45 protein-coding genes are annotated in these 53146 nt (G+C 72.1%); 30 read left to right on the top strand and 15 right to left on the bottom strand.

What is annotated here, in order from left to right; translation table 11 throughout:
* The coding region (locus EU555_RS31475) for a PAS domain-containing protein (RefSeq protein WP_245524588.1) at positions 1-833 on the bottom strand (833 nt) is incomplete at its 3' end.
* Between the two features lie 274 nt (positions 834-1107).
* Here EU555_RS31475 and EU555_RS31480 point away from each other — a divergent pair.
* Entirely contained in the window at positions 1108-1698 is a 591-nt protein-coding gene (locus EU555_RS31480) for a hypothetical protein (RefSeq protein ID WP_135419283.1), read from the top strand.
* Positions 1699-1749: 51 nt separating this feature from the next.
* Here the strand turns inward: EU555_RS31480 and EU555_RS31485 are convergent, their stop codons facing one another.
* The 3 genes from EU555_RS31485 to EU555_RS31495 form a co-directional block, all read right to left on the bottom strand.
* Positions 1750-3360 (bottom strand): efflux transporter outer membrane subunit, encoded by a 1611-nt coding sequence (locus EU555_RS31485; RefSeq protein ID WP_135419284.1) that lies wholly within the window; start codon positions 3358-3360, stop codon positions 1750-1752.
* Between the two features lie 53 nt (positions 3361-3413).
* Positions 3414-6548: an efflux RND transporter permease subunit gene (locus EU555_RS31490; protein ID WP_135419285.1), complete on the bottom strand. Its 3135-nt coding sequence runs from the start codon at positions 6546-6548 to the stop codon at positions 3414-3416.
* 70 nt (positions 6549-6618) lie between these two features.
* Positions 6619-7917 carry an efflux RND transporter periplasmic adaptor subunit gene (locus EU555_RS31495; protein ID WP_135419286.1) on the bottom strand — a complete coding sequence of 433 codons (1299 nt, stop codon included), beginning with the start codon at positions 7915-7917 and terminating at the stop codon, positions 6619-6621.
* A gap of 541 nt (positions 7918-8458) precedes the next feature.
* Here EU555_RS31495 and EU555_RS31500 point away from each other — a divergent pair.
* From EU555_RS31500 to EU555_RS31565, 14 genes are all read left to right on the top strand, one after another.
* The gene (locus tag EU555_RS31500) at positions 8459-9076 is read left to right on the top strand and encodes a ParB-like protein (RefSeq protein ID WP_135419287.1); all 618 of its coding nucleotides are present in this window, start codon (positions 8459-8461) and stop codon (positions 9074-9076) included.
* Positions 9077-9424: 348 nt separating this feature from the next.
* On the top strand, positions 9425-9667 hold the full coding sequence (locus EU555_RS31505; RefSeq protein ID WP_135419288.1) for a hypothetical protein: 243 nt from the start codon (positions 9425-9427) through the stop codon (positions 9665-9667).
* Between the two features lie 142 nt (positions 9668-9809).
* Positions 9810-10949 (top strand): FtsW/RodA/SpoVE family cell cycle protein, encoded by a 1140-nt coding sequence (locus EU555_RS31510; RefSeq protein WP_135419289.1) that lies wholly within the window; start codon positions 9810-9812, stop codon positions 10947-10949.
* A 111-nt stretch (positions 10950-11060) separates the two neighbouring features.
* A complete protein-coding gene (locus tag EU555_RS31515) occupies positions 11061-12179 on the top strand; it encodes a UDP-N-acetylglucosamine--N-acetylmuramyl-(pentapeptide) pyrophosphoryl-undecaprenol N-acetylglucosamine transferase (protein WP_135419290.1) in 1119 nt (372 codons plus the stop codon).
* A gap of 45 nt (positions 12180-12224) precedes the next feature.
* On the top strand, positions 12225-13640 hold the full coding sequence (murC, locus tag EU555_RS31520; RefSeq protein ID WP_135419291.1) for a UDP-N-acetylmuramate--L-alanine ligase: 1416 nt from the start codon (positions 12225-12227) through the stop codon (positions 13638-13640).
* Positions 13641-13655: 15 nt separating this feature from the next.
* Complete coding sequence (locus EU555_RS37345; RefSeq protein WP_245524589.1) at positions 13656-14045, top strand: endonuclease domain-containing protein; 390 nt, start codon at positions 13656-13658, stop codon at positions 14043-14045.
* 303 nt (positions 14046-14348) lie between these two features.
* Positions 14349-15266 carry a UDP-N-acetylmuramate dehydrogenase gene (murB, locus tag EU555_RS31530; protein ID WP_135419292.1) on the top strand — a complete coding sequence of 306 codons (918 nt, stop codon included), beginning with the start codon at positions 14349-14351 and terminating at the stop codon, positions 15264-15266.
* A gap of 497 nt (positions 15267-15763) precedes the next feature.
* Positions 15764-16798 carry a cell division protein FtsQ/DivIB gene (locus EU555_RS31535; protein ID WP_135419293.1) on the top strand — a complete coding sequence of 345 codons (1035 nt, stop codon included), beginning with the start codon at positions 15764-15766 and terminating at the stop codon, positions 16796-16798.
* 85 nt (positions 16799-16883) lie between these two features.
* Positions 16884-18209 carry a cell division protein FtsA gene (gene ftsA, locus EU555_RS31540; protein WP_135419294.1) on the top strand — a complete coding sequence of 442 codons (1326 nt, stop codon included), beginning with the start codon at positions 16884-16886 and terminating at the stop codon, positions 18207-18209.
* Positions 18210-18320: 111 nt separating this feature from the next.
* Positions 18321-20180 carry a cell division protein FtsZ gene (ftsZ, locus tag EU555_RS31545; RefSeq protein WP_135419295.1) on the top strand — a complete coding sequence of 620 codons (1860 nt, stop codon included), beginning with the start codon at positions 18321-18323 and terminating at the stop codon, positions 20178-20180.
* 408 nt (positions 20181-20588) lie between these two features.
* Entirely contained in the window at positions 20589-21530 is a 942-nt protein-coding gene (gene lpxC, locus EU555_RS31550) for a UDP-3-O-acyl-N-acetylglucosamine deacetylase (protein ID WP_135419296.1), read from the top strand.
* Positions 21531-21799: 269 nt separating this feature from the next.
* Complete coding sequence (locus EU555_RS31555) at positions 21800-22702, top strand: outer membrane protein assembly factor BamD (RefSeq protein ID WP_135419297.1); 903 nt, start codon at positions 21800-21802, stop codon at positions 22700-22702.
* 111 nt (positions 22703-22813) lie between these two features.
* Positions 22814-24487: a DNA repair protein RecN gene (gene recN / locus EU555_RS31560; RefSeq protein WP_135419298.1), complete on the top strand. Its 1674-nt coding sequence runs from the start codon at positions 22814-22816 to the stop codon at positions 24485-24487.
* 221 nt (positions 24488-24708) lie between these two features.
* Entirely contained in the window at positions 24709-24912 is a 204-nt protein-coding gene (locus EU555_RS31565) for a hypothetical protein (protein WP_135419299.1), read from the top strand.
* A gap of 151 nt (positions 24913-25063) precedes the next feature.
* Here the strand turns inward: EU555_RS31565 and EU555_RS31570 are convergent, their stop codons facing one another.
* Entirely contained in the window at positions 25064-25267 is a 204-nt protein-coding gene (locus EU555_RS31570) for a hypothetical protein (protein ID WP_135419300.1), read from the bottom strand.
* A 200-nt stretch (positions 25268-25467) separates the two neighbouring features.
* On the opposite strand from EU555_RS31570, the gene EU555_RS31575 reads away from it, so the two are divergent.
* Complete coding sequence (locus EU555_RS31575) at positions 25468-25644, top strand: DUF1328 domain-containing protein (RefSeq protein ID WP_048429091.1); 177 nt, start codon at positions 25468-25470, stop codon at positions 25642-25644.
* A gap of 99 nt (positions 25645-25743) precedes the next feature.
* On the opposite strand, the gene EU555_RS31580 is transcribed toward EU555_RS31575, so the two are convergent.
* The gene (locus tag EU555_RS31580) at positions 25744-25968 is read right to left on the bottom strand and encodes a NepR family anti-sigma factor (protein ID WP_135419301.1); all 225 of its coding nucleotides are present in this window, start codon (positions 25966-25968) and stop codon (positions 25744-25746) included.
* Positions 25969-26160: 192 nt separating this feature from the next.
* Here EU555_RS31580 and EU555_RS31585 point away from each other — a divergent pair, with 192 nt between their 5' ends.
* The 3 genes from EU555_RS31585 to EU555_RS31600 all read left to right on the top strand — a co-directional run bounded on the left by EU555_RS31585 (position 26161) and on the right by EU555_RS31600 (position 28483).
* Entirely contained in the window at positions 26161-26964 is an 804-nt protein-coding gene (locus EU555_RS31585; protein ID WP_048446558.1) for a response regulator, read from the top strand.
* A 754-nt stretch (positions 26965-27718) separates the two neighbouring features.
* Positions 27719-28225 carry a hypothetical protein gene (locus EU555_RS31595; protein WP_245524590.1) on the top strand — a complete coding sequence of 169 codons (507 nt, stop codon included), beginning with the start codon at positions 27719-27721 and terminating at the stop codon, positions 28223-28225.
* A gap of 48 nt (positions 28226-28273) precedes the next feature.
* On the top strand, positions 28274-28483 hold the full coding sequence (locus EU555_RS31600; protein WP_135419304.1) for a hypothetical protein: 210 nt from the start codon (positions 28274-28276) through the stop codon (positions 28481-28483).
* 240 nt (positions 28484-28723) lie between these two features.
* On the opposite strand, the gene EU555_RS31605 is transcribed toward EU555_RS31600, so the two are convergent.
* Positions 28724-28918 carry a con-10 family general stress protein gene (locus tag EU555_RS31605; protein WP_135419305.1) on the bottom strand — a complete coding sequence of 65 codons (195 nt, stop codon included), beginning with the start codon at positions 28916-28918 and terminating at the stop codon, positions 28724-28726.
* Positions 28919-29232: 314 nt separating this feature from the next.
* Between EU555_RS31605 and EU555_RS31610 the strand changes: the two genes are divergently transcribed.
* The 4 genes from EU555_RS31610 to EU555_RS31625 all read left to right on the top strand — a co-directional run bounded on the left by EU555_RS31610 (position 29233) and on the right by EU555_RS31625 (position 33921).
* Positions 29233-29478, top strand: coding sequence for a hypothetical protein (locus tag EU555_RS31610; RefSeq protein WP_135419306.1), 246 nt, complete (start codon positions 29233-29235; stop codon positions 29476-29478).
* Positions 29479-29545: 67 nt separating this feature from the next.
* Positions 29546-32650: an ABC transporter ATP-binding protein/permease gene (locus EU555_RS31615; RefSeq protein ID WP_245524591.1), complete on the top strand. Its 3105-nt coding sequence runs from the start codon at positions 29546-29548 to the stop codon at positions 32648-32650.
* Positions 32647-33093, top strand: a complete 447-nt coding sequence (locus tag EU555_RS31620; protein WP_093569017.1) for a Crp/Fnr family transcriptional regulator — start codon at positions 32647-32649, stop codon at positions 33091-33093. Before EU555_RS31615 ends, EU555_RS31620 begins: the two co-directional genes overlap by 4 nt.
* Before the next feature lie 66 nt (positions 33094-33159).
* Positions 33160-33921 carry an SDR family NAD(P)-dependent oxidoreductase gene (locus EU555_RS31625; protein ID WP_135419307.1) on the top strand — a complete coding sequence of 254 codons (762 nt, stop codon included), beginning with the start codon at positions 33160-33162 and terminating at the stop codon, positions 33919-33921.
* A gap of 16 nt (positions 33922-33937) precedes the next feature.
* On the opposite strand, the gene EU555_RS31630 is transcribed toward EU555_RS31625, so the two are convergent.
* From EU555_RS31630 to EU555_RS31650, 5 genes are all read right to left on the bottom strand, one after another.
* The gene (locus EU555_RS31630) at positions 33938-35335 is read right to left on the bottom strand and encodes a pilus assembly protein TadG-related protein (protein WP_167858726.1); all 1398 of its coding nucleotides are present in this window, start codon (positions 35333-35335) and stop codon (positions 33938-33940) included.
* A gap of 132 nt (positions 35336-35467) precedes the next feature.
* On the bottom strand, positions 35468-35911 hold the full coding sequence (locus tag EU555_RS31635; protein ID WP_135419309.1) for a VOC family protein: 444 nt from the start codon (positions 35909-35911) through the stop codon (positions 35468-35470).
* 117 nt (positions 35912-36028) lie between these two features.
* Positions 36029-37282 carry a TadE/TadG family type IV pilus assembly protein gene (locus tag EU555_RS31640; RefSeq protein WP_135419310.1) on the bottom strand — a complete coding sequence of 418 codons (1254 nt, stop codon included), beginning with the start codon at positions 37280-37282 and terminating at the stop codon, positions 36029-36031.
* A 224-nt stretch (positions 37283-37506) separates the two neighbouring features.
* Positions 37507-38508 carry a fumarylacetoacetate hydrolase family protein gene (locus EU555_RS31645; protein ID WP_135419311.1) on the bottom strand — a complete coding sequence of 334 codons (1002 nt, stop codon included), beginning with the start codon at positions 38506-38508 and terminating at the stop codon, positions 37507-37509.
* A 191-nt stretch (positions 38509-38699) separates the two neighbouring features.
* Positions 38700-39761, bottom strand: a complete 1062-nt coding sequence (locus EU555_RS31650; RefSeq protein ID WP_135419312.1) for a zinc-binding metallopeptidase family protein — start codon at positions 39759-39761, stop codon at positions 38700-38702.
* Between the two features lie 287 nt (positions 39762-40048).
* On the opposite strand from EU555_RS31650, the gene EU555_RS31655 reads away from it, so the two are divergent.
* The 5 genes from EU555_RS31655 (at position 40049) to EU555_RS31675 (ending at position 46948) form a co-directional block, all read left to right on the top strand.
* Entirely contained in the window at positions 40049-41053 is a 1005-nt protein-coding gene (locus EU555_RS31655; RefSeq protein WP_135419313.1) for an ABC transporter substrate-binding protein, read from the top strand.
* A 3-nt stretch (positions 41054-41056) separates the two neighbouring features.
* Positions 41057-41968: a glycine/sarcosine/betaine reductase selenoprotein B family protein gene (locus tag EU555_RS31660; protein WP_135419314.1), complete on the top strand. Its 912-nt coding sequence runs from the start codon at positions 41057-41059 to the stop codon at positions 41966-41968.
* Between the two features lie 126 nt (positions 41969-42094).
* The gene (locus tag EU555_RS31665; protein WP_135419315.1) at positions 42095-43645 is read left to right on the top strand and encodes an acetolactate synthase large subunit; all 1551 of its coding nucleotides are present in this window, start codon (positions 42095-42097) and stop codon (positions 43643-43645) included.
* A gap of 119 nt (positions 43646-43764) precedes the next feature.
* Positions 43765-46170 carry a putative bifunctional diguanylate cyclase/phosphodiesterase gene (locus tag EU555_RS31670; RefSeq protein WP_135419316.1) on the top strand — a complete coding sequence of 802 codons (2406 nt, stop codon included), beginning with the start codon at positions 43765-43767 and terminating at the stop codon, positions 46168-46170.
* 133 nt (positions 46171-46303) lie between these two features.
* Positions 46304-46948, top strand: coding sequence for a L,D-transpeptidase (locus EU555_RS31675; RefSeq protein WP_135419317.1), 645 nt, complete (start codon positions 46304-46306; stop codon positions 46946-46948).
* Between the two features lie 226 nt (positions 46949-47174).
* On the opposite strand, the gene EU555_RS31685 is transcribed toward EU555_RS31675, so the two are convergent.
* From EU555_RS31685 to EU555_RS31695, 3 genes are read right to left on the bottom strand one after another with little or no spacing between them, the layout of a single operon-like run.
* Positions 47175-48542 carry a DUF3100 domain-containing protein gene (locus EU555_RS31685; RefSeq protein WP_135419318.1) on the bottom strand — a complete coding sequence of 456 codons (1368 nt, stop codon included), beginning with the start codon at positions 48540-48542 and terminating at the stop codon, positions 47175-47177.
* Positions 48543-48601: 59 nt separating this feature from the next.
* On the bottom strand, positions 48602-50131 hold the full coding sequence (locus tag EU555_RS31690) for an aldehyde dehydrogenase family protein (protein WP_135419319.1): 1530 nt from the start codon (positions 50129-50131) through the stop codon (positions 48602-48604).
* 14 nt (positions 50132-50145) lie between these two features.
* Positions 50146-51153, bottom strand: a complete 1008-nt coding sequence (locus tag EU555_RS31695) for an NAD(P)-dependent oxidoreductase (protein ID WP_425375174.1) — start codon at positions 51151-51153, stop codon at positions 50146-50148.
* A gap of 13 nt (positions 51154-51166) precedes the next feature.
* On the opposite strand from EU555_RS31695, the gene EU555_RS31700 reads away from it, so the two are divergent.
* On the top strand, positions 51167-52156 hold the full coding sequence (locus tag EU555_RS31700) for a LysR family transcriptional regulator (protein ID WP_135419321.1): 990 nt from the start codon (positions 51167-51169) through the stop codon (positions 52154-52156).
* Between the two features lie 157 nt (positions 52157-52313).
* The coding region (locus tag EU555_RS31705; RefSeq protein WP_135419322.1) for a CHASE3 domain-containing protein at positions 52314-53146 on the top strand (833 nt) is incomplete at its 3' end.

Here is a 53146-nt window from a genome sequence, read left to right on the forward strand (position 1 = left end):
CCGACCTGGCCGGCGATCTCCTGGATCGAGGCCGTCATCTCCTCCGAGCCCGCCGCCACCGTCGCGGCGCGCTGGCGGGCGTCGTCCGCCGAGCGGGTCAGGCCCGCGGCCGAGTTCTGCATCTCCGCGACTGCCGTGCTCATGGCGGCGACGACCCGGGAGACGTCCGAGGACAGGTTGGTATGCGTGGTCACCACCGACCAAGTGAGCATCGGGCCGAGATAGCTGCCGTCCGGGCCCGTGATCGCCGAGACCTGCAGGTCGAGCACCTCCGGCCCGAGACGGATCTGCGCGCGGTGCGGCAGCCGGCTCGCATCGGCGAGCATCCGGCGCTGGTGCGACGGGTTCTTGTGGAAGACGTCGATCGAGGTGCCGACCATCAGCTCCGCCTTGACCGGCAGGTACTGCGCGAGCGGACCGAGGGTGTCCATCGAGGTCGCGTTCATGTAGTCGATGCGGAAGTCGTCGTGCGGGTCGGCGGTCATCACGGCGACCGGCAGGCCCTCGATCATCGTGCTGAGGCGGCTGAACTCTGTCTTCTTCCTCGTGATATCGGTGGCGATCTTCACGACCTTGACGGGCCGGCCGGAGGCATCGAGGACCGGATTGTACGTGGTCTCGAGCCAGATGCGCCTGCCGTTCTTGCCGACGCGCATGCATTCTCCGGCGAAGTGCGCTCCGGTGCGGAGCCTGTCCCAGAAGATCGCGTAGTCCGGCGCAGCGGCCGCGGCTTCGTCGACCAGCATGCGGTGGTGCTGGCCGAGGAGATCCTGGGCATCGTAGCCGATGATATCGAGGAAATTGGCATTGACGCGCAGTATCTTGCCACTCATGTCGAATTCGGCGACTGCCAGCGACTTCTCGATCGCCTGAAGTGTCGCGTTCTCAAGGCTTGGCTTGTTCCTGCGCAGCATTTTCAGAGCCCCTGCTCTCGAAATCCCGTACATCATCGGGCAAATTGATTAAGAGTACGTGAGTCGAGCATGGAGCGATAAATAATCAAATCGCCTGTTCATGAGCTATTTGGGCTCATCGTAGGAGACACCGAATGCCGCATCAGGAAAGCTATCTTATCTGCAATCGCTGATCGGTGGATCATCGTCTCGGATGCTCGCGACGAGCACAGGACGACAGCCAGCCGGCGCTCCTCTTCGGCTTCACGGTCGCCCTGGGGCCGGCATCCCGATCGCCCTCTCGCTCTCGGTCGGGGCGCTCGCCTTCCGGGCGGCCGATGGCGGCATCGACCCGGCGGCCTTCGCTGAGCAGGCCTCCGGCATCGGCGCCCTGCTCCTGCCGGAGGCGCAGGGCTTCGGCATCGCGCCGCTGCATGACGGCATCGTGCTCATCATCGCGACGGGGCTCGGCCCGTTCGCGCCGCCTGCGCGGTGGGCGGCGTCACGCTCGGAGAGGCGGTCCGGCCGACCGGCAAGTCCCTGCTTCTGCTGCGCGTCTGCCTCCTGCTGGTCGCCGTCGTGGCCGGTGCGGCCGGGCCGGCCCATTCTCGACCCGCACGCGCCGCGCACGCCGGTCGAGCGGGGCGTGTCCGGTATCGCCATCGCGGGCCAGACCGCGCGGCTCACCGCCGGCGACACCGTCCCGGTTCCCTCCGGCGCGGCCCACTCCGCCGTCGCGATCGCGGCCGGCGCGCTGAGCGACGTGCTCACGCCGATGCGGGAGGATGTCGTGGCGCAGGCGTGAGGATCATCCCCGGCCGCGTGCGGACGGGGCCGCCCTGATCCCCGGGATCCCTCACAGGAACGGCGCGATGTCCTTCGGGTCCCGCGCCGGCTTCACGTCCCGCCGGTTCCACCAGCCGCCGCCGAGCGCCTGGAACAGGGCCGCGGTGTCGGCGTACTGGTTGGCCTGGGCCTGGGCCTGGGTCACCAGGGCCTGGAGGTAGGCCGATTGCGTGATCAGCAGCGAGGCGCTGCTGACGGCGCCGAGGCCGAACTGCTTGCGCACGAGCTCGACGCTCTGCTGGCTCGCCTTGACGGCGGCGTTGGCGGCGGCGACGGCGCGGCCGTCGGCCTGGAGGGCGCGCAACGCGTCGGCGACGTTCTGGTAGGCGGTGATGACCGTGGCGCGGTACTGGGCCTGGGCCGCCGCCAGGTTCTCCTCCGCCGCCTGCTGGCGCCGGAAGAGCGTGCCGCCGTCGAAGAGCGGCTGGGCGACCGCCCCCGCGATGGTCCAGAGGCTGGCGGCCGGGTTGAGCAGGCCCGCAAAATTGGTGGCGCTCGCGCCGACCGCGCCCGAGATGGTGAATTGCGGCAGGCGGTTGGCCACCGCGACGCCGACCTGGGCGCTCGCCGCGTGCACCGCCGCCTCGGCCGCCTTCACGTCGGGGCGCTGCTCGATCAGCCGCGAGGGCAGGCTCACCGGCAGGGTGCGGGGCAGGTGCAGGGAGGCGAGCGTGAAGGTCTGGCTCACCTCCTCGCTCGGGAAGCGGCCGGCCAGCGCCGTCAGCAGGTTGCGCTGCTGGGAGAGGGCGCGCTGCAGCGGCGGCAGCAATTGCTGCGACTGGGCGAGCAGGGCGGATTGCTGCACCACGTCGGCGCCGGCGACCTGCCCGGCATTGGACTGCTTGGTGATGAGGGTGAGGAGCTCGGTCTGGGCCTGGATGACCTTCTCGGTCGCGGCGATCTGGGCCCGCAGCGCCGCCTCCTGGATCGCCGCCGCCACCACGTTCGCGGTCAGCGTCAGGTACGCGGCCTCGAGCTGCCAGCGCTGCCCCTCCGCCTGCGCCTCCTGCGATTCGAGCGCCCGGCGGGTGCCGCCGAACACGTCCGGCGCGAAGCTCACCGTCACCTGCGGGGTGACGAGGCTGTAGAGCAGCGAGTTGTCGTTGAGGGGCGATTGCAGGTCGCCGCCCGGGGCCTTGTTATAGGAGGACTGGGCGTTGAAGGCGACCTGCGGGAAGAGGGCGCCGCGCTGCGCCTCCGTCGTGGCCCGCGCCGCCCGCAAGCTCGCCTGGGCGGCCTCCAGGGTCGGGTTGCGGGCGAGCGCCTCCGCCACCAGGCTGTCGAGGGCCCGGGAGCGGAACAGCGTCCACCACTCGCCCGGCACGTCGCGGCCCGAGGCGAAGGTCTGGCCGATCGCGCCGTTCCGGCGGTCCTGCTCGGTCACCTCGGGGTTGCGCAGGCCCTCCCTGGTGTAGCGCGCGACCGGCGGCGGCGTGGCGCCCTGGAAGTCGGGCCCGACCATGCAGGCCGAGGCGGACGCCGCCGCAAGAGCCGCCGCCAGGATGCGGGCGGCGGTCCGGGCGGCGGGGGAGGCTTCGGTCCTCGCGGGCGTCGTCACCGGCGCCTTCGCGGCCGGGGCAGCGGCCTGCGGGGCGGCCGGGGGGCGCAGGGTGGCGCGCATGGAGGCGGAAGTCCCTGCTTCGCGACGGACGGGCGTTCGGGCCTCCCTCTCGCTCATTGCGCCGCCTCGGTCTGTCGCGCCGGGGCCACAGGCACCCGGGGACGGTGGCGCGAGAAGGCCGCGATCAGCACCGGCAGCACCACCAGGATCAGGATCGGCGCGAGCAGGATGCCGCCCACCACCACCAGCGCCAGGGGCTTCTGCACCTGCGAGCCGATGCCGGTCGAGACGGCGGCCGGCAGGAGGCCGACGCAGGCCGCGACGCAGGTCATCATCACCGGGCGCATGCGCACGTCGGCGGCATGGTGGATGGCCTGCGCCCGCGCCCAGCCCTCGTCCATCAGCTGGTTGCAGTAGGAGAGCAGGATCACGCCCTCCATGGTCGAGATGCCGAACAGCGCGATGAAGCCGATCGCCGCCGAGACCGAGAAGGCGGTGCCGGTGAGCACGAGCGCGAAGATGCCGCCGATCAGCGCCATCGGGATCACGCTCAGGGTGAGCAAGGTATCGGTGAGCGACGCAAAGTTGACGTAGAGCAGGAGCGCGATCAGCGCGATCGTGAGCGGCACCACGAGCTTGAGGCGCGCGATCGCGCCCTGCAGGTTGGTGAACTCGCCGACCCATTCGAGGTGGTAGCCGGCCGGCAGCTCGACCTGCTCGGCGACGCGCCGCTGCGCCTCGATCACCGCGCCGCCGAGGTCGCGCCCGCGCACGCTGAACTTCACCGGGATGTAGCGCTCCTGGTTCTCGCGGTAGATGAAGGCGGCGCCCGAGACGAGCTGGACCCGGGCGATCTCCGAGAGCGGGACCTGCATCACGCCGTTCGGCGCCGTCACGCCCACCGTGATGTTGCGGATCGTCTCGAGCGAGCGGCGGTATTCCGGCGCCAGCCGCACCCGCATCGGGAAGTGGCGGTCGCTGCCGTACTCGTAGAGGTCGCCCGCGGCCTGGCCGCCGATCGCCGCCGAGATCGTGGTGGCGATGTCGCCGGGCGCCAGCCCGTAGCGGGCGGCCCGCGCCCGGTCGATGTCGATGCGCACCGTCGGCTGGCCGAGCGAGGTGAACACCGCCAGATCGGCCACCCCCGGCACGGTGGCGAGCGCCGCCTTGACGTCGTTGGCGGTGCGGGTGATCTGCTGGAGGTCCGTGCCGTAGATCTTGACCGAGTTCTCGCCCTTCACGCCGGAGGCCGCCTCCTGGACGTTGTCCTGGATGTACTGCGAGAAGTTGAACTCGATGCCGGGCAGCTCCTCGCGCAGCCGCCCCGAGATCTCCTCGATCAGCTTCTCCTTGGTCATGCCGGCGGGCCACTGGTCGGCGGGCTTCAGGGGCGCGAAGATCTCGACGTTGAAGAAGCCGGTGGCGTCGGTGCCGTCGTCCGGCCGGCCCTGATGCGAGACGACCGTGACCACCTCCGGGTAGGAGCCGATCAGCTTGCGCATCCGCTCGACGTAAGGGTTGCCGGCCTCCAGCGAGATCGAGGCCGGCATCGTGCCGCGGATGTAGAGGTTGCCCTCCTCCAGCGTCGGCAGGAACTCGAGGCCGAGCGTGCGCATCGCCACGCCGGTGCAGCCGAGCATCGCGACCGTCATCAGGATGGTCAGCACCCGGTTGTCGAGGGTGAAGCCCTGGAGCGGCCGGAAGAGCGCGCGCAAGGCCTTGACCACGATGGTGTCGCGCTCCTCGACATGGTTCGGCAGGATCAGGGCGGAGAGCGCCGGCGACACCGTGTAGGTGGCGAGCAATCCCCCGATCAGCGCGTAGGCGTAGGTCTTCGCCATCGGCCCGAAGATGTGGCCCTCGACGCCGGTCAGGGTGAAGAGCGGCAGGAAGCCCACGATGATGATCGAGGCGGAGAAGAAGATCGCGCGGTTCACCTCCCGCGCCGCCGCCGCGATCAGCCGGAGCTTGACCGAGGAGCCGCGCTGCGCCGGGCCCTGGTGCTCGGCGAGGTGGCGGAAGATGTTCTCCACCATGATGACGGTCGCATCGACGATGAGGCCGAAATCGATCGCGCCGAGCGACAGGAGGTTCGCCGACTCGCCCCGCGCCACCATGATGGCGATGGCGAAGCCCAGCGCGAACGGGATGGTGGCGGCGACGATGATCGCGCTCTTCAGGCTGCCGAGGAAGAGCCACTGCACCAGGAACACCAGCACCACGCCGAAGACCAGGTTGTGCATCACCGTGTGGGTGGTGGTGTGGATGAGCGCGCTGCGGTCGTAGAGCGGCACCACCTGCACGCCCGGCGGCAGGATGCCCGACGTGTTGATCTTCTCGATCTCGGCCTCGACGCGCTGGATCGTCGGCAGGCTCTGGCCGCCGCGGCTGAGCAGCACGATTCCCTCGACGATGTCGCCGTCATTCTCGTGCCCGACCATGCCGAGGCGCGGCGCGTTGCTGACCGACACCTCCGCGACGTCCCGCACCAGCACCGGCACGCCGTTCACCTGCGTGATCATGGTGTTGCGGATGTCGTCCATGTCGCGGATCAGCCCGATGCCGCGCACCACCGCCGATTGCTCGCCGACATTGAGGGTCTGGCCGCCGACATTGGTGCTCGAATTGTTGAGCGCGGCGACGAGCTGGACGAGCGTCAGCCCCTGCGCCTGGAGCCGGCGCAGGTCGACCGCGACCTCGAACTCCTTGGTCTTGCCGCCGAAGGCCGAGACGTCGACGACGCCGGGAATCGCCTTGAAGCGGCGCTGCAGCACCCAGTCCTGCAGGGTCTTCAGGTCGGTGGACGAGTAGCCCGGGGGGCCCGCCACCTTGTAGCGCATGATCTCCCCGATCGGGCTCGTCGGCGAGATCTGCGGCTGGGCGTTGTTCGGCAGGGGCGAGAGCTGCGACAGGCGGTTGAGCACCCGCTGCAGCGCCTCCTGGTAGGTGAAGTCGTAGGTGAACTGGATCTTCACGTCCGAGAGGCCGAAGACCGAGATCGTCCGCGTCACCGCGGCGTTGGGGATGCCGGCGAGCTGCACCTCGAGCGGGATGGTGATGTAGCGCTCGATCTCCTCGGCCGACTGGCCGGGATTCTGGGTGATGACGTCGACGAGCGGCGGCACCGGATCCGGGTAGGCCTCGATGTTGAGCTGCTGGAAACTGGCATAGCCGATCCCGAGGGTCGCCAGGAACAAGAGCAGCACCAGCACCCGCTGGCGCAGGGCGAAGTCGATCAGGCGGTTCACGTCGCCCCTCCCGCGGGGTTCGGAATCGGGACGCCGGGCGTCGCGACGCCAGGGGTCAGGAGGCCGAGGGTCAAGACGCCTTGTCGCCGGAGGCGGCGCGGTCGATGAACAGGCTGCCGCGGGTCACGACGTGCTCGCCGACCGTCAGCCCGTCGACGACCTGGACGAGGCCGCCGCCGGAGAGGCCGAGGGTGACGCCCCGCGACGCGATGGTGCCGTCCGGCCGCTCGACCCAGACCCGGGCGCGGGCGCCCTCGTAGACGATCGCGGACGCCGGAATCGCCGGGGCGCGCTCGTCGCGGCCGGTCAGGATCGTGAAGGTCGCGAACATCTCGGGGCGCAGCAGTCCCTCGGCGTTGTCGATCTCGGCCCGCACCGGCAGGCGGCGCGTCGCCGGGTCGAGGGAGGCCGCCATGTAGCTGATGCGCGCCTTGAACACCCGGTCGGGAAAGCCGATCACGCTGGCCTCGAGCTCCTGGCCGAGCTTGATCCTGGGCGCCTCGCTCTCGCGCACGTTGGCGACGAGCCACACGGTCGAGAGGTCGCCGATGATGAAGGCCGGGTCGCTGCCCGACCCGAGATACTGGCCGAGGCCCACCTTGCGCTGCACGATGGTGCCGGCGATCGGGGCGCGGATCTCGGTCTCGGGGCTCATCGCGCCGCTCCTGGCGAAGGCGTCGATCTCAGCGTCGGACTTGCCGAGGAGGCGCAGGCGGTTGCGCACCGCCTGGAGCGCCGCCTCCGCCGAGCGCTGGTCGCTCTGGGCGGCGATCACGTCGTTCTGCGCCTGCTGCCAGTCCTTCAGCGCCACCGCCTTGGCCTGAAAGAGCTCCTGGAGCCGGGCCGCCACGGTCTGGTCGAGCTTGAGGAGCGCCGAGGCCTTGGTGAGCGCGTTCGTCGCCGCCTGGAAGTCGTTGAGGGCGGAGACCATGTCGGCGGCCTCGAGCGTGAACAGCACCTGGTTGGCCTTCACCCGGTCGCCGGCCCGGGCCAGCACCTTGGTCACCCGGCCCGCATAGGGAGAATAGACCGGGACGTTGTCGTCCTCGTTGACGGTGATCCGCCCCTCCGCGAAGCCCTCGGGCCGGAAGTCCCGGGCCTGCACGGTCTCGATGCCGAAGCTCGCGCGCTGCTGCTTCGTCGGCCGGAAGACCGGCTCCGCTTGCGCCTCCCCGGGCTCGGGCGCCTGGCCCTCGACCCCCTGGCGCTGGATGAGGAGCGCCTCGAGGCGCTCGCGTACCGGGGCGAGGGCCGGCACGAACCCGACGGCCAGGCCGGCGCCCGCGAGGAGCAGGATCGCGGCGGCCCAGCCGGGGCCGCGGCGCCGCCGCGCCGGCGCCTCCGTGGTCAGGGGGTTGTTGGTATCCATCGCGCGCCGACCGATCGCCGGGGCGGTGCGGGTGGGTCCGGGGGCGCCTCACGCCCCCTCCGCAACGGCGGGGAGCGTCCGAGACGGACCCGGGCCGGCCGACCGACCCCTGTCTGTGCCTCAAGTCCAGGGCCCACCGGGCGTCCTGCCGTGTCCCTGCGTCAATTCCGTGACGGAACCGGCGAGCGAGGCGGGATCCGGGCCGAGGCGCTGCGCCTCGCGGACGGCGCCCCGTGCCCGTCTCTGTGGCGAGGAAACCGAACCCGAGTCAAGGATGCGTGGCCGCGCAGCCGTCCGGGCGGGCGGGGCGGTGCAGGGCCCGGCCCGGGCGACCGTTCATCGGGAGAAACGTCATTTTTTGTAAGGGCTTGACGGCAGCCAGACACGAATTTCCGAGACGTGGATTAAGTCGTCTGGATGAGGTGGGCCGGGCTCGTTAGACCGTACGGCATGGGTCCGTCGCCTTGACCGTAGGGGGGGCCTGCCCGACCCTCGCGGGCCTGGCGTGGGTCGTCCCGCGCAGCCAGCCACGATGGTGTGCATGTCCGTCCGCGACCCGATCCTCCACAGCGTCCCGATCGCCGAGCTGCGTCCGACCCAGATGACGGTCGGCTACCGGGAGGTCGAGGCCAAGCGCCAGCGCTGGCGCGAGATCGGCGACGGCGACCGCGAGACGTTCCTCGGCGCGCACATGATCCCGGTCCTGCTCGGGCCGAAGAAGCGCCGTTACGTGATCGACCACCACCACCTCGCCCGCGCGCTGCAGGAGGAGGGGGTCGAGAACGTGCTCACCACCGTGGTGGCCGACCTGCACCACCTGGAGAAGGACGCGTTCTGGGTCGTGGCCGACCACCGCGCCTGGGTCCATCCCTACGATGCCGACGGCGTGCGCCGCGACGTCGGCGACCTGCCAAAACGCATCGAGGACCTCGCCGACGACCCCTTCCGCAGCCTGGCGGGCGAGTTGCGCCGGGCCGGGGGCTTTGCCAAGGACACGACGCCGTTCAGCGAGTTCCTGTGGGCCGACTTCCTGCGCCGGCGCATCAGGCGCAAGGACGTCAAGGCGGATTTCTCCGACGCCCTTGAGGAGGCCCTGGCGCTCGCCCGCTCCAAGGACGCGATGTACCTGCCGGGGTGGTGCGGACCGCACGGGGATTGAAGCCTTTTTCCCGATCGTGTCGACACCCTCGTGTCATACCGGGGCTCGCGAAAGGCGAGACCAGGGATCCGTAACCGCTGACGGCGCAGACCGTGGCGGCTCGCGGTCCGCCTCATCGTCAAACCGGTCGTGGGTATGGATCCCGGGTTCCGCTGCGCGGCCCCGGGATGACGCCGAGAGATGTTGAGGGAGGACTCCGTCTCTGCTTCCGCGTTCGGGCTCGTGCCCGCCCTTCGGTCACGAGGGAAGCGTTCATTTCTCCCATCAAGTTTATTTGCGGCAGGCGGGCCAACAAGCCTACTCTCCCTTCCGGCGCGGCGCGTCGCGCGGGAACGGGGGACCTCCGTGATGTTCGATTCGCTCCTGAAGAGCATCGGCGCCGATCCGGTCGACAACGAGACCCACTTCTACAAGTTCGAGCCCAAGCCCGACATCACCGCCTACGAGCTCGCCTTGATCCTGCGGCGCTTCGGGGCCCTGACGGCCGGGTCGCCGCCCCTGCACGGCGTGATGCTGATGCCGTGGGAGAGCCTCGAGGACGAGTACGCCCGGCACTTCGAACTCGCGCCTCACGGCATGTTCCAGGGATAGCGGGCGACCGGGGGAACGGGCTCCTTGGCGGCGAGCCCGCGGGAGCGTCACGGCTTTTCCGGCCGCTGCGGCGGCGCGGCAACACTCGGTTTACCATTCCGTCCGATGGTCGCGGCTGGTGAACGAGGGTCCTACGCAAGCCATGATGTCCCGCGCGGAACGCTCGCATCTCGGCGACTGGTGGTGGACCGTCGACCGGGCGCTGCTCGCCGGCCTCGGCGTCCTGATGACGGCCGGTCTGGTCTTCCTGATGGCCGGCGGCCCGCCGGTGGCCGAGCGGCTCGGCCTGCCGACCTTCCACTTCCTCAACCGGCAGGTGCTCTACCTGCTGCCGACCATCGCCCTGATCTTGGCGGTGTCGTTCCTGTCCCTGCGCCATATCCGGCGCATGGCGCTGGTGACCTACGCCCTCGGCATCGTGCTCTGCATCGCCGCCACCAAGTACGGGCCGGAGATCAAGGGCGCCCATCGCTGGATCCAGTTCGGCTCGATCGGCGTGCAGCCCTCCGAGTTCGTGAAGCCGGCCTTCGTGATCCTGGCCGCCTGGGCCTTCGCGGAGGGCGCGCGCCGGCGCGACATGCCGGGCGGCACGCTCGCCGTGCTGCTCCTGCCGATGACCATCGTGCCGCTGATCCTGCAGCCGGATTTCGGCCAGACCATGCTGGTCACCATGGTGTGGTGCTCGATGGTGTTCGTCGCCGGCCTGCACTGGTTCTGGGTCGCGGGCCTCGGCGGGGCCGGCCTCCTCGGCGTGGCGGCGGCCTACGAGTTCCTGCCCCACGTGCGCGCCCGCATCACCCGCTTCATGGACAAGGAATCGGGCGACAACTTCCAGACCTTCTGGTCGCAGGAATCGTTCAATTCCGGCGGCTGGCTCGGCACCGGCCCGGGCGAGGGCGTCGCCAAGCGCCACCTGCCCGACGCCCATACCGACTTCATCTTCTCGGTGGCGGGCGAGGAGTTCGGCGTCATCGTCTGCATCGGCATCGTGCTCTTGTTCGCCTTCATCGTGATGCGCGGCCTGATGCTGGCCCGGCGCAGCGACGACATCTTCTGCCGGCTCGCCATCACCGGCCTCACCGCCCTGTTCGGCCTCCAGGCCTGCATCAACATGGCGGTGAACACCCGGCTGATGCCGGCCAAGGGCATGACCCTCCCGTTCATCTCCTATGGCGGCTCCTCGCTGATCTCGCTCGCCCTCGGGATGGGCTTCCTCGTCGCCCTCACCCGGCGCCGGCCGCGCACGACGCTGCTCAACCGCGACGAGGGCCTGGCGCACTGAACGGGCCGCGCCGCCGCGCAGGGGGTGACCTCGCGGCCCCGCCGTGACAAACGGGGCCGCCGACCCGACCGGAGACCGCATGTTCCCACCCCGCCTCGCCCCGGCCGCCCGATGACCGTCGCCCAGCCCCTCGTCCTGCTCGCCGCCGGCGGCACCGGCGGCCACCTGTTTCCGGCCGAGGCCCTGGCGTTGCGCCTGCGCGAGCGCGGCATCCGGGTGGCGCTCGCCACCGACAGCCGGGTCGCGGCGCTCTCGGGCGAGTTCCCGGCCTCCGAGATCGTGGCGATCCCGGCCGCCACCCCGTCGAGCGGGCGCTCCCCCCTGCGCCGCGTCACCGCCTTCGCGACCCTCGGGCGCGGCTTCGCGGCGGCCCTGCGGGAGGTGCGCCGCCTCAACCCGGCGGTCGTCGTCGGCTTCGGCGGCTATCCCACCGTGCCGCCGCTGCTGGCCGCCCAGATGCTGCGGGTGCCGACCCTGCTGCACGAGCAGAACGCCGTGATGGGCCGCGCCAACGGCTTCCTGGCTCGCGGCGCCTCAGTCATCGCCACCGGCTTTCCCGAGGTCCGGGGGGTGCCGGCCAAGGCCACGGCGCGCCGCGTCCATACCGGCAACCCGGTGCGCCCGGCGGTGCTGGCGGCGGCCGGGATGCCCTATCCGGCGGTGGGCCCCGACGCAGCCCTCCAGCTCCTCGCCTTCGGCGGCAGCCAGGGCGCCCGGGTGATGAGCGACGTGGTGCCGGACGCCGTCCTGCGCTTGGCCCCCGACTTGCGCGCCCGGCTCACGGTGATCCAGCAGGCTCGGTCCGAGGATCTCGCCCGGGTGCAGGCCCTCTACGAGGGGGCGGGGCTCGCCGCCTTCACGGCGGCACCGTTCTTCAAGGACCTGCCGGCCAAGATGGCGACGTCCCACCTGGTGGTGGCGCGCTCGGGCGCCTCGACGGTGGCGGAGCTGGCGGTGATCGGCCGGCCGTCGATCCTGGTGCCGCTGCCCGGCTCCCTCGACCAGGACCAGGCCGCGAACGCCGCGGTGCTGGAGCGGATCGGCGCCGCCTTTCCCAGACCACAAACGGACTTCACCCCTGAGCGGCTGGCCGCCGATCTCGGCGCGCTGCTCGGCGATCCCGACCGGCTCGCCAGGGCGGCCGCCGCCGCCAGGGGCGCCGGCCTGCCCGACGCCGCCGAGCGCCTCGCCGCCCTGGTGGTCGAGACCGCGCTCGCGGCGGCCCGCTGACGGCCGCCTTCGCACCAACAAGAAGATCTTGAGGACCCCGACTCCATGAAGCTGCCGAACAAGCTCGGACCCATCCACTTCATCGGCATCGGCGGCATCGGCATGTCCGGCATCGCCGAGGTGATGCACAACCTCGGCTATACGGTGCAGGGCTCGGACGCCTCCGACAACGCCAATGTCCGTCGCCTCGCCGAGAAGGGCCTCCGCACCTTCGTGGGCCACCGGGCCGAGAACCTCGCCGACGCCGCCCTCGTCGTGGTCTCGACCGCGATCCGCCGCGACAACCCGGAGCTGGTCTCCGCCCGCGAGCGCCGCCTGCCGGTGGTGCGCCGGGCCGAGATGCTGGCCGAGCTGATGCGCTTCAAGTCCTGCGTGGCGGTCGCCGGCACCCACGGCAAGACCACCACGACGTCCCTCGTCGCCACCCTGCTCGATGCCGGCGGCCTCGATCCCACGGTCATCAACGGCGGCATCATCAACGCCTACGGCACCAACGCCCGCATGGGCGAGGGCGACTGGATGGTGGTCGAGGCCGACGAATCCGACGGCACCTTCCTGAAGCTGCCGGCCGACATCGCCATCGTCACCAACATCGACCCCGAGCACCTCGACCATTTCGGCTCGTTCGACGCGATCAAGGACGCGTTCCGCGCCTTCATCGACAACATCCCGTTCTACGGCTTCGCGGTGATGTGCATCGACCACCCGACGGTGCAGGACCTCGTCGGGCGGATCGAGGACCGGCGCATCATCACCTACGGCGAGAACCCGCAGGCCGACGTGCGGCTGATCGACGTCGACCTGAAGGGCGGCCAGAGCCGGTTCCGGGTGATGATCCGCGACCGCCGCCCCGGCTTCCGGCTGGAGATGGAGGACCTCGTCCTGCCGATGCCGGGCAAGCACAATGCGCTGAACGCCACCGCGGCCCTCGCGGTCGCCCACGAGCTCGGCGTGTCGCCCGACGCCATCCGCAAGGCGCTGTCGCATTTCGGCGGCGTCAAGCGCCGCTTCACCCGCACGGGCGAGTGGAACGGCGTCCAGATCTTCGACGATTACGGCCACCACCCGGTCGAGATCCGGGCGGTGCTGAAGGCCGCCCGCGCCTCGACCGACGGCGGCGTGATCGCGGTGGTGCAGCCCCACCGCTACACCCGCCTCGCCTCGCTGTTCGACGATTTCTGCACCTGCTTCAACGACGCCGACACGGTGATCGTGGCCCCGGTCTACGCCGCCGGCGAGGCGCCGATCGAGGGCATCGACCGCGACGCCCTTGTGGCGGGCCTCACCTCCCGCGGCCACCGCAACGCCATCGCGCTCGAGCGCACCGAGGACCTCGCCGGCATCGTCGGCGGGCTCGCGGGGCCGGGCGACTACGTGGTGTGCCTGGGCGCCGGCAACATCACCCAGTGGGCCTACGCCCTGCCGGGCGAACTCGCCGCGCTCGGCGAGAAGGCGGCGTGAGGCTCTGACGCCCGGATGCGCGGCCCCGACGAACGCGGTACGGCGCGGGCCCGCACCCTCAGGCGGGTCCAGACCGATGCCGAGCAGGCGCTCTGGTCGCGGCTGCGCGACCGGCGCTTGGCGGAGTCCAAGTTCGTGCGCCAGTTGCCGATCGGGCGCTACTTCGCCGACTTCGACTGTCGTGAAGCGAAGCTCATCGTCGAAGTCGACGGCAGCCAACACGCCGAGAGCGCCTACGATCGCGAGCGCGACACGTGGCTGGCCTCGCAGGGCTGGCGCGTGCTTCGCTTCTGGAACGGCGAGATCGCGCGCAACATGAACGGCGTCCTCGAGACGATCCTGGCTTCCATCACGGAGCGCCGCCCCTCCTCCTCTCTCCGCTCGCAGCAGGGCGATACGGTGTAAGAGACGAAGCGCGGGTACTCCCCTCTCCCCGTGGACGGGGAGAGGGCTGCGCCCCCCTTGCCGGGGGCGCAGCGAGCCCGCAGGGCGAGGGTGAGGGGGTGGTGCCGGACGAGTCTCATCCGGAGAGACCCCCTCACCCTCGCTCCGGCTTCGCCTCCGCTCACTTCATCGACGGCAAGGTCGATGAAGTCCTCTCCCCGCCCGCGGGGAGAGGGGATACCCGCGCCATATTCTGCGCCTGACCTTCCCCCGGACACCCCCTGCACCGTCGAGACGGGCGGGCTGCATCACCCGAACGGAACCATGACCTCCGCCGCCATCCTCGCCGCCCTGGAGCCCGCGTCCTTGCGCGGCCGCCTCCTGCCCGACCATCCGCTCGCCGACCTGACCTGGTTCCGGGTCGGGGGGCCGGCGGACGTGCTGTTCACGCCGGCCGACGAGGAGGACCTCGCCGCCGCGCTGGCGGCGCTTCCCCCGGAGGTGCCGGTCACCGTGATCGGGCTCGGCTCGAACCTGATCGTGCGCGACGGCGGCGTGCCGGGGCTCGTCATCCGCCTCGGCGGCAAGGCCTTCGGGTCGATTCGGGTCGAGGGCGAAACGATCCGGGCCGGCACCGCTTTGCCCGACATGAAGCTCGCCCGCGCCGCGGCGGAGGCCGGGCTCGACGGCCTCGCCTTCTACCGCGGCATCCCGGGCTCGGTCGGCGGGGCGCTGCGGATGAATGCCGGGGCGCATGGCGGCGAGACCACCGACGTGCTCATCGAGGCGCGCGCGATCGACCGCGCCGGCCGCCTGCACGTGCTGACCCACGCCGAGATGGGCTTCGCCTACCGCCACTCGTCGGCGCCCGCCGACCTCATCTTCACCCAGGCGACCTATCGCGGCCGGCCCGGCGACCGGGCTTCGATCGAGGCCGAGATGGACCGGGTCACCGCGGCGCGCGAGGCGGCGCAGCCGATCCGCGAGCGCACCGGCGGCTCGACCTTCAAGAACCCGGACGGGGGCAAGGCCTGGCAGCTCGTTGACGCCGCCGGCTGTCGCGGGCTGACCCGCGGCGGCGCCCAGGTATCGGAGATGCACTGCAACTTCCTGATCAACCGCGGCGGCGCCACCGCTGCCGACATCGAGGGCCTGGGCGAGGAGGTGCGGGCCCGGGTGCGCGCGCATTCCGGCGTCGACCTGCACTGGGAGATCAAGCGAATCGGCCGGCCGGCGGGCTGATTCGCGATTCGGACGCGGGTCGGATGGTTAAGATCCGCCGGGCCCGCCCGCACGATCCGCGACGCGCCGCGCTCCGCCCGGACGGGACCGGCCGCGGCCCGCGCCGTGCCGTCACCGGGTGGTCCCGCACGCCGGTCCCAGCGTGTAAGTCCTTGCTCCGCCAGGGTTCCGGGTAGCCCGTCGGGTCGCCGAAGCGGCCGGAATCCGGTCCGCGCCGCGGCGTTCCGGGCGGGCGAGAGGACCGCGCCGCCCGCGCGGTCGCGGTGGAAACTTTACCGGATATTTACCAGCGAGTTCGAGAGTTGGCGTTAACGGCGCATCAAGCACTTGGATGCCGTGGCGCGAGCCGTGCCGACCTCTGAGCGACGACGAGACCGGCGGCCAAGCCGGTCGGCGCGGCGCGGAAGAGCCGGTGCGGGACGCCCCGGACGACCGAGACCAAGCCCTGCGCCGGAGATCGCAGCCCGTGCCGGGTATCGTTTCGGTGAACTCGCCCAATGGATGGTGGAGGACGCTTCCCTGAACCGCCGACCGCCGCCGGCTTCGCCGGCGGGGAGGCGGGCCCGTCCGCTCCCCCCGAGGGGGCGGCGCCGGCCCGGAGCGGTCCGTCGCGGGAGCCGCGGATGGGCGACGCGCTCCTTGGTGAGTCGCGCCTCGGCGAGTCGCTTCTGGACCGCGTCCTGCCGCGGTTCCTGCGCCCGCGCCGCGCCTCGGTGGCGGTGCCGATCGAGCGGCGGATGCCGCGCCACCTCGGCACCGGCCTCGCCTTCGGGTTCTTCGGGCTCGTCGCAGGGGCCGGCTTCGTGTCCGGCGGCGGCTACGCCGAGCTGTCGGCCCGCCGCGGCACCCCCGCCGACATCGTCGCCCGTGCGCTGGGCTTCGGCCTCGACAACGTCACGATCACCGGCCTGGTGCAGCTGCGCTCGGCCGAGATCCTGCAGGCCGCCGGCCTCGACCAGCGCAACTCGCTGCCCTTCCTCAGCGTGGTCGAGGTGCGCGACCGCCTGGCCTCCGTGCCGCTGATCGGCGCGGTGTCGGTGCGCAAGATCTATCCGCGCGAGCTCCTGATCACCCTCACCGAGCGCGAGCCGAGCGCCCTGTGGCAGCGCAACGGCGAGATCGCCGTGATCGCCGCCGACGGGACGGTGATCGACCAGATGCGCGACGGGCGCTTCGCCAACCTGCCCCTCGTGGTGGGCGAGGAGGCGAACCTGCGCACCAAGGACTACCTCGCGCTCCTCGAGGCGGCGGGACCGCTGAAGGACCGGATCCGGGCCGGAACCCTGGTCTCAGGGAGGCGCTGGACGCTCAAGCTCGACGGCATCGACGTGCGCCTGCCCGAGGCCGGCGCCCGCGAGGCGATGGCCCGCCTGGTCAAGCTCGAGGCCGAGTCGAGGCTGCTCGAGAAGGACATCATCGCGGTCGACCTGCGGCTGCCCGACCGGGTGGTGGTGAGGCTGACCGAGGAGGGCGCGGCGGCGCGCCTGGAGGCGCAGAAGAAGAAGCAGAAACCGAAGGGAACCGAGACATGACCCGCGCGCGAGACGTGACGCCCGCCGGTCGGCTCAGGCCCGGCAGCCCCCACATCCCGTCCTTCTCCCCGGTGAGCGTCGCGTCATGAGTCTCCTCCAGCACGGTCTCACGCCGCGCCTAAAGCCGCTCTCGGCGCGCCGCAGCGCGACCCTGTCGGTGCTCGACATCGGCACCAGCAAGATCGTGTGCCTCGTCGCCGAGCTGCAGCCGATCGAGACGCTCGCGACCTTGCGCGGCCGCACCCACCTCGCCCGCATCATCGGCATCGGCCACCAGCGCTCGCTGGGCCTCAAGGGCGGCGCCGTGGTCGACCTCGAGGCGGCCGAGACGGCGATCCGCCAGGCGGTCCACGCCGCCGAGCGCATGGCCCGGGTCGAGGTGCAGTCGGTCATCGTCAGCCTGTCGGGCGGGCGGCTCGGCTCGCAGCACTTCGACGCCAAGGTGCCGGTGCGCACCGGCGCCGTCACCGGCTCGGACGTGCAGCGCGTTCTGGAGGCGGCGAGCACCCACAGCATCAGCCCCGGCCGCGCGGTGCTGCACGCCCTGCCGACCGGCTACTCCCTCGACCAGCAGAGCGCGGTGGTCGATCCCTCCGGCATGCTCGGCGAGCGGCTCGGCGTCGACCTGCACGTCGTCACGGCGGAGATCGCGGCGGCCCGCAACCTGATGCTGGCGGTGGAAAATACCCACCTGCGGGTCGAGGCGGTGATCGCCACGCCCTACGCCTCGGGCCTCTCGGCGCTCGTCGACGACGAGGCCGAGATGGGCGTCGCGGTCGTCGACATGGGCGGCGGCACCACGAGCGTCGGGGTCTTCTCCGGCGGCCACCTCGTCCACGTCGACGCCCTGGCGGTCGGCGGCCACCACGTCACCATGGACATCGCCCGCGGTCTCTCGACCCGGGTGGTGGCGGCCGAGCGGCTCAAGACCCTCTACGGTGCGGCCATGGCGACGGCCTCCGACGAGCGCGACATGATCGCGGTCCACGGCGTCGACGAGGACGAGCGCGACCTGCCCCACCACATCCCGAAATCGCACCTCGTGCGGATCATCCGCCCGCGGGTCGAGGAGGTGCTGGAACTGGTGCGCGACCGCCTGCGCAACGCGGGCTTCGCCGCCCAGGCCGGGCGGCGGGTGGTGCTGACGGGGGGGGCGAGCCAGCTCGTCGGCCTGCCGGAGGTCGCCCGCCGCATCCTGCAGGGTCAGGTCCGGATCGGCCGGCCGCTCGGCATCAAGGGGCTGCCCGAGGCCGCCAAGGGCCCGGCCTTCTCGGCCGCCGTCGGCCTCCTGGTCTATCCCCAGGTCTCGCATGTCGAGCATTTCGAGCCGCGCGGCCAGTCCGGCAGCGCGGGCCTCGCCCCCGACACCTACCTCTCCAAGGTCGGACGCTGGATCCGGGAGAGCTTTTAACGAGATCGCCCCCCGGCGCGGGCCCCGGAAACGGGCCGCGCCGGGCGGGCGGGACGGCAAACGGCGCCGAACCAGGCGCAACCAGTCACGATCATCAGAGGCTCGCGCATCATGGCCATCTCCCTGCAAGCTCCGGACATCCGCGAACTGAAGCCCCGCATCACCGTGTTCGGCGTCGGCGGCGCCGGCGGCAACGCCGTCAACAACATGATCGAGTCGGGGCTCCTCGGCTGCGAGTTCGTGGTCGCCAACACCGACGCCCAGGCCCTGACCTCCTCGAAGGCCGAGCGCGTGATCCAGATGGGCATCGGTGTGACGCAAGGCCTCGGCGCCGGCTCGCAGCCCGATGTCGGCCGCGCGGCCGCCGAGGAGGTGATCGACGAGATCCGCGACCAGCTCTCGGGCGCCCATATGTGCTTCATCACCGCCGGCATGGGCGGCGGCACCGGCACCGGCGCTGCCCCGGTCATCGCCCGCACCGCCCGCGACATGGGCATCCTGACGGTCGGCGTCGTGACGAAGCCGTTCCAGTTCGAGGGCGTGCGCCGCATGCGCACCGCCGAGGCCGGCATCAACGAGCTGCAGCAGGCCGTCGACACCCTGATCGTGATCCCGAACCAGAACCTGTTCCGGGTCGCCAACGAGAAGACCACCTTCGCGGACGCCTTCGCGATGGCCGACCAGGTGCTCTACTCGGGCGTCGCCTGCATCACCGACCTGATGGTGAAGGAGGGTCTCATCAACCTCGACTTCGCCGACGTGCGGGCGATCATGCGCGGCATGGGCAAGGCGATGATGGGCACCGGCGAGGCGTCGGGCGAGAAGCGCGCCAACCGCGCCGCGGAAGCCGCGATCGCCAACCCGCTCCTCGACGACGTGTCGATGAAGGGCGCCCGCGGCCTGCTGATCTCGATCACCGGCGGCAACGACCTGACCCTCTACGAGCTCGACGAGGCCGCGACCCGCATCCGCGAGGAGGTCGATTCGGACGCCAACATCATCCTGGGCGCGACCTTCGACGAGAGCCTCGACGGCATCATCCGGGTCTCGGTGGTCGCCACCGGCATCGAGCCGGCCCTGATCAACGCCAACGCGATCGGCTCGCCGGAGATCGCCCAGACCGAGCAGCGCATCGCCGAGGTGGCCGAGCGCCTGCGGGCCGAGGCCCGGGCCCGCGCCGCCGCCACCGCGACCGCCGCCAGCCCCTCCTTTCGTTCCGCCGAGGCCCCGGTAGCGCGGGCCCCGGCGCCGGAGCCGGTGGCGCATGCCCCGATGCATGCCCCGATCGCGGCGCCCGAGCCCGTCCGGATGGAGATGCCCGGCGTTCACCAGGCCGGCAGCCTGATGCGCGACGAGGTGCAGATCACCCCGGCCCAGCCGCGCAGCGCCCCGGTCTACGAGCCGGCCCCGGCCCCGGCGCCCGAGCCGCAGATGCCGATCGCCTCCGGCCCGTTCATCCCGCCCTCCCCGGCGGTGGTGCGCCCGCCGGTGATGCCCCGGATCCAGGACCTGCCGATGCCGGCCCAGAACCAGATCCGGGCGAGCCGCGGCGAGGAGCCGGTGCATCAGGCGACGCCGGACGCCAAGCGCACCTCGCTCCTGCGCCGCCTCGCCACCGTCGGCTTCGGCGGCCGGCGCGAGGACGAGGCCGGCCACCCGGCGCAGGCGGCGCCCGCCGCCCCCGCTCCCCAGCCGGCGCAGCGGCCGATGACCCAGTCTCCCATGCACCAGTCTCCCATGCACCAGGCCCCGGTGCGTCAGGCCCCGGCGCAGCAGCACGCCGCCCCGGCGCCGCGCCAGCCCGCCCCCCAGGCCTATGCCCCGCAGGCCGGCTATCCGGCTCAAACCCAGGGCTACCGCCCGGCACAGGGCAACCTCGACCCGCAGGGCCGCTCGGTGCCGGCCGGCGCCCGCATGATGGACGACGACCAGCTCGAGATCCCGGCCTTCCTGCGTCGCCAGGCGAACTGACCGGCGCCGGGCGAGACGGGGCGGAGCCCGCGCCGGGCCGGGTGCTCTGCCGCGAGGCGGCGCCCCTCGGGGCCGGTGCGGGTGCCACGATCCCGCCACGGAACCCGCCTGTGCCGCCCAAAAGACACACCCCGAGGCCACCCGGCCTCGGGGTTTACGCGTTGTTCAAGCTTCTGATCCAAAACGGGTTTTCGCGACCCAATCCGGGCCGCCGGTCTGTTACAGAGCGTAAGAATCCGTGATTTGGCCGTGCTTTCGAGCGCGACTATAGCTGTCCTACGCACAAGGGCGAAGGCCGCGGGAACGCCGGCACTGACACCCAAAGGGGCTTCAAGCAACGGACGGATCGCCTCGAACGTGGGCCTGGAAACGGGTCACGCTGGTGAGTCGCGGCCGAGGGCTGAGGTAATGAGAACAAGTCAGCAGACGACCCTACGCTCCGCCGCGAGCCTGTCAGGCATCGGCGTCCATTCCGGCAACCCCGTCTCGATCACTCTCCATCCCGCGGAGGCGCATCACGGCATCGCCTTCCTCCGCACCGGCCTCGCGAACGACCGCCTGATCCAGGCCCACCACGCCCAGGTCACCGCCACCGAGCTCTGCACCGTCATCGGCAGCCGCGAGACCGGCGCCGTCGCCACCATCGAGCACCTGATGTCCGCCCTCTACGGGCTCGGCATCGACAACTGCCTCGTCGAGATCGACGGGCCCGAGATGCCGATCCTCGACGGCAGCGCCGCCCCCTTCGTGGCGGCGATCGAGGCGGTGGGCACCACCTCCTGCGGCACGCCCCGCCGCTTCATCAAGGTGCTCAAGACCGTCCGGACCGAGAAGGGCCGCGCCTTCGCCGAGCTGCGCCCCTTCGAGCGCGGCTTCCACCTCGACGTCGAGATCGACTTCGAGAGCCCGGTCATCGGCCGCAGCCGCAAGGCCCTGACCCTGACCCCCGCCGCCTATCGCCGCGAGATCGCCCGCGCCCGCACCTTCGGGATGATGCGCGACGTCGAGCGCTACTGGAAGGCCGGCTTCGCGCTGGGCGCCTCGCTCGAGAACACCGTCGCGGTGGGCGACGGCGGCGTCGTCAACCCCGAGGGCCTGCGCTACCCGGACGAGTTCGTCCGCCACAAGCTCCTCGACGCGGTCGGCGACCTGGCGCTGGCCGGCCTGCCGATCCTCGGCGCCTACCAGTCGTATTGCGGCGGCCACGGCCTCAACGTGGCGGTCCTGACCGCCCTCTTCGCCGACCGGGCGAACTACGCCATCGTCGAAGGCGCGAGCGCCCGGCGCGAGCCGGTCTTCGCCGAATTCGGCGTCGGCCTCGGCACCGCGGTCTACGCGCCCGAACTCTAGAGCGCCCGCTCCTCGCCCGCGCCGCCCGCGTTGCAGCCGGGCCACATCGGGATGATTTCGCCGCCCTGCCGCGGCGACGGACGGAACCCGCACCACGCCGCGCCGTCTTGGTGCCCCATTCGCCCCCCAGGGTCAGGACGTTCCTGACCGATGGCCGTTCGCTCCCGCGAGCGTTGCGGCCGTCGCGGGCTTGGCGCGCCGCGCCGGGCTGCGCTAAGGGGCTCGTGGATCAGCGGCACGTAGAGCCGCCTGCTTGGGGAAGAACCCGAATGCCGTTCGCCCACCCGCTTCGCGACGCGAAGGTGACCGTTCTGCGGACCGTGCTGCTGGCGGCGTGCGGCCTCGGACTCGCCGGCTGCGACGCGATCGACTCCATCAACCCGTTCGCGTCCGAGAAGTACAAGACCGAGGTCACGCCCGACATTCCGGCCGACAAGCTCTACAGCCAGGGCCTCGCCAAGCTCGAGGACCGCGACTACGACGCCGCGACGAAGAAGTTCGAGGACCTCGACAAGCAGTACGCCTATTCCGACTGGTCGCGGAAGGCGGTGCTGATGACCGCCTATTCCAACTACGAGGGCGCCCGCTACGAGGACGCGATCAGCGCCTCGAAGCGCTACCTGCAGCGCCATCCGGGCTCGAAGGACGCGGCCTACGCCCAGTACCTGCTGGCGATGTCGCACTACAAGCAGATCCCGGACGTGACCCGCGACCAGGAGCGGTCCGAGAAGGCCCTCGTGGCGCTCACCGAGCTGGTGCAGAAGTACCCGACCTCCGAATACGCCGCCGACGCCAAGGCCAAGATCCAGATCACCCGCGACCAGCTCGCCGGCAAGGAGATGGAGATCGGCCGCTACTATCTCGAGCGGCGCAACTTCCCGGCGGCGATCAACCGCTTCCGCGACGTGGTGAGCAAGTACCAGACGACCCGCCACGTCGAGGAGGCGCTGGAACGCCTGGCCGAGGCCTACATGGCGCTCGGCATCACCGGCGAGGCCCAGACCGCCGCGGCGGTGCTCGGCCACAACTTCCCCGATTCGCCCTGGTACAAGGACGCCTACAACCTCCTCCAGAGCGGCGGCCTGCAGCCGCGCGAGGAGAAGGGGTCGTGGATCAGCAAGGCGTTCCGCGGCATCATCGGGATGGACACCCGCACCGCCGAGGCGCAGTAAGGGCCTCGCGGTCCCTCGCCGATCATGCGGCCGTGGCGCGCACTCGCGCCGCGGCCCGTTCGGCTGTAGATACCCGCCCCGATCCCTCTTCATCGTCCCGGCAAGGGTGGCATGCTGGTTCAGCTCGCGATCCGCGACATCGTCCTGATCGACAAGCTCGAGCTGAACTTCCGCGAAGGCCTGAGCGTCCTCACCGGCGAGACCGGCGCCGGCAAGTCGATCCTCCTCGACGCCTTCACGCTGGCACTCGGCGGTCGCGGCGACGGGCGCCTGGTGCGCCAGGGCGAGGCGCAGGGGCAGGTCACGGCGGTGTTCGATGCCGCCCCCGACCATCCGGCCCGGGCTCTCGCGGCCGCCGCCGACATCGACACCGAGGGCGACCTGATCCTGCGCCGCATCCAGGTCGCGGACGGGCGCACCCGCGCCTTCGTCAACGACCAGCCGGTCGGCGTGCAGGTGCTGCGCGCCATCGGGGCGGCGCTCGTCGAGATCCACGGCCAGCACGACGACCGGGCCTTGTCCGATTCCACCACCCACCGGGCGATCCTCGACGCCTTCGGCGGGCTCACCGCCCGCCAGGCCGCGGTGGCCGAGGCCGCCCGCCGGGTGCGCCAGGCCCGCACCGTGCTCGCCGAGCACCGCGCCCGGGTCGAGGCGGCCCGCAAGGAGGTCGATTTCCTGCGCCACGCTGTCGAGGAGCTCGCCGCCCTCGACCCGAAGCCGGGGGAGGAGACCGAGCTCGCCGAGCGCCGCACCGCGATGCAGCAGGGCGAGAAGGTCGCCCGCGAACTCAACGAGGCCCTCGACGCCGTCGCCGGCCAGGGCTCGCCCACCGCCCATCTCTCGGCGGCGCTCCGCAAGCTCGAGCGGCGGGCCGCCCAGGCCCCCGGCCTCGTCGAGCCCAGCATCACCGCCCTCGACAACGCCCTCGTCGCCCTGGACGAGGCCCGCACCAGCCTGGAGGATGCCCTGCAGGCGGCGGAGTTCGATCCGCGCGAGCTGGAGCGGGTCGAGGAGCGCCTGTTCGGCCTGCGCGCCGCCGGACGGAAGTACAACGTCGCGGTCGACGACCTCGCGGCCCTGCGCGAGCGCTACGAGGGCGACGTCGCGGTCATCGACGCCGGCGAGGAGGCGCTCGGCCGGCTGGAGGCCGACCTCGCGAACGCCGACGCCGCCTATCTCGAGAAGGCGCAAGGCCTGAGCAAGGGCCGGCGCAAGGCGGCGGCCGCCCTCGACAAGGCGGTGCAGGCCGAATTGCCGCCGCTGAAGCTCGAGCGCGCCCGCTTCATCACCGAGATCGCCACCGATCCGGACGCCCGCGACCCGGCCGGCCTCGACCGGGTCGAGTTCTGGGCCCAAACCAACCCGGGGACGCGGCCCGGCCCGATGATGAAGGTGGCCTCCGGCGGCGAGCTGTCGCGCTTCATGCTCGCCCTCAAGGTGGTGCTGGCCGACAAGGGCTCGGCCCCGACGCTGATCTTCGACGAGATCGACACCGGCGTCGGCGGCGCGGTCGCGGATGCGATCGGCGCCCGCCTCGCCCGGCTCTCGGCCAAGGTCCAGGTCGTGGCGGTCACCCACGCCCCCCAGGTCGCCGCCCGCGCCTCGACGCATTTCCTGATCGCCAAGGAGGCGGTGAAGGGCTCGGACCGGGTCGCCACCCGGGTCAAGCCCCTGGCCGCGGTCCCGCGCCAGGAGGAGATCGCCCGGATGCTCGCCGGCGCCACGGTGACCGAGGAGGCCCGCGCCGCCGCAGCCCGCCTGCTCCAGGCCGCCGAGGCGTGACAACGAAAGTACCGCTACCGAAAGCCGAAGCGGAGCCTCGACAGACCCTACCGTGTGGTTAAGCTTTGCCGGTGATTCGGCCGCCGGCCCTTACCGCCTCCGGCATGGTGAACAAAGAACAAATCTTAACTCTTCCTTTACCATGTCCGGCGAGAGTGCTTCGTCTCGGCGCGGGTCAGCCTTCCCCCGGACCCGCGCGACGGCACGGGGCCCGTGGTCCGATGAAGCAGGAAGCGATTCAGTCCGGAAATGCCGCTCAGGAGCCGATCCTGCCGGCCTTGTGCGTCGAGGCTCAGCAACGGCTCGGGCGGACGCTGCGCTCGCTCTACGAGCGCACGGTGGACACCCAGCCGATCCCTCTCGAGCAGGTCGACCTGCTGCTGCGCCTGCGGCACCGCGAGCGCGAGATGCAGCGTCAGCGCTGACGGATCGCCCCGAGCGGCATCGAGAGCCTTGGGATGCGGGCCTGGGATCGGTGCGTCGCTCCGTCAGACCGGCGGAGCGAAGGCGGGACGACGGAGAGGAGCGCGGCGCGGATGCTCCGCCGCGATCCGAAGAGGGCAGGGCGCCGTGCCGTCAGCGCCGCCGGCGGTCGCGAACCCGCACCGGAACGAGGACGGGCGCCTGCGCCCGGGAGCCGGCGAGCGCGAGGGCCCCGGCGAGGCCCAGGGCGGCGGCCGCCGCGGCGATGCCGGTCACGACCATCGGCGAGACCGTGAGAAGACCCGTCAGCAGGGCGAGCAGCACGAGGCCGGCGCGCAGGGCATTGGAACGGATCATCGCTAAGCCTCCATCCAGACGCCGATGAGAACGTATGGTGCGAAACCGGAGTTCCGCCCCGCCGCCACCGGCCTGTCCCGGATGTGGGGTGCCCGATCCGCTCGCGCCACCTGCGACAAAGCGGAACCCAAAGTCAGGCTTGACGTTGTCTGCTCATGATCGGCCGCGGGCCGAGACAATGGGACAAGAGGGGTCGCGCCATGCTGGGTTGGGCTGTCACTTTCCTCGTCGTGGCTCTGGTGGCCGCGCTGTTCGGCTTCGGCGGCATCGCCGGCACGGCGGTCGAGGCCGCCAAGCTCATCTTCTTCGTCGCCGTCGTGCTGTTCGCCATCTCCGCCGTGGTCGGCCTGATGCGGGGCCGCTCGCCGACGCTCTGACGTCGCACCACCGAACTCCGTCACGGTTTCGGCATCACCCGAACCTTGCGCCGCCCCTCACCGAGAGGGCGGCGCTCTCGCAGACATGCGGCATACGGTTCACGCGTCGGCCGACGGCTCGTCGGTGCCGCGCTCCAGCTCGGCGAGCAGGTTGACGAAGCGGTCGGGGATCGGTTGCTGCATCAGCTCGTCGTACATCGCGCGCAGGTGCGAGCCGAGGCGCCCCTGGACGCTGCGGTCGAGGGCGGGCTGCTCGGGCCCGGCGGCGGGGTCATCCTCCCCCGGGGCCGCCTTTGGGCCCTGCATCCCCTTGCAATCGATCATGCAATTCCCCTTCGCCCGTCCTGGACATGCGGACAGGGCGATGCCATGGCGCCCGGTATGCCGGGTCGCGCGCTTGCGGCGACAACGCACGCCGGGGGAGTCAGTTCCGCGCCGGTCCGGAACGAACGCGCCCCCGAGGCGTTGAGAAGGCGAGGGCCGACGCGCGCAAACGACAAAACCAAGGGGACCTGAATGTCGACAGCACAACTCGTGGTGCAGCACCTGCCTTACCTGCGCCGCTATGCGCGCGCCCTCACGGGCAGCCAGGTAGCGGGGGATGCCTACGTGGCCGCGACCCTCGAGACGCTCGTGAACGAGCCCGAAACCCTCGGGCGCAGCACCAACGTCAAGGCCGACCTGTTCCGCGTCTTCACCCGGATCTGGAATTCGCTCTCGGTCAACGGCCAGACCGAGCAGGCGCAGCACGACCTGCCGGCCGAGGTGCGGCTGGGTCAGATCACGCCGCTGCCGCGCCAGGCCTTCCTGCTCTCCTGCCTCGAGGGCTTCTCGGAGGAGGACGCCGCCACCATCCTGGGCGTCGACGTCTCGGAGGTCCGCGACCTCGTCGACGAGGCGGGCCGGGAACTGGCCGCCGACATGGCGACAGAGATCCTCATCATCGAGGACGAGCCGCTGATCGCCATGGACCTCGAGGCCCTGGTCGAGGGCCTGGGCCACAATGTCACCGGCGTCGCCCGCACCCGGACCGAGGCGGTCAAGCTCGCCTCGACCAAGCGCCCGGGCCTGATCCTCGCCGACATCCAGCTCGCCGACGGCTCCTCGGGCCTCGACGCCGTCAACGACCTCCTGAAGTCGTTCGAGGTGCCGGTGATCTTCATCACCGCCTATCCGGAGCGCTTCCTCACCGGCGAGCGGCCGGAGCCGGCCTTCCTGATCGCCAAGCCGTTCCAGCCGGCCAACGTCTCGGCGGTGATCAGCCAGGCCCTGTTCTTCCAGCAGAGCGCCCGCCGCCGCGAGGCCCGCGCCAGCGCCTGAGCACGGTCCACCGTCGCGCACGACCAACGAGAGTCCCGGGCCCGCCGCAGACGAAGCGGGTGCCGGGACGTCGTCGTTCCGGGGTGGCGCGCTGTCGTCGTGTGAGCTGCGTTCCGGGTCCGTCGGTCCCTTTCGCGCTTCCATCGCGTGGGAGGTCCGATGGAAGGTCCGAGTGGTGACCTCGAAGGCTGCGTCCTCACGCGCCCGGCCGGAAGCCGCTCGCGCGCCTGCGCTGATGCGGGACGAGGCGGGCCCGAGCGTGCCCGCCGCCCGATTGGGCGTGCCGGTCCCGTGTAACGCGGGCTAACCCCCGCTGCATCGCATGCGCTGACGGTCCCGCCCACATCGCGACTTCGGCGAGAGCTTCGCCATTACGGCTAGACTTGGCAGTTCTTGAGAATCGGGTCCCCGATACGAAAGAACGGGCCGGATCAGGATCCGGCCCGTTGGAAGAGTTTCCGGCCAATGCACAAGGGGAATGCGGGGAGGACCAGGTGGCCGGGTTGCCATATCAACGGGAATCCTGCGCAAAAGGTTCCGGGCCGCGGCGCGATGCGTTTCTTTTTCGTTGCCTGTGGCGAAATTGCTTCGCTTGATCCGGCGGTCGGGGCTCCTGCCCGGGGTTAACGAGCGGTTGACGGGGTCTCCGGCATTCTCGGTGTCGACTGTCCCGTTCGGGCACGGGAACGGGAACTACTTGGTCCAGCCGCGCGTTAAGGAAGCATTCTCAAGCTTCGCCGCGAGGGCCACGCGTATGCTCCGCCCGCACTTCTTCCTCGGCATCACCGTTCCGGCCGCGTTCCTCGCCCTGGTTGGGCAACCGCTGATCGAGCACTCCGTGGAGGCGCTCGCCCGTCCGGCCGGCGTCGAGCAGGCGGCGATCAAGGGTGACCGTCTCGCGCCGGCGCGGCCGGCCGTGAAGGCGCAGGTGCCGGTCGCGGTCGAGATCACGGGCCTCGGCGCCGCCAAGGTCACGCTGCGCAACGCCGCCGGCGACGTCGTCTACCAGGCCGACGCCACCCAGAACACGACCCTGGTCGCCCGCGACGCCGCCATTCCCCACGTCACCGTCCGGGAGCGGGCCGGCGCCCCGGTCGCCCAGCGCGAACCCACTCCGCCCGGCCAGGCGATCCGTCGGATGCCGGAGGGCTGCGAGGGCGCGATCAGCGGCCTGGCCGGCCACGAGGCCCGCCGGCTGCTGCCGAGCCGCTGCCTCGCCGATGCCGGCGACGTGCTGCCCAACCGTATCGCGGCCCTCTAGCCGCGCGCGGACCCAAGGAACCAAGAAACATCGAGGGAGCGACCCGCCATGATCGATTTTCGCGAGTACGAGGCCCCGTCGCCTCAGCCGTTCCCGCCGCCCGAGCGGAGCCAGCGCGACACCCAGGTCGAACCCGACATCGACCGCCTCGTGAGCCTGCTGGCCGGCATCACCGCCGTCCGGCCGGTCGACGACGTGATCTCCGCCGCCCTCGCGCGGCGCCACCTCGTGGTCTCGGCCCGCCCGCTCGCGGCCTGACGCCGGACGAACACCCCGTGAACGAAGCACCCCGGGCGCGAGGCGCCCGGGGTGCTTCGTCGTGCCTCGATCGTCGCGATGGCCCACGCTCATGCGCCGGAGGAGAGGCGACCTCCCTCCGGCGCATGAGCGTGGGTCCCAGATGATCCGCACGAGCGGTTCCGTGCCAACCGGGCGAGGCCCGGTCAGGCGAGCGGCGTCGGCTCCGGCGGGCTGGGCCGGCCGGAGTGCGGCGCCCGCTCACTCCTCGTTGGCGCGCCCGCTGCCCGAGGCCTGACCGCCCTTGCGGCCGGCCGACGAGGCCAGCTCGCGATCCTGCGAGAAGGACCGCTTTTCGGCCGGCACGCTGCGGCCGCCCTTGCTGGCGATCTCGCGCTGCCGCTCCATGTCCATGGACGCGAAGCCGCGCTTCGAAGTCGAGTTTCCGGTAGCCATGATTGCCTCCTTGGCCGGTGCTCTCAGTGCGGACAACCTTCAGCGCAAATGATGGTTCCTGCCACGCATGCCGGTCGCGAGGCGTGAAGGTCCCGAATCGGGTCAGTCCAGGTTAGGCGCGGGGCGGCCGCGTCGGGCCGAGGACTTGAACGAACATGGTCTTCGCACTCCGAAACCCGTCCGCGCGGCGCGGCCCGCGCGGGCGGAACCCGGCCGGCGGGTCGGCGTTCGCCCCTGACCCCCCGGGGCGGACGGCGCCCGTGCGCCACGGGCACCCGCCGCCCGACCGCCGCATCCCCTTCCCGGAGCAGCCGATGACCAACAGGACCATGGTGAGCCGCGAGGCCGCCGCCCACCCGGAGACCGCCCCGGCGCCGAACCGCGGCACCCTGCCGCCGATGCCGGCCGAGGAGGGCAGCCCGCACCCGACCACGACCGAGGAGCCCGGCGACTCGCCCCAGCCCAACCGCCAGTTCGGCGGCGAGCCGAAGGGCGGCCTGACCACCCGCAAGGAATACACCCGTCAGGAAGAGGCGGGCTCCCGTCCCCGCGGGCTCTGACGCAGCGGCGGTTCCCAGTCCCGCTCCGGCCCTCTACACAGGCGGAGGGGATCTGGGGCGGCGGACCATGAGCAGCGGGGCGGGAACGGCGGAGCGGTCGGGCGGCGGAGCCACCGCGGCGCCAGGCGGGGCCTCCGCCGTCGATCGCGCGGCGCCCGACCGCGGCGCCGGACAGCCGGTCGCCCGCGATGCCGCCGCTCCCGCCGGCAACGACCCGGAGGCCGCCGACGCCTCCGGCGGCCTCGACCGCAGCCTCTTCCGCTACATCTGGCGGCACTCGAAGCGCGACCAGATCCTGATCTGCTGCGTGGTGCTGGCCTCGCTGCCGCTCTACTTCGCCTCCCTCGACCTGCCGCGGCGCATCGTCAACGAGGCGATCCAGGGCCACGCCTTCGAGAAGGGCAACGAGACCGCCAAGTTCCTGATCCTGCGCCTGCAGATGCCGGACTGGTTCGGCGGCGAGCGCATGCTGTTCGGTGGCTTCGACGTCGACCGGTTCGAGCTGCTGTTCGGGCTCTCCTCGATGTTCCTGCTGCTGGTGCTGATCAACGGCGCCTTCAAGTACTGGATCAACGTGGCCAAGGGGGCGCTCGGCGAGCGCATGCTGCGGCGCCTGCGCTTCCAGCTCTTCTCGCTGATCCTGCGCTTCTCGCCCGACGCTTTGCGCCAGACCAAGGCCTCCGAGGTCGCCACCATCATCCGCGACGAGGTCGAGCCGATCGGCGGCTTCATCGGTGACGCCTACATCCTGCCGGCCTTCCTCGGGACCCAGGCCGCCACCGCGATGGCGTTCATCCTGCTCCAGAATGTCTGGCTCGGGCTCCTCGCCGCCGCAGTGGTGGGCGTGCAGTTCGTGGTGATCCCGCGCCTGCGGCGCGAGTTGCTCCGCCTCGGGCGCCAGCGCCAGCTCGCCTCGCGCCGCCTCGCCGGCCGGGTCGGCGAGGTGGTGGACGGCATCGAGGCGGTCCACGCCAACGGCGCCGAGGCCTGGGAGCGGGCCGAGATCGGCCACCGCCTCGGCGGCCTGTTCGACCTGCGTCTGCGCATCTACCGGCGCAAGTTCATGGTCAAGTTCCTGAACAACCTGCTCGCGCAGATGACGCCGTTCCTGTTCTACTGCATCGGCGGCTACTTCGCGCTGAAAGGGCAGCTCAGCATCGGCCAGCTCGTGGCGGTGATCGCCGCCTATCGCGACCTGCCGCCGCCCCTGAAGGAGCTGATCGACTGGGACCAGCAGCGCCTCGACGTGCAGGTGAAGTACGAGCAGGTGCTGCAGCAATTCCTGCCCGAGCGCCTGCTCGGGCCCGACGGGGCAGGCCGCGACGAGAGCCTGTGCGGGCGGCTCGCGGCGGAAGGTCTCGGCGTGCAGGAGCCGCACGGGCCGGTCCTCGCGAACGTCTCCCTCGGCCTGACCCTGCCCTCCCTCGTCGGCATCGTCAGCGACGGCGGCCCGGCGGCCTCGACCTTCGCGCGGGTGCTGGCCCGGCGGGTCGACCCCACCTCCGGCCGGATCACCCTCGAAGGCCACGACCTGTCGGAATGGTCCGGCGCCGCGCTCGCCCGGCGCATCGCCTATGCGGGGGTCGATCCGGTGCTGTTCCCGGGCTCGCTGCGCGACAACATCGTGTACGGCCTCAACCGGCGGGTGCCCGGGACCGCCGAGGCCGACGCCCGGGACCTCGCCGAGGCCCGCCGCACCGGCAACCCGCTCGCGCCGTTCCCGTCCGACTGGATCGACTACGACCAGGCCGGCGTGGCGGATGCCGCCGCCCTCGACGCCCTGATCCTCGACTGGCTCACCCGCATCGGCATGGGCGAGGAGGTCTACCGCTTCGGCCTCCTCGGTCGGGTCGACCCCGACCGGCACCCGGACCTCGCCGCCCGGCTGATCGAGGCCCGGATCGCGTTCCGCGAGCGCCTGACGGCCGAGAATCGCGCCCATCTCGTCGAGCCCTTCGACCCCGCCCGCTACAACCGCCAGGCGACGGTGGCCGAGAACCTGCTGTTCGGCGTGCCGACCACCACCGCGCTCACCGGACGGGCGCTCGCCGAGCACCCGGTGGTGCGCCAGGTGCTCGACCGCACCGGCCTTGCCGACGACCTCGTCGCCATGGGCGAGCGGATCGCCGCCACCATGCTGGAGATCTTCCGCGGCCTGCCGAGCGGGCACCCTTTGTTCGAGCAGTTCTCGTTCCTCTCCGCCGACGAGCTGCCGGAATACGAGGCGATCCTCGCCCGCCGCACCGCCACCGAGGCCTCCGCCGAGCGCCATGGCGGCTCGGCCTTGAACCGGATCCGGCGCCGCTGGATCGGGCTCGGCCGCTACGGCTCGGCCGACGCGACACGGCTCATCGCCCTGCCGCTCGCCTATATCGAGCCGCGCCACCGCCTCGGCCTGATCGACGACGCCTTCCGCGACCGGCTGGTCGCGGCGCGGGGCGAGCTGCGCGCCGCCCTCGACGAGGCCGGGATGGGGGGCGTCGACTTCTACGATCCCGACCGGGTCTGCGCCGCCGCACCCTTGCGCGACAACCTCCTGTTCGGCCGCATCAACCAATCGGTCGCCGACGCCGTCGAGACCGTGACGGCGATCGGCACCGCCCTCGTCAAGGAGATGCGGCTCGCCCCCGCCATCACCCGGGTCGGGCTCGACCACCAGGTCGGCCCGGAGGGGCGCTTCCTGTCGAGCAGCCAGCGGGCGGTGGTGAGCCTGGTCCGCGCCCTGGTCCGCCGGCCGGACCTGCTCGTCCTCGACGGCGCCCTCTCGCCGATGGGCGAGAACCGCGCCCGCACGGTGCTGGGCCTGCTGCTGGAACGCTACGGCCGCGAGAACAGCCTGGTGGCGGTGCTGCCGAACGACCGCGTCGCCGACCGGTTCGACCTCGTCCTGCGGGCGGCCGGCACGCAGATCCACGGCCCGGAGACACCCGCCTCGAGAGCGGCGTCCGACAGCCCGGGCGAGGCCTCCCGCACCGGGGACGAGACCTCGGCCGACGGAACCGGAGCGTCCGTCACCACATCGGAAACCTCCGGCACCGGAGGTGAAACCTCCGGCGGAGAGGCGCCGGCGGGGGCTGGCGCTGCGGCGCCGGCTGCGGCAGTCTCGGAGCGCGCCGGGGATGACGAGACCGGGCCCGGGGCGGCGCGCGTCGAGCAGGGTGTGAAGGCATGACGCTTGAGACCGAGGTGCAGTCGCTGCGCCAAGTGCCGATGTTCCGCGAGGTGGACCCGGCCCGCCTGAAGCTGCTCGCCTTCACCAGCGAGCGGGTGCACTTCGCCGACGGCCAGCGCTTCTTCGACCGGGGCGACGCCGCCGACGCGGCCTACCTGATCCTGGAGGGGGAGGCGGCGGTGACCCTCGACGGGCCGCAGGGGCCGATCCGCCTGGCGCTCCTCGGGGCGAACGCGCTGGTGGGCGAGATGGGCATCCTGGCCGACCAGCCCCGCTCCGCCACCGTGACCGCCGTGGTGCCCACGACGGCCCTGCGCATCGACCGTCGGGTCTTCCTCGAACTCCTGAGCCAGTTCCCGCAGATCGCCATCGCGGTGATGCGCGAACTCGCCCACCGCCTCGAGATGACCAACCAGCAGCTCGCCCAGACGCGGACCGGCTGAACCGACACGACTCAACGAGGCGCGCCCGCGAACGAGGCGCGCCCGATCAACGACCGGGGAGACGCCATGGATCTCGCAGCCGGCCTGAAGGGCCGCCACGTCCTCGTCACCGGGGCCTCGAGCGGGCTGGGCGACCATTTCGCCCGCCTCTGCGCCGGGTGCGGCGCCGCCGTCACGGTGGCGGCGCGCCGCAAGGACCGCCTCGACGCCCTGGTGCGCGCCTTGCGCGAGGCGGGCGCGCCGGAGGCCCGGGCGGTGTCCCTCGACGTGGCGGACGGGGACTCGGTCGCGGGTGCCTTCGCGGGCCTGCACGCCCTGCCGGACGTGGTGGTCAACAATGCCGGCATCGCCGAGGGCGGGGCGGCGATCGACGTCGACCTCGCGACCTTCGATCGGGTCATCGACACCAACCTGCGCGGCGTCTGGGCGGTCTCCACCACCGCCGCCCGGGCCTGGCGGGATGCGGGACGGGGCGGCGTGATCGTCAACGTCGCGTCGATCCTCGGCCTGCGGGTCTCCGGCGGGGTCGGGCCCTACACGGTGTCGAAGGCCGGCGTGGTGCAGATGACCCAGGCGCTCGGCCTCGAATGGGCCCGCTACGGCATCCGGGTGAACGCGCTGGCGCCCGGCTACATCGGCACCGACATCAACCGCGACTTCTTCGACACGCCGCCCGGCCAGGCGATGCTCAAGCGCATCCCGATGCGCCGCCTCGGCCGCCCGCAGGACCTCGACGGCGCCTTCCTGCTGCTCGCCGGCGACGCCTCCGGCTGGATGACCGGGGCGACCATCCCGGTCGATGGCGGCCACCTCGTCTCGGGCCTGTGACCAGGCCCGAGGACCGTCAGTTCGCCAGCCGGATCTGCGCGAAGGTGTTGAAGAGCTTCGCCATCGCGTCGCCCACCGAGCCGGTCTTCGAGGCTTCCATGTAGAAGTCGCTGCTGGTCGCGCAGGCGGTCAGCTGCGACGGGATGTCGTCGAGCCGCGTGCCCCTGCCGCCGACCTGGCTCGGCTGGCCGAGCGTGGCGTTGTAGCCCCAATCCCAGGGCATCGCCAGGTAGGGCGTGTAGATCACCCCGACCCAGACCGGCAGGTTGGCGGAGCCGCCGCGGGTCTTGAGCGCCGCGCACTGGGCCGGGTCGAAGGGTGCGACGGAGGCGCGCTTCGGGACGTCCCAGGTCCAGGAGCGGCCCGGATCGGCCACGCCGTCGGTCGCCAGGATCACGAGCTTCTTGGGCGTCGTGATGCCGTCCCCGCTCGTCCCGACGGCCTTGGTGAATTGCGGCATGATCGTGCCGAACAGCGTCGCGCCGTCGCTCTCGCCCGAGGCGCTCGGCGCCTTCGGCAGGTTGCCGGCCACCTGCGACAGGTCGCTCGTCAGGTCGAGCACCTTGGTGAGCGTCGTGCTGAACGCGTAGATCGAGATCCGCATCCGCTTGCTGACCGCCTCCTGCCTGCGCAGCCAGTTGACGAAGTCGAGGATGCCCTGGTTCATCTCGTCCAGGCGAAGATTGATGCCGTTGGCCTTGGCCCACTGGTAGCTGTCCATGGTGGTGTTCTTGACCGGGGCGCCGTCGTGGCAGGCGAAGGCGCAGCCGAGATTGGCCTGGAGCGCGGCGATGTCGGTCGCCGTCGCGCCGAGCGCCATCGAGCCCGACACGTCGATCAGCAGGTAGACGTCGATCAGCGGCGACAGGTCGACGCTGGCCTTGGCGTTGCCGGAGAGCCCGAGCGTCTTCGTGCCGGTGAGGCCCGACAGGGTCGTCCGGGTCGAGGCCGTGTAGGCACCCGTCACCGTGACGTTGCGGCCCGTGATCGCGACGCCGAACTGCGACTGGGGCGTGGTGGCAGCAGTCGTGTCCGGCGAGAAGGTCCGGAAGACCTGCTCGGCGGTGGACTGGCCGGTCTGGCGGATCGCCGTGTCGGATTGTCCCTGGGAATCCGCCAGCTTCACCGCCTGGGCGCCGGCCAGCACGGCGGCGTCGAGGGCCGCGTCGAGGCGCGACTCGTCCTTGCGGGCGCGGGCGTAGTCGACGCCCGCCCCCGCCATCACCACGAGCACGAGGGCCGTCAGGCCGGTGATCAGCGCGACGCTGCCCCGGTCGTCGCGTCCGAAGCCGGCGGCCGCACTCGCCAGACGATGCCCGGGGAAGCGCCGCGCGGGCTGCTCGTGCGAGGCCCGGGCGGGCCTGGCCGGAAACCGGACCAGGCAGCGCAGGAGCGAGAAGGGAAGGTCGGACATGACGGCGCGATCCAGCGGACGCCATCTTGGTCCCATGGAGGGTGTTTCCCGGCTGTAAACTCGATCGCCGAATCCCCAGGCAAGGTCCCATCCCCTGGCAAGTCCATCGCGGCAGGCACCCCGACGATGATCCTACGACGTCGGATAGGTGATGAATTCGAGCAGCGATCCGTCCGGATCGCGGAAATAGACGCTGATGCCGTCGCCGACGGCGCCGTGGCGCGGCACCGGCCCGAGCTCCACCGGCACGCCGTGCCGCTCCAGATGCGCCATCGCCTCCTCGATCGGGCCGGGCCAGCGGAAGCAGAGGTCGCTGTTGCCGGGCATCACCGGCTGGCGGGCCCGCGGCTCGCCGATCTGGCCCGGCCCATGGCAGTTGAGCTGCACGCCGCCGAAGCGGTAGGCGTAGCCCCGCCCGACCGGGACAGGCTCGGCCCCGACGACGTCCCGGTAGAAGGCGGTGGAGCGCTCCCAGTCCGAGACGTGGATGACGCAGTGGTCGAGGTGGATCGCCGGGCGCAACCCCGCCTCCGACGCCGCGGGCACGAGTTCGGGGAGGGTCTCGGTGTCCGGCATCGTCGGTGCTCCTCAGGGCGATCCGCGGGATGGGCCGGCGACAAGGAGCCGGACGTTGCCGCCCGAATGCAAGCCTGCCGAGTGCCGCGGCCTGGTGCGGGCCGCACCGTCCCGCGGTTATTGCGCCAAGCGGACCGGCTGGTCCTTCTGCGGGCCGACGCCGGCCGGCACCGGCACGGTCGAGGAGTTGTAATTGGAGTTGATGGTGAGGTTGGCGCTGCCTTGCGTCCGGATCGTCCGCGCCACCACGACGGTCCAGGGTGATTGATCGGCAACCTTGTTGTTGTTGCCGTCGACGGTGAGGCTCGCGTTCGGCAGGTAGACCGTGCCGATGAGCTTGCGGGCGTTGTTGGTGGAAATCCCGACATCTCCAGAATAGCTGCGGTCGGTGATCAGCACGAAGCCGGCATAGGGGCCGCTCTTGCGGCCTTCGAGCTGCAGCACCGCGCTGCCGGTGACCTGCGCCGTCAGGAGGCCCTTGAGGATCACCACGACGTCGCTGCCGGTGATCGTGGACTGGCCGCCGACGCTGAGGCTCGGACCGAGGAAGTAATGGTCGCCGGGCGCCAGCACGAGGTTCGCCGTTCCCAGCAACGTGATGGCGCCGCAATGCACCCCAGGGTTGAGGTAGAAGGTCCCGCTCCCGAGGCTGAGGGAGAGCGAGTCGCACAGGAGCGGCACGTCGATCCGCATCGCCGCGAAGGGATCCGCCATTGCCGGCGCGTCGGTCACGGCCGCCGGGCGGATCGGGCCGGAGGCGCTGCCGGCGGCGCGCGCCTCGCCGGCCCACAGGGTGGTGGCCGCCCCCGCCGCCATATTGGCGTTGCTCTGCACCAGGCAGTCGCTCGCCGTGATCATGGAGTTCGCCTGCAGCTCGACGCTGGCCGGGCTGCCGAAGGCCCCGGTGCCCTGGGATCCGAGCACGCAGAGGGGCTTGCGCGCGGTGCGGATCGCGGTGGCCGTCGCCGCCAGGTTCCAGCCCCCAGGCGGCAGCAGGTTGCCGAAGAACGAGGCGCGGTTCGCCGTCTGTCTCACCGTGACGGTGCGCGCCGCGGCATCGATCGCGGCGGTCGAGGCGACCGTCCAGCGCAGGCGCAGGGGCTCGGCCATGCCGTCGGCGTAGAGGCGCGTCCGCTCCACCGTGGCGGTGGACTGGTCGACGCCGAACTCCCCCGCGCCCTGGATCGCCGCCGCGTCGACGTTGCGCTGGAGCTTGGTCTTGGTGAGCATCACCTCGGCGACCTCGGCGACGCCGACCGACCCGATCGCCAGGAGCGGCAGCACCAGGCTGAACACGACGATCACCGTGCCGCGCCGGCACTGCCAGAACCGTCGGCCGAGGCCACGGAAGAGGTCCGGGATCAGGCTCATCGTCGGGGTGGACGGCTACCCAGGTTGCTGCCGGGTCTACTGCTATCTGCAGTTGTTCTCCCGGTGCCGCATCGCCAGCACGGTCCAGTTCTGCTCGCGACTTCCCAACAAATGCCTAACGAAAAATTTTTCCACTGTGTCCGTCGCGACCGGGATTTGGCGGTCGCGGGCTTCCACCCTGGAGGCCCGGCACGGATCGGGGCACCGGGCCGGGCACCTTTGCGTCAGCCGGCGACGTCGTGCTCGATCGCCCCGAAGATCGAGTGCCCGCCGGCATCCTTCATCTCGATCCGCAGCCGGTCGCCGGCGGTGAGGTAGGGCGTGCGGGCCCAGCCGGTCGTCAGCGCCTCGGCGGCGCGGGCCTCGGCGAGGCAGGCATAGCCCGCCCCGCCCTCGGCGACGGGCCGGCCCGGGCCGCCGTCGATGCCGCGGTTCGAGACCGGGCCGGCGCTGACGATCGTGCCGGCCCCGAGGCTGCGGTGCCGCGCCGCCTCCGCCACCAGGGCGACGAGGCTCAGGCCCAGATCGGCCCCGGCATCCGGGCAGCCGAGCGCCTTGTCGTTGCGGCTCACCCGCAGCGGGCGGTGCAGGCTGCCGCCCTGCCAGGCCTCCCCGAACTCGTCGGGCGTCACCGCCACCGGCCCGAGGCTCGCGACCAGCGCCGGCGCCTCGGCGCCGTCGAGGTCGAGCCCGTCCGGCCGCAGGCGGTCGTGGCGGATCACCTCCGCCATCAGCGTCACCAGCCGGATCGCGCCCGCGGCCTCGCCCGCTGCGACGCCCCGCGGCACGTCGCCGGTGATCACCGCGAGGCCCGCCGCGAGGTCGAGGGAGGCTGCCGGGTCGTCGGGTTGCAGCGGGTCGCGGGGCCCGAGGAACCCGTCGGAGGCGGCGTGGCGCAGGGCGTTCCCAGCCGCGCCGGCCGGCGCCTCGGCGCCCGCGGCCTGGCGCAGCAGCGCCGGGTAGCCCGGCCAGGCGGCGGCGTGCCGGCGGGCATAGGCGCGGGGGAGGGGGGCGGCGCAATCGTGCTCGTGGAAACGGAACGACGGCACCGAGCCGTGCTCGAGCTGCTCGGCCAGGGCTTCGAGGGCGGGCGCGTAGCGCTCCCAGGCGTCGAGGGCCTGCTGCAGCGTCGGTACCACGATGAAGGCGTCGGTGGCGCGGGTGAGGTCGCGCGAGACCACGACGAGGCGGCCGTCGCGGCCGTGCTTGAGGCTGGCGAGCTTCATGGGCGTCCTCCTGGCCTGCTCACGCAGGCATTCCGGCCTGCTCCCGCAGGCGCTCCGGCCCGGTTGTCGGGCGATCCGGCCCGTTTCCCGGGCGCGTTGCCCCATCATGGACCGCCCCGGCCGCGGAGGCTACGGCCGGGGCGGCGAAACCGCCCCGGTGCCGGGACGGTCGAGGACGCGGTCTCCCGACCTCACACCGTGCCGTGGACGAGATTGTGGATGAAGCCGAGCTTGCCGATCACCGGCGGCGCCAGCACGAAGGGGTAGAGGTCGCCCTGGCCCATCGCCCGGTTGACGCTGTTGAGGGCGAACACGAAGGGCAGCCAGGCCGCCATGATCTGCTCGATGCTCTGCGCCTCGTAGGGGTCGAAGTCGATCCGCGCGGCGAGCTCGCCGCCCGCGTCGAGGAGCGGGTTGACCTGCATGCCGAAGGCGCTCGCCATCTCGAGCGTGTCGACGATGTGCAGGTAATGCGCCCAGGTCTCGGCGAAATCCTCCCACGGATGGGTCGTGGCATAGGCCGAGACGTAGTTCTCCTGCCAGTTCGCCGGCGTGCCCTGCTGGTAATGCCGCTTCAGCGCCGCGTCGTAATCCTGCGAATCGTCGCCGAACACCGCCCGGCAGGCGTCGAGCCGGCCGGCGTCGCGCACGAGCAGGTCCCAGTAATGGTGCCCGACCTCGTGGCGGAAATGCCCGAGCAGCGTGCGGTAGGGCTCGCCCATCTCCCGGCGCCGCTTCTCGCGCTCGGCGTCGTCGGCCTCGACCAGCGCAATGGTGATGACGCCGTTGTCGTGCCCGGTCATCACCTTCGGGCCGTGGTTCTCCGGCGGGTCGGCCAGGAAGTGGAAGATCAGCCCGTGCTCCGGATCCTCGGCCCGCGTCTTCAGCGGCAGGTTCCAGCGCAGCAGGCTGTAGAACAGCCGGTGCTTGGCGAACTCCATCTCGCGCCATTCGTAGAGGTAGCGCGGGTTCGAGACGTCGGGGATCGTGCCGTTGTGGCGGCAGGCGAGGCAGAACGCGTCGCCGGAGCCCGGCGGCACCAGCCAGTTGCAGGCATCGTGGACCGCGTTGGCGCAGAACCGGCTCGGCCGGTCGCGGGCGGCGAGCGGCGTCCAGTCCTCGCCCCCGGCGGGCTCGAGCGCCGAGAGCGTGCGGGTCTCCGGCAGGTAGGCGAGGCGGTGGCCGCAGCGCTGGCAGGTCCGGTTCTCGAAATACAGGATGTTGCCGCAGGACTGGCACTGGAACAGCTTCATCGGGATCTCCACCGGCACGCGCGGCCGCCCGGTGCAACGAACGTGCTAGGGGTGCGGGGGTTGCGGCGGGACCGCGCCCGGAGCGTCGGCCGCCGGGATCCGGGCGGGCCTGTGGCGCCGAGCGCACAGGCGCCACGTCCCGCGTCCGTCGCCGGACGATCCCGAGACCCGCAGGATCGGGCCGTCGGCCTGCCGGTCTCCTGCAACTTTGATCGCGATTGGTCTCATGGACCGTTGATCTCCGGGAGCGCCATCGCCGAGAGTGCGTGAAAAGGAGAGGAAACGTCATGACCGCGACCCGTCGCGCGCTACTGTCCGGCGCGCTCGCGCTGGCCGCCCCGTCGATCCGCCGGGCGCATGCCGAGACGTCGGAGGTGCTGATCGCGCAGCAATTCGGGCTCCTCTACCTCCAGCAGGACGTGATGGAGCGCCTGGACCTGATCGAGAAGCACGCCGCCCGGCTCGGCCTGCCCAACCTCAAGGCGCGGTTCCTGCGCCTCGGCGGGACCGGGCCGGTCACCGACGCGCTCTTGGCCGGCAAGCTGCATTTCGGCAGCGGCGGCGCGCCCGGCGCGATGCTGCTCTGGGACCGCTCGCGCGGGGCGATCAAGTCGTGCTTCGCCATGAACGCTGTCGACCAGAAGCTGCTCACCGTGCGGCCGGACCTGCGCCGCATCGAGGACCTGAAGCCCACCGACCGGATCGCGCTGCCCGCGGTCAAGACGGCGCCGCAGGCGATCTGGCTGCAGATGGCGGCGGCGGCGGCCTACGGGCCTGCCGAATGGGCGCGCTTCGATTCCCTCACCCTCGGCCGCGCACACCCGGACAGCATGGCGGCGATGCTCGGGCGCACGGAGATCAACTGCCACTGGGCGACGAGCCCGTTCCAGGAGCGCGCGCTCGCCGACCCTGCCGTGCGCGAGGTGACGAGCAGCTTCCGGATCATGGGCCTGCCCTCCGTGACCCCGAACACGATCTACGGCAGCGCCGCCTTCCGGGACGCGAACCCGATCGCCTGGAAGGCCTGCCTCGCCGCCTTCCAGGAGGCGACGGACTTCATCAACAAGGAACCGGCCCAGGCGGTCGAGATCTACCTCAAGAACTCGGGCGACAAGGACAGCCCGCAGAACGTGCTCGCCGCCATGAAGTCCTCCGGCAACGACTTCACGCTGCAGCCGCGCGGGCTCATGAAGATCGCGGGCTTCATGGCCGACACGGGCGTGCTGAAGCGCCGGCCGGCGAGCCTCGGCGACCTGTTCTTCCCCGAGGCGCTGGATCTCGGCGGGAGCTGAGCCATGGCGACGGACACGAGCGCCGACCTCGACGAGCCGATCCCGTACATGGCGCGCACGCGCGCCTATTACGGCGCCCTCGGCTACCCGCCCTACCGCTGGGCGCGCTTCGACGCCGTGCCCTTCGCCCCCTTGGCAAAGCCTCTCGCGCAGGCCTGCCTCGCCCTCGTGACGACCGCCGCACCCTACCGGGCGGACAAGGGCGACCAGGGACCGGGCGCACCCTATAACGGCGCGGCCAAGTTCTTCAGCGTCCATTCCGGCCCGAGCGACCGCGACCCGGACCTGCGCATCGCCCACATCGCCTATGACCGCGACCACACCCGCGCGGACGATCCCGGCACCTACTTCCCCCTCGCGGCCCTGCGGGCGGCGCAAGGGGCGGGGGTGATCGGGCGCGTCGCGCCCCGCTTCCACGGCCTGCCGACGAACCGCAGCCAGCGCGTCACGGTCGAGACCGACGCGCCGGAACTCCTCGCCCGCCTGCGCGCCGACCGCGCCGACGCTGCGATCCTGGTGGCGAACTGCCCGGTCTGCCACCTGTCCCTCGCGCTCGCCGCCCGTGCGCTCGAGGAGGCCGGCATCGCCACCGTGCTGATGGGCTGCGCCAAGGACGTCGTCGAGCATTGCGGCGTGCCGCGCTTCCTGTTCAGCGACTTTCCGCTCGGCAACGCCGCCGGCCGGCCGCACGACCGGGCCTCGCAAGAGGCGACCTTGCGCCTCGCCCTGGATCTCCTCGCCTCGGCCTCGGCCCCGCGCACCACCGTGCAGTCGCCCCAGCGCTGGCGCGCCGACCCGTCCTGGAAGGCCGATTACGCCAGCCTCGACCGCCTCTCGGCCGAGGAGATCGCGCGCCGCCGCGCGGAGTTCGAGGCCGAGAAGCACAAGGCGCGGCCCGGGCGGGCGGCGGAGTGACCGCCGACCGGGCGGCGCTCACCCCCCATGCCCCCGGCGCCCTCACGGCCGGCCTCGAAATCGCCTATCACCGGAGGCGCCAACCTGAACCGGGCCGCGAGATGCCCGTGCGATGAGGAGACGCCGATGGCGATGAACGGGGCCGAGAGCCTGGTGCGCACCCTGGTGGCGGGGGGCGTGGAGGTGTGCTTCACCAATCCGGGCACCTCGGAGATGCACTTCGTCGCCGCCCTCGACCGGGTCGAGGGGATGCGGGCGGTGCTCTGCCTGTTCGAGGGCGGCGCCACGGGCGCCGCCGACGGCTACGCCCGCATGGCCGACAAGCCGGCCTCGACGCTGCTCCATCTCGGTCCCGGCCTCGGCAACGGCATCGCCAACCTGCACAATGCGCGCCGCGCCCGCTCGCCCCTCGTCAACATCGTGGGCGAGCACGCCACCTACCACCGCGCCTTCGACGCGCCGCTCACCTCCGATATCGAGGGCCTGGCCGGCCCGGTCTCGGCCTGGGTCCGCACCGGCCTGAGCGCCAAGGCCGTGGCGGCGGACGGGGCCGACGCGATCGTCGCCGCCCGCACGGCGCCCGGCGGCGTCGCCACCCTGATCCTGCCCGCCGACACCGCCTGGGAGGAAGGCTCCGGCATCGCGCCCCTGCCGGCGATCCCCGAGCGCCCGCGGGCGAGCGACGAGGCGATCGCCCACGCGGTCGCGGCGCTGCGCAGCGGCGAGCCGGTGCTTCTCCATCTCGGCGATCGGGCGGTGCGGGGCGAGGGACGGCGCCTCGCCGCCCGCATCGCGGAGAAGACCGGGGCGAAGCTGCTCGCCATGACATCGAACGCCCGCATCGACCGCGGCGCCGGCACGGTGCCGATCGAGCGCCTGCCCTATCCGGTCGACCCGGCCCGCGAGGTTTTGTCCCCGTACAAGCACGTGATCCTGGTCGGCGCGACGCTGCCGGTGGCGTTCTTCGCCTACCCGGGCAAGCCGAGCGCGCTCGCGCCCGCCACCTGCGACGTCTTCGCCCTCGCGACCCCGGAGCAGGACCAGATCGACGCCCTGGCGCGGCTCGCCGAGGCGGTCGGCGCCCCCGCCGACGCGCCGCTGCCGCCGCTCGCCCGCCCCGACCTGCCGACGAGCGGGTCCCTCGACCAGGATTCGATCGCCCGCGTGCTCGGCGCGCTGATCCCGGAGGGCGCGATCATCTGCGACGAGTCGGTCACGACCGGGCGCAACTTCTTCCCGGCCACCCATGCGGCGGCGCCCCATACCTGGCTCCAGCTCACCGGCGGCTCGATCGGCGTCGGCATCCCCATGGCGACCGGCGCCGCGGTGGCCTGCCCGGACCGCAAGGTGATCTCTCTCCAGGCCGACGGCAGCGCCCTCTACACCGCCCAGGCGCTGTGGACCCAGGCCCGCGAGCGCCTCGACGTCGTCACGCTCATCTGGTCGAACCGCTCCTACGCGATCCTGCGCCACGAACTGACCAATGTCGGCGCCAATCCGGGCCGCAAGGCGATCGACATGCTCACCCTCGACGATCCGCCGATCGACTGGGTGAGCCTGTCGAAGGGCTACGGCGTCGAGGCGCGCCGGGTCGAGACCTTGCGCGAGCTCGTCGACACCTTCACCGGCGCCCTGTCGCGCCGCGGCCCGTTCCTGATCGAGGTGGCTCTGACGTAGCGGCAGCGCCACGGTTTCATCCCGTGGCTCGCTGATTCGTGATGTAGCCGGCTGAATTTAACGTCCCGGAAGGTCCGCGCGCTCTACCACCGGATGGGATCGGGTGCGGATCGGACGGGATGAGCGGGGACGCGACGCGCAACGGCATCGAGGGGCTGCTGCACCGCTGGCACGCCGCCCGGGCGGCCGCCGGCGGGTTGCCGGCTTACGAGGACATGGTCCTGGGCAATCTCGGCCGCATGGCGAGCCGCACCGCTTTGGTGGGTGGCCCGCCTGGCCACCCCCGCCTGCTCTGGGTCGGCGAGGCGTTCGAGGGCTGGCTCGCCCGCCCGGGCGCGGACCTCCCCCTCAAAGACTTGGCCCTCGACGACTTGCCGGGCGGCCTCGCGCAGTCGTTGCGCGAGATCGTCGGCGACGTGCTCGCCGGGGCCGAGCCGGTGCGGGCGCCCTGCACCCGGGTGGCGGGGGGCGTCGCCTACACCACCGGGATGCTCGGGCTGCCGCTGGCGACGCGGGGGGCGGAGCGCCTGGTGCTGCTGTGCCTCGCCGGCGCGACCACGCGGACGAACCTGCTCAAGACGCTCTTCCGCTCCACCCGGCAGGGGATGGTGGCCGCCGCTGCCATGCGCGACGGCGCCGGCGCGGTACGGGACTTCCGGGTCCTCGCCCTCAACGACGCCGCCGCCGCGATGCTGCGCTCCACCGTCGAGACGGCGCAGTGGCAGCGCCTGACGACCCTGCTGCCGCATCTGCGGGGCTCTGCCGCCCTCGCGCACCTGGTGGCGGCCGTCGAGGGACAGACCGGCGGCTACGAGGCGTCCTACCCGCGGCCCGACGGCACCACGCTGCACCTGCGCATCGAGATCGCCGCCATCGGCGACCTCCTCGGCGTCACCCTCACCGACATCGGCGACCTCAAGGCGCGGGAGGCCTCGGCCCGCCTGCTGTTCGAGCACAACCCGGTGCCGATGTGGCTCGCGGGCGAGGACGGCGCGGTGCTGGCGGTCAACGACGCCGCCACCGCCCATTACGGCTTCCCGCGCGAGGACTTCCTGAGCCTCTCGGCCCGCGACCTCGCGGTGGCGCCGGAGCCCGGCGCCGCCCAGCGCCACCGCCGCCGGGACGGCAGCCTGATCGACGTCGAGGTCTTCTCCGGCCCGATCCCGTTCGAGGGCCTGAGCGCCACCCTGACCGCCTGCGTCGACGTGACCGAGCAGCGCCGGGCCGAGCGGCGCATCGCCCACATGGCCCATCACGATGCCCTGACCGGGCTGCCGAACCGCGTCCTGTTCCACCGGCGCCTCGCCGAGGCGGTGGCGACGGGCCGCCCTGTCGGCCTGCTCTGCCTCGACCTCGACCACTTCAAGCTCGTCAACGACACTCTCGGCCACCCGGCCGGTGACGCGCTGCTGCGCCAGGTCGCCGAGCGCCTGCGCGCCTGCCTGCCGGCCGACGGGCTGGTGGCCCGGCTCGGCGGCGACGAGTTCGCGGTCCTGAGCGCCCTCCCGTCGCCCGCGCTCATCGGCCTCGCCGACGCGATCGTCGCCGCCCTCGGCCGGCCCTTCGCGCTGCCCGACCACCAGGACGTCACGGTGGGCGCCAGCATCGGCATCGCGCTCGCGCCCGAGCACGGCGAGGATCCCGACGTCCTGCTGCGCAAGGCCGACACCGCGCTCTACGCCGCCAAGGCCGGCGGGCGGCGCACCCGGCGCCTGTTCGAGCCCGCCATGGACGCGGCGCTCCAGGGCCGCCGCGCCCTCGAGCGCGACCTGCGCGAGGCCATCGCCGCCGAGGCGCTGGAGGTGCACTACCAGCCCCTCGTCGCCACCGGCAGCCTCGCGGTCACCGGGTGCGAGGCGCTGCTGCGCTGGCGCCATCCCGAGCGGGGCTTCGTCTCGCCGGCGACCTTCATCCCGGTGGCCGAGGAGACCGGGCTGATCGCCGCGGTCGGCGAGTGGGTGCTGGCCCGGGCCTGCCGCGAGGCCGCCGGCTGGCCGGGCGGCGTGCGGGTCGCCGTCAACCTCTCGCCGGCGCAGTTCCGCACCCCCGACCTGGTCGGCACGGTCGCGCGGGCGCTCGCCGAGTCGGGCCTCCACCCTGCCCGGCTCGAACTCGAGATCACCGAGCAGGTGATGCTGGAGGAGACGACCGCCAACCTCGCGGTGCTGCACCAGCTGCGCGCCCTCGGGGTGCGCATCGCCATCGACGATTTCGGCACCGGCTACGCGTCGCTGAGCTACCTGCGGGTCTTCCCGTTCGACAAGATCAAAATCGACCGCTCCTTCACCGCGGCGCTCGGCCGCGAGGCGACGGCGGTGGCGATCGTGCAGGCGGTGATCGGGCTCGGCGCCAGCCTCGGCATGACCACGGTGGCGGAGGGCGTCGAGACCGAGGCGCAGCTCGCCGCCCTGCGCCGCAGCGGCTGCGGCGAGGTGCAGGGCTTCCTGTTCAGCCGGCCGGTGCCGGCGACCGAGCTGCGCCGGCTCCTCGGGGAGGCCGCCGCGCCCTGGACGGCGGCGGCCTGACGTCCCGCGATCCGGCTTACTTGAGCGGCTTACCTGAGCGGCTTTCTTGGGCGCTTGCGTCCGGCAGGACACAACCCGAAGCAGCAGGAGCGGCTAGGCATGGGATCTTCCCCTGCCGAAAGGTGACCCCCGCATGCTCCCGCGCCGCCTCGTCCTCGCCCTCCTCGCCGGGCTGCCGCTCGCGGCCTGCAACGCCCGCGGGCCCGCGAACGTCGCGGCCTTGGGTCCGGACGCGGCCTGGTACATCGGCAGCATGCCCGACCAGCCCTTCGACGTGCCGCTCGTCGACCGCACCCGGATGGACCCGAAATACCGGCGCCAGACCGTCGCCTATGCGGGCCTCGAGAGGCCCGGCACCGTCGTGGTCGATATCGACGAGCGGTTCCTCTACCTCGTGCAGGAGAACGGCCAGGCGTTGCGCTACGGCGTCGGCGTCGGCAAGCTCGGCTTCTCCTGGAAGGGCACCGCCACGGTCGGCCGCAAGGGCGTCTGGCCCGACTGGGGCCCGACCGCCAAGATGGTGAGCCTCAACCCCGACCTGCCGCGCTCGCGCAAGGGCGGCCTCGACAACCCCCTCGGCGCCCGCGCCCTCTACCTCTACCAGGGCGGCCGCGACATCCTGTTCCGCATCCACGGCACCAACGAGCCCTGGAGCATCGGTGAGCAGATGTCCTCGGGCTGCGTGCGCATGCTCAACGAGGACGTGGTCGATCTGTACAACCGCGTGCCGGTGGGGACGACCGTGCTGGTGAAGCGGCACGGGAGGTATCGGGTGTAGGGGGTACGAACCGTCTCACCGTGAGGCCCGCCTCAACCCCTCCCCCCTCTGCGGGGGAGGGTGGTCCCTGCGTCAGCGGGGGTCGGGAGAGGGGCAGCGCGACGCTGATCCAAGTCAGCGCTCTTCAGAACGGCCCCGTCTTGTCCGGAAGCGGCGTCCCCTCTCCCGCCTGGCATCCGCCGGGCACCCTCCCCCGCAGAGGGGGGAGGGTTTGAGGGGCCCCCCCTCACACCGGCGGATGCATCCAGAACTGGGCGATCAGCGCCGCGCCCAGGAACGTCCCGGCATTGGCCATGAACGACACCACCACGATGCGCCAGCCGAGCCGCCGGAAGGCCGGGACATCCTTGGCGAGGGAGAGGCCCGCGAAGGCGAGGATCGGGGTGGCGAGCGCCAGGAAGTTGATCCGGCCGGTCGCGGCCGCGATCTCGGCCGAGAACGGCGTACCCGGATAGGTGAGCGCCATGCCGATCAGCGAGACCCACACCACCGCCGGCAGCCGGCGCCCGGCGAGGCGGTAGAGGACCTCGCCGGCGACCACCACCCCGACGATGAGGCCCGCACCCAGCAGCACCGGCCCGTCCGGCCGGGTGCCGTAGGTGAGCCAGTTGCCGACGAGGCCGAAAGCCGCGGTGGCGAGCCAGATCAGCACGAGGGCGGGCAGGCCGAAGGCCGGCGCGGCGTGGGCCGTCACCGCCGTCTCCGGCGCGGCCGCGGGCGCGGGCTCCGCCCGCCCGCGGCCCCGGCCGAGGATCGGCTCCAGCACGCCGTAGGCCCAGACTGTGAAGGGCAGCGACAGGAACAGGGTGAAGTAGGTGCCGATGGTGGTGGTGATGAGGTTGCTCGCCGCCGCGAAGGTGGCGACCTCCTTCGCCATCTCGGGCGTCTGCTGCGCCGCGATCGCGCCGGCGGCGGCCGCCATCATGCTGCCGGAGCCGACGCCCGCGCCCATCGCGAGGGCGAGCGGATTGAAGACCCCGAGGCTCGCGACGAACCCGGCCAGCAGCGCGATGAACACCGCCCCGAACACCGTGCCGGTCAGGTACTCGGCCAGCACCCCGCGCCCCTCCGGCGAATCCATGCCGTAGCGCTCGCCGATGATCGCGAGGCTGGGTTCGCGCCCGACCGAGAAGGTGGCGCCGATCGCCTCGCGCTTGAGGCCGAGCAGCAGCGCCACCGGCAGGCCGAACACCATCGTGCCGAAGAAGTGGCCGAATTCCTGGAAGGCCAGCGCCCAGCCGGCGCTCAGGATCTTCGGCAGCGAGCCGCCGACGAGGAGCCCGAGCTTGGCGACGAAGAGCAGGAGCGCCGGCTGCAGGATCGCCCCGGCGGCGTGCTGGAGCGCCAGCGGGAGCCGCAGGGCAGGGGGCAGGCGTGGTGCCGCGAGCCCGAGGCCTCCGCCCATCAGCAGGGCCCAGAGCAGGGGCAGCAGGATGATCTTGCCGTGCCCGAGCGGGATGGCGACGTTGCCGATCAGCTCGGCCAGCGTCACCACCGCCAGGGCGAGGACGAAGAGCGTGAGGAGGCCGATACGGCCGGGATGTCTCACGGGCGCGACGGCGGGGCTGCCGGTCGCCAGGATGGCGCTCGTCATGGAAGTCTCCGGTGCGGGGGGGGACGGTCCGGTGGGGCCCCCCGGACCGGAGGGGGTTTCTAGGCGCCGACGCCCGGCGCGTAGCCGAACGCGGCGGCGGGGGCGGCGGCGGTCTCGACCCAGACGCTCTTGACCTGGGTGTACTCGTGCAGGGCCTCGATGCCGCTCGAGCGGCCGTAGCCGCTGCGGCCCGAGCCGCCGAAGGGCGAGGCGACGTGGATGGTCTTGTAGGCGTTGATCCAGAACGTGCCGGCCCGCACCGAAGCCGCGACCCGGTGGGCGCGGCCGACGTCGCGGGTCCAGACCGCGCCGGCGAGCCCGAACGCGGAATCGTTGGCGATGCCGACCGCCTCCTCTTCCGTGTCGAACGGGATCACCGTCACCACCGGACCGAAGATTTCGGTCCGGGCGCAGTCCATGGCGTTGGTGGCCCGCGCCAGGATCGTCGGGGGCACGTAGTAGCCGCCCTCGCGCGCGGTCCCGTCGCTGCCGGCGGCGAGCTCGGCGCCCTGATCCAGACCGCTGCGGATCATCGCCAGCACGTGGCGGTACTGGGTCGCGTTGTTGATCGGCCCGACCTCCGTGTCGGGGTCGAGGGGATCGCCCACGCGGATCCGCGCGGCGCCTGAGGCCAGCATGGCGACGAACCGGTCGTAGACCGGGCGCTCGACGAGGAGCCGCGAGCCGGCGACGCAGGACTGGCCCGCCCCGGCGAAGATCGCCGCCTGCGCGCCCAGGCACGCCCGCTCGAGGTCGGCATCAGCGAACACGATGTTGGCGGACTTGCCGCCGAGCTCGAGCACGCAGGGCTTCAGATGACGCGCCGCGGCTTCCGCGATGCGGGCCCCCGTCGCCGGCGAGCCGACGAACACGACCTTCGCGACCGCCGTCTCGGCGAGCGCCGCCTGTCCGGTGGTGTGGCCGTAGCCGGCCAGCACGTTGACGACGCCCGACGGCAGCCCGGCCCGCTCCGCGAGGGCCGCGACGGCGAGCGAGGTCAAGGGCGTGAGCTCCGAGGGCTTGAGCAGCACCGCGTTGCCGGCGGCGAGCGCCGGGGCGAGCTGCCAGCCGCAGGTGAAGACCGGCGCGTTCCAGGGCGTGATCTGCAGCACCACGCCGACCGGCTCGCGGCGGGTGTAGTTGAGGTGGCTCGTCGGGACCGGGATCACCTCGCCGTGCAGCTTGTCGGCCCAGCCCGCATAATACTCGAACATCTCCGCGACCTTGGTCGCCTCGACGCGGCAGTCGCGGATCGGCTTGCCGGCATTGAGCGCCTCGAGGCGCGCCAGCGGCTCGATCGCGGCGCGGATGCCCCGGGCGACCTCCTGCATCACCCGGCCGCGTGCGGCGCCGGTCAGCGCGGCCCAGCGGGCCTGGCCGGCGAGAGCCGCCCGGGCGGCCTCGGCCACCACCTCCGGCCCGGCATCCGGGTACTCGGCGAGCTGGAGGCCGGTGGCGGGATCGACGAGGCGCACCGGCTCGCCGGTGCCGGGGACGAGTCGGCCGTCGATCCAGGAGCCGATCGTGGTCAACCCGGAGAAGAAGGGGCGCAGGAGGGCGGCGAGCGCCTGCGGGCGGGTCTCGGTCATGGCGGGTCTTCCGATCAGGTGAGCTGGAGCGTGACGATGGCGTTGAAGTCGGCGTCGTCGGGGATCGCCTCGGCGCTCTCGCGCCACAGCCGGGCGGCCTCCGTCGAGACCGGCAGGTCGAGGTCGAGGGCGCCGATCAGCTCCTCGGCCAGGCGCACGTCCTTGCGCATCAGCTTCATGGTGAAGCCGGAATCGAAGGCGCCGTTGAGCACCCAGGTGGGGAAGTTGACTTGGGTCACGCCGCTGCGACCCGAGCCGGCATTGATCCCGGCGAGCAGGCGCTCCGGGTCGACGCCGGCGTCGCGGGCCATCCGGACCGCCTCGGCGGCGGTGAGGAGGTGGGCGGCGCAGAGCAGGTTGTTGGCGAGCTTGGTGACGTGGCCGGCGCCGACGCCGCCGACATGGACCCGCGTCGCGCTCAGGGCCGCGAGCACCGGCTCGGCCCGGGCCACCGCCCGGTCGCTGCCGCCGATCACCATGGTGAGCGTCGCGGCATGCGCCCCCTTCGGCCCGCCGCTCACCGGCGCGTCGACGAGGTCGATCCCGGCAGGCGCGAGCGCCGCCGCGATGCGCCGGGTGACGGCCGGGTGCGAGGTCGAGGTGTCGATGACGAGGAGCCCGGGCTGCGCGCCGTGCAGCGGTCCCGCGGGCCCGAGCAGCACCGCCTCGACCACCTCGGGGGTGGGCAGCGACAGCACCACCGCGCCGCAGTCCCGCCACAGGGCGGACGGCCCCTCGACGATCGCGATGCCGTCCGCCGCCGAGGCCTCCCGGGCGGCGGGCGCGGGGTCGTACCCCATCACGGTGAAGCCGCGCCGCCGCAGCGAGAGAGCCATGCCCCGCCCCATATTGCCGAGGCCGATGACGCCGATCGTGCGCATGTCCGCTGTCTCCCGGAATGACGCCGGGCTTCGTCTCGGCCGCGGCGCCTTCTGGGATCCGGAGACTGGGGCAGGCCGGCGTTGAGCGGAACGGCATTGGCGGGTATTTTGCGTTGACTTGCCGGCAACGCACCCGGTCAAGCGGGGGGATCCGATGCACAGCCTCGACGATCGCTGCCTGCGCTACCTGGCGGAGGCCGTCGGGTGCGGCTCGGTCCGCGCGGCGGCCGACAAGCTCGACGTCAACGCCTCGGCGGTGAGCCGCCAGCTCGCCCAGATGGAGGCGCAGCTCGCCACGCCCCTGATCGAGCGCCACAGCCGCGGCGTGCGGGCGACGCCGGCCGGCCACCTGCTCCTCGACTATTACCGGCGCCAGGCTTCCGACCGGGAGGACGTCCTGGCCAAGCTCGCCGCGCTGAAAGGTCTGCGCCGCGGCCACATCGACGTGGTGCTGGGCGAGGGCTTCGTCGGCGACCTGATGTCGGGCCTGCTCCAGGATTTCTGGGCCCGCCATCCCGACCTGACCATGGTCCTCGACCTCGCGGCCACCAACGACGTGGTGCGCCGGGTCGTCGAGGACGAGGCGCATCTCGGCCTCGTCTACAACCCGCCGCCGGAGCCGCGCCTGCGCACCCACCTGGCGATGCCCCACCCGATCCGCCTCCTGGTGCGGACCGATCACCCGCTCGCCGCCCATCCGGGCCCGGTCCGCCTCGCCGACCTCGCCGGCCATCGCCTCGGCGCGATGCACCCGGCCACCGGCATCCGGCAGATCGTCGCGGCGGCGGAGCGGGAGGAGGGCGTGCGCCTCGAGCCGGCGCTGACCACCGGCTCGATCGGCGTGCTCAAGCAGTTCGTCGCCTCCGGCGCCGGCGTGACCCTGCTGCCGGCCTTCTGCGCCGCGCAGGAGGTCGCGGACGGCACGCTCGCGGTCCTGCCGCTCGCCGATCCCGGGCTCAACGCCGTCGAGGCCCGGATCGTCACCCGCCGCGGGCGCCAGCTCGCGCCTGCGGCGGCCAAGCTCCTGCAGCATCTCGCCCGCGGCCTGGCGCGCGAGGGCAGGGCCGGCGAACGGACACTCCGCAAGGCCATGTCAGATCATGGCAAGCCCGTCGACCTGACGATCTCAGGAAAGAACGCATGATTCCGCGGGGACGAAAGATATCCTTAACGATCCCGAATGCGGGATTTGTCGGAATATTCAGGTTTCATTAAATCGATGGCGCAAATTTCTCGCGGGCAAGATACCGATCCGGCGGAGACCGGACGCTGTGTCCAATGACGCCCATGGGAGCACCTGCATGTCGTCCCGTCTCGGCAACCTGCCGCTGAACGCGAAGATCACCCTGTCCCTGACGTTCCTCCTGCTGATGAGCCTCGGCGTCGGCACCGTGTCGTGGCGCAACCTCCGGACGATCGAGGAGACGGGGCGCTGGGACCGTCACACGCGGGAGGTCCTGCAGAATATCGACCGGGCCGTTCTGGCGATGATCAACCGGGAATCGGGCTTGCGGGGCTTCCTCCTCTCGGGCGAGGCGTCGTTCCTGGGGCCCTACCGCTCCGGCGCGGCCGAGTTCGCCGCGGTGCTGGACCGCACCGGGCGCCTGGTGGCGGACAACCCGGCGCAGAGGGAGCGCCTCGATGCGCTGGCCGGCCTGGAGCAGCGCTGGACCGGCGAGATCGCCGCCCGGGCGATCCGGATGATGGAGGAGCCCGCGACCCGGGCCGAGGCGCAGCGGGTCGAGGGCTCGGGAGCCGGCAAGGCGCTCATGGACGCCATCCGGGCCAAGGCGGCCGAGATGGCGGAGGTCGAGCAGGCGCTCCTCGCGCAGCGGCGCGAGGCCGCCGCCGCCGCAGCACAGGCGTCGCGCATCGCGAGCCTGGTCGGCCTCGGGGCGATGATCGTGGCGGCGGGGCTGTCGCTGCTGCTGCTGCATCTCGGCGTCACCCGGCCGATCCGCGGCATGATCGCGGTGATGGACCGGCTCGCGCGCCGCGACCTCGCGGTGAAGATCCCGGGCGCCGGGCGCCGCGACGAGATCGGCGCCATGGCGGGCGCCGTCCAGGTGTTCAAGGACGGGCTGATCCGCGCGAAGGCGCTCGAGGAGGAGACCGCGCTCGCCCGCGCCTCGGC

It is taken from the genome of Methylobacterium nonmethylotrophicum (genome assembly GCF_004745635.1).
Classification (GTDB): domain Bacteria; phylum Pseudomonadota; class Alphaproteobacteria; order Rhizobiales; family Beijerinckiaceae; genus Methylobacterium; species Methylobacterium nonmethylotrophicum.

Excerpts from the sequence above, each read along its gene's own strand:
- EU555_RS31700 (WP_135419321.1), top strand. The coding sequence starts at position 51,167 with ATGCACAGCCTCGACGATCGCTGCCTGCGCTACCTGGCGGAGGCCGTC.
- EU555_RS31565 (WP_135419299.1), top strand. The coding sequence starts at position 24,709 with ATGAAGCAGGAAGCGATTCAGTCCGGAAATGCCGCTCAGGAGCCGATC.
- murC (WP_135419291.1), top strand. The coding sequence starts at position 12,225 with ATGAAGCTGCCGAACAAGCTCGGACCCATCCACTTCATCGGCATCGGC.
- EU555_RS31635 (WP_135419309.1), bottom strand. The coding sequence starts at position 35,911 with ATGCCGGACACCGAGACCCTCCCCGAACTCGTGCCCGCGGCGTCGGAG.
- EU555_RS31495 (WP_135419286.1), bottom strand. The coding sequence starts at position 7,917 with ATGGATACCAACAACCCCCTGACCACGGAGGCGCCGGCGCGGCGGCGC.
- EU555_RS31605 (WP_135419305.1), bottom strand. The coding sequence starts at position 28,918 with ATGGCTACCGGAAACTCGACTTCGAAGCGCGGCTTCGCGTCCATGGAC.
- EU555_RS31685 (WP_135419318.1), bottom strand. The coding sequence starts at position 48,542 with ATGACGAGCGCCATCCTGGCGACCGGCAGCCCCGCCGTCGCGCCCGTG.
- EU555_RS31645 (WP_135419311.1), bottom strand. The coding sequence starts at position 38,508 with ATGAAGCTCGCCAGCCTCAAGCACGGCCGCGACGGCCGCCTCGTCGTG.
- murB (WP_135419292.1), top strand. The coding sequence starts at position 14,349 with ATGACCTCCGCCGCCATCCTCGCCGCCCTGGAGCCCGCGTCCTTGCGC.
- ftsZ (WP_135419295.1), top strand. The coding sequence starts at position 18,321 with ATGGCCATCTCCCTGCAAGCTCCGGACATCCGCGAACTGAAGCCCCGC.
- EU555_RS31510 (WP_135419289.1), top strand. The coding sequence starts at position 9,810 with ATGATGTCCCGCGCGGAACGCTCGCATCTCGGCGACTGGTGGTGGACC.
- lpxC (WP_135419296.1), top strand. The coding sequence starts at position 20,589 with ATGAGAACAAGTCAGCAGACGACCCTACGCTCCGCCGCGAGCCTGTCA.
- EU555_RS31625 (WP_135419307.1), top strand. The coding sequence starts at position 33,160 with ATGGATCTCGCAGCCGGCCTGAAGGGCCGCCACGTCCTCGTCACCGGG.
- ftsA (WP_135419294.1), top strand. The coding sequence starts at position 16,884 with ATGAGTCTCCTCCAGCACGGTCTCACGCCGCGCCTAAAGCCGCTCTCG.
- EU555_RS31485 (WP_135419284.1), bottom strand. The coding sequence starts at position 3,360 with ATGCGCGCCACCCTGCGCCCCCCGGCCGCCCCGCAGGCCGCTGCCCCG.
- EU555_RS31585 (WP_048446558.1), top strand. The coding sequence starts at position 26,161 with ATGTCGACAGCACAACTCGTGGTGCAGCACCTGCCTTACCTGCGCCGC.
- EU555_RS31670 (WP_135419316.1), top strand. The coding sequence starts at position 43,765 with ATGAGCGGGGACGCGACGCGCAACGGCATCGAGGGGCTGCTGCACCGC.
- recN (WP_135419298.1), top strand. The coding sequence starts at position 22,814 with ATGCTGGTTCAGCTCGCGATCCGCGACATCGTCCTGATCGACAAGCTC.
- EU555_RS31480 (WP_135419283.1), top strand. The coding sequence starts at position 1,108 with ATGCTCGCGACGAGCACAGGACGACAGCCAGCCGGCGCTCCTCTTCGG.
- EU555_RS31500 (WP_135419287.1), top strand. The coding sequence starts at position 8,459 with ATGTCCGTCCGCGACCCGATCCTCCACAGCGTCCCGATCGCCGAGCTG.
- EU555_RS31515 (WP_135419290.1), top strand. The coding sequence starts at position 11,061 with ATGACCGTCGCCCAGCCCCTCGTCCTGCTCGCCGCCGGCGGCACCGGC.
- EU555_RS31640 (WP_135419310.1), bottom strand. The coding sequence starts at position 37,282 with ATGAGCCTGATCCCGGACCTCTTCCGTGGCCTCGGCCGACGGTTCTGG.
- EU555_RS31570 (WP_135419300.1), bottom strand. The coding sequence starts at position 25,267 with ATGATCCGTTCCAATGCCCTGCGCGCCGGCCTCGTGCTGCTCGCCCTG.
- EU555_RS31505 (WP_135419288.1), top strand. The coding sequence starts at position 9,425 with ATGTTCGATTCGCTCCTGAAGAGCATCGGCGCCGATCCGGTCGACAAC.
- EU555_RS31660 (WP_135419314.1), top strand. The coding sequence starts at position 41,057 with ATGGCGACGGACACGAGCGCCGACCTCGACGAGCCGATCCCGTACATG.
- EU555_RS31615 (WP_245524591.1), top strand. The coding sequence starts at position 29,546 with ATGAGCAGCGGGGCGGGAACGGCGGAGCGGTCGGGCGGCGGAGCCACC.
- EU555_RS31675 (WP_135419317.1), top strand. The coding sequence starts at position 46,304 with ATGCTCCCGCGCCGCCTCGTCCTCGCCCTCCTCGCCGGGCTGCCGCTC.
- EU555_RS31555 (WP_135419297.1), top strand. The coding sequence starts at position 21,800 with ATGCCGTTCGCCCACCCGCTTCGCGACGCGAAGGTGACCGTTCTGCGG.
- EU555_RS31650 (WP_135419312.1), bottom strand. The coding sequence starts at position 39,761 with ATGAAGCTGTTCCAGTGCCAGTCCTGCGGCAACATCCTGTATTTCGAG.
- EU555_RS31535 (WP_135419293.1), top strand. The coding sequence starts at position 15,764 with ATGGATGGTGGAGGACGCTTCCCTGAACCGCCGACCGCCGCCGGCTTC.
- EU555_RS31575 (WP_048429091.1), top strand. The coding sequence starts at position 25,468 with ATGCTGGGTTGGGCTGTCACTTTCCTCGTCGTGGCTCTGGTGGCCGCG.
- EU555_RS37345 (WP_245524589.1), top strand. The coding sequence starts at position 13,656 with ATGCGCGGCCCCGACGAACGCGGTACGGCGCGGGCCCGCACCCTCAGG.
- EU555_RS31580 (WP_135419301.1), bottom strand. The coding sequence starts at position 25,968 with ATGATCGATTGCAAGGGGATGCAGGGCCCAAAGGCGGCCCCGGGGGAG.
- EU555_RS31595 (WP_245524590.1), top strand. The coding sequence starts at position 27,719 with ATGCTCCGCCCGCACTTCTTCCTCGGCATCACCGTTCCGGCCGCGTTC.
- EU555_RS31665 (WP_135419315.1), top strand. The coding sequence starts at position 42,095 with ATGGCGATGAACGGGGCCGAGAGCCTGGTGCGCACCCTGGTGGCGGGG.
- EU555_RS31655 (WP_135419313.1), top strand. The coding sequence starts at position 40,049 with ATGACCGCGACCCGTCGCGCGCTACTGTCCGGCGCGCTCGCGCTGGCC.
- EU555_RS31620 (WP_093569017.1), top strand. The coding sequence starts at position 32,647 with ATGACGCTTGAGACCGAGGTGCAGTCGCTGCGCCAAGTGCCGATGTTC.
- EU555_RS31610 (WP_135419306.1), top strand. The coding sequence starts at position 29,233 with ATGACCAACAGGACCATGGTGAGCCGCGAGGCCGCCGCCCACCCGGAG.
- EU555_RS31690 (WP_135419319.1), bottom strand. The coding sequence starts at position 50,131 with ATGACCGAGACCCGCCCGCAGGCGCTCGCCGCCCTCCTGCGCCCCTTC.
- EU555_RS31600 (WP_135419304.1), top strand. The coding sequence starts at position 28,274 with ATGATCGATTTTCGCGAGTACGAGGCCCCGTCGCCTCAGCCGTTCCCG.
- EU555_RS31630 (WP_167858726.1), bottom strand. The coding sequence starts at position 35,335 with ATGTCCGACCTTCCCTTCTCGCTCCTGCGCTGCCTGGTCCGGTTTCCG.